At 70.1% G+C, this 56,155-nt stretch carries 52 protein-coding genes, 1 tRNA gene and 1 riboswitch (1 of these 54 cut by a window edge); of the genes, 21 read left to right on the top strand and 32 right to left on the bottom strand.

Annotated elements, in window-relative coordinates; all coding sequences use genetic code 11:
* Window positions 1-164: the final stretch of a DNA cytosine methyltransferase gene (locus tag AB0K92_RS26520; RefSeq protein ID WP_365926801.1), read on the top strand. 1,078 nt of this gene lie to the left of the window's left edge; 164 of the gene's 1,242 nt are visible here — the last part of the coding sequence; its start codon lies beyond the left edge, outside the window; it ends in the stop codon at window positions 162-164.
* An 817-nt stretch (window positions 165-981) separates the two neighbouring features.
* On the opposite strand, the gene AB0K92_RS26515 is transcribed toward AB0K92_RS26520, so the two are convergent.
* From AB0K92_RS26515 to AB0K92_RS26505, 3 genes are read right to left on the bottom strand one after another with little or no spacing between them, the layout of a single operon-like run.
* Window positions 982-1,863, bottom strand: a complete 882-nt coding sequence (locus AB0K92_RS26515; RefSeq protein WP_365926799.1) for a DUF6339 family protein — start codon at window positions 1,861-1,863, stop codon at window positions 982-984.
* Window positions 1,860-2,855 (bottom strand): hypothetical protein, encoded by a 996-nt coding sequence (locus AB0K92_RS26510; RefSeq protein WP_365926797.1) that lies wholly within the window; start codon window positions 2,853-2,855, stop codon window positions 1,860-1,862. Before AB0K92_RS26510 ends, AB0K92_RS26515 begins: the two co-directional genes overlap by 4 nt.
* A complete protein-coding gene (locus AB0K92_RS26505; protein ID WP_365926810.1) occupies window positions 2,852-4,978 on the bottom strand; it encodes a helix-turn-helix transcriptional regulator in 2,127 nt (708 codons plus the stop codon). Before AB0K92_RS26505 ends, AB0K92_RS26510 begins: the two co-directional genes overlap by 4 nt.
* A gap of 892 nt (window positions 4,979-5,870) precedes the next feature.
* Here AB0K92_RS26505 and AB0K92_RS26500 point away from each other — a divergent pair.
* The 6 genes from AB0K92_RS26500 to AB0K92_RS26475 all read left to right on the top strand — a co-directional run bounded on the left by AB0K92_RS26500 (window position 5,871) and on the right by AB0K92_RS26475 (window position 18,780).
* Window positions 5,871-10,334 carry a DEAD/DEAH box helicase family protein gene (locus AB0K92_RS26500; protein ID WP_365926808.1) on the top strand — a complete coding sequence of 1,488 codons (4,464 nt, stop codon included), beginning with the start codon at window positions 5,871-5,873 and terminating at the stop codon, window positions 10,332-10,334.
* Window positions 10,331-12,244 carry a UvrD-helicase domain-containing protein gene (locus AB0K92_RS26495; RefSeq protein ID WP_365926795.1) on the top strand — a complete coding sequence of 638 codons (1,914 nt, stop codon included), beginning with the start codon at window positions 10,331-10,333 and terminating at the stop codon, window positions 12,242-12,244. The genes AB0K92_RS26500 and AB0K92_RS26495 overlap by 4 nt, the downstream gene beginning before the upstream one ends.
* A complete protein-coding gene (locus AB0K92_RS26490; RefSeq protein ID WP_365926793.1) occupies window positions 12,241-15,486 on the top strand; it encodes a helicase-related protein in 3,246 nt (1,081 codons plus the stop codon). The genes AB0K92_RS26495 and AB0K92_RS26490 overlap by 4 nt, the downstream gene beginning before the upstream one ends.
* Window positions 15,483-17,342: a DUF1998 domain-containing protein gene (locus AB0K92_RS26485; protein WP_365926791.1), complete on the top strand. Its 1,860-nt coding sequence runs from the start codon at window positions 15,483-15,485 to the stop codon at window positions 17,340-17,342. The genes AB0K92_RS26490 and AB0K92_RS26485 overlap by 4 nt, the downstream gene beginning before the upstream one ends.
* A 262-nt stretch (window positions 17,343-17,604) precedes the next feature.
* Complete coding sequence (locus AB0K92_RS26480) at window positions 17,605-18,225, top strand: hypothetical protein (protein WP_365926789.1); 621 nt, start codon at window positions 17,605-17,607, stop codon at window positions 18,223-18,225.
* A gap of 33 nt (window positions 18,226-18,258) precedes the next feature.
* Complete coding sequence (locus tag AB0K92_RS26475; protein ID WP_365926806.1) at window positions 18,259-18,780, top strand: GNAT family N-acetyltransferase; 522 nt, start codon at window positions 18,259-18,261, stop codon at window positions 18,778-18,780.
* A gap of 265 nt (window positions 18,781-19,045) precedes the next feature.
* Here AB0K92_RS26475 and AB0K92_RS26470 read toward each other — a convergent pair whose 3' ends face one another.
* Window positions 19,046-19,606, bottom strand: a complete 561-nt coding sequence (locus tag AB0K92_RS26470; protein ID WP_365926787.1) for an alpha/beta fold hydrolase — start codon at window positions 19,604-19,606, stop codon at window positions 19,046-19,048.
* 102 nt (window positions 19,607-19,708) lie between these two features.
* Here AB0K92_RS26470 and AB0K92_RS26465 point away from each other — a divergent pair, with 102 nt between their 5' ends.
* Window positions 19,709-20,185, top strand: coding sequence for a hypothetical protein (locus tag AB0K92_RS26465; protein WP_365926785.1), 477 nt, complete (start codon window positions 19,709-19,711; stop codon window positions 20,183-20,185).
* On the opposite strand, the gene AB0K92_RS26460 is transcribed toward AB0K92_RS26465, so the two are convergent.
* The 3 genes from AB0K92_RS26460 to AB0K92_RS26450 form a co-directional block, all read right to left on the bottom strand.
* Window positions 20,186-20,641, bottom strand: coding sequence for a DUF2267 domain-containing protein (locus tag AB0K92_RS26460; protein ID WP_365926783.1), 456 nt, complete (start codon window positions 20,639-20,641; stop codon window positions 20,186-20,188).
* A 284-nt stretch (window positions 20,642-20,925) separates the two neighbouring features.
* The gene (locus tag AB0K92_RS26455) at window positions 20,926-21,351 is read right to left on the bottom strand and encodes an Hsp20/alpha crystallin family protein (RefSeq protein ID WP_365926781.1); all 426 of its coding nucleotides are present in this window, start codon (window positions 21,349-21,351) and stop codon (window positions 20,926-20,928) included.
* A gap of 182 nt (window positions 21,352-21,533) precedes the next feature.
* On the bottom strand, window positions 21,534-22,493 hold the full coding sequence (locus tag AB0K92_RS26450) for a helix-turn-helix domain-containing protein (protein WP_365926779.1): 960 nt from the start codon (window positions 22,491-22,493) through the stop codon (window positions 21,534-21,536).
* A gap of 154 nt (window positions 22,494-22,647) precedes the next feature.
* Between AB0K92_RS26450 and AB0K92_RS26445 the strand changes: the two genes are divergently transcribed.
* Window positions 22,648-23,190, top strand: coding sequence for a DUF2269 family protein (locus tag AB0K92_RS26445; RefSeq protein ID WP_365926777.1), 543 nt, complete (start codon window positions 22,648-22,650; stop codon window positions 23,188-23,190).
* 18 nt (window positions 23,191-23,208) lie between these two features.
* On the opposite strand, the gene AB0K92_RS26440 is transcribed toward AB0K92_RS26445, so the two are convergent.
* Both AB0K92_RS26440 and AB0K92_RS26435 read right to left on the bottom strand, forming a co-directional pair.
* Window positions 23,209-24,699, bottom strand: coding sequence for an MFS transporter (locus AB0K92_RS26440; protein WP_365926775.1), 1,491 nt, complete (start codon window positions 24,697-24,699; stop codon window positions 23,209-23,211).
* Between the two features lie 220 nt (window positions 24,700-24,919).
* A complete protein-coding gene (locus AB0K92_RS26435; protein WP_365926805.1) occupies window positions 24,920-26,182 on the bottom strand; it encodes a DUF445 domain-containing protein in 1,263 nt (420 codons plus the stop codon).
* 312 nt (window positions 26,183-26,494) lie between these two features.
* Here AB0K92_RS26435 and AB0K92_RS26430 point away from each other — a divergent pair, with 312 nt between their 5' ends.
* Window positions 26,495-27,826, top strand: a complete 1,332-nt coding sequence (locus AB0K92_RS26430; protein WP_365926773.1) for an SGNH/GDSL hydrolase family protein — start codon at window positions 26,495-26,497, stop codon at window positions 27,824-27,826.
* Between the two features lie 82 nt (window positions 27,827-27,908).
* Here the strand turns inward: AB0K92_RS26430 and AB0K92_RS26425 are convergent, their stop codons facing one another.
* The 4 genes from AB0K92_RS26425 to AB0K92_RS26410 all read right to left on the bottom strand — a co-directional run bounded on the left by AB0K92_RS26425 (window position 27,909) and on the right by AB0K92_RS26410 (window position 31,410).
* Window positions 27,909-28,586 (bottom strand): DUF1707 domain-containing protein, encoded by a 678-nt coding sequence (locus AB0K92_RS26425; RefSeq protein ID WP_365926771.1) that lies wholly within the window; start codon window positions 28,584-28,586, stop codon window positions 27,909-27,911.
* 33 nt (window positions 28,587-28,619) lie between these two features.
* Entirely contained in the window at window positions 28,620-29,609 is a 990-nt protein-coding gene (locus AB0K92_RS26420) for an ATP-binding cassette domain-containing protein (protein ID WP_365926769.1), read from the bottom strand.
* A gap of 3 nt (window positions 29,610-29,612) precedes the next feature.
* On the bottom strand, window positions 29,613-30,413 hold the full coding sequence (locus tag AB0K92_RS26415; RefSeq protein ID WP_365926767.1) for an ABC transporter permease: 801 nt from the start codon (window positions 30,411-30,413) through the stop codon (window positions 29,613-29,615).
* A gap of 196 nt (window positions 30,414-30,609) precedes the next feature.
* Window positions 30,610-31,410 (bottom strand): ABC-2 family transporter protein, encoded by an 801-nt coding sequence (locus AB0K92_RS26410; protein ID WP_365926765.1) that lies wholly within the window; start codon window positions 31,408-31,410, stop codon window positions 30,610-30,612.
* A gap of 202 nt (window positions 31,411-31,612) precedes the next feature.
* Between AB0K92_RS26410 and AB0K92_RS26405 the strand changes: the two genes are divergently transcribed.
* Complete coding sequence (locus AB0K92_RS26405; protein WP_365926763.1) at window positions 31,613-34,012, top strand: transglycosylase domain-containing protein; 2,400 nt, start codon at window positions 31,613-31,615, stop codon at window positions 34,010-34,012.
* Window positions 34,013-34,031: 19 nt separating this feature from the next.
* Here the strand turns inward: AB0K92_RS26405 and AB0K92_RS26400 are convergent, their stop codons facing one another.
* The 3 genes from AB0K92_RS26400 to AB0K92_RS26390 form a co-directional block, all read right to left on the bottom strand.
* Window positions 34,032-34,352 carry an SMR family transporter gene (locus AB0K92_RS26400; protein WP_365926761.1) on the bottom strand — a complete coding sequence of 107 codons (321 nt, stop codon included), beginning with the start codon at window positions 34,350-34,352 and terminating at the stop codon, window positions 34,032-34,034.
* Between the two features lie 35 nt (window positions 34,353-34,387).
* Window positions 34,388-34,459, bottom strand: a riboswitch (guanidine-III (ykkC-III) riboswitch).
* Between the two features lie 73 nt (window positions 34,460-34,532).
* Window positions 34,533-34,889: a co-chaperone GroES gene (locus AB0K92_RS26395; protein WP_165999125.1), complete on the bottom strand. Its 357-nt coding sequence runs from the start codon at window positions 34,887-34,889 to the stop codon at window positions 34,533-34,535.
* A gap of 24 nt (window positions 34,890-34,913) precedes the next feature.
* Entirely contained in the window at window positions 34,914-35,243 is a 330-nt protein-coding gene (locus AB0K92_RS26390) for a DUF3618 domain-containing protein (protein WP_365926759.1), read from the bottom strand.
* A 94-nt stretch (window positions 35,244-35,337) separates the two neighbouring features.
* On the opposite strand from AB0K92_RS26390, the gene bcp reads away from it, so the two are divergent.
* From bcp to AB0K92_RS26370, 4 genes are all read left to right on the top strand, one after another.
* Window positions 35,338-35,805 (top strand): thioredoxin-dependent thiol peroxidase, encoded by a 468-nt coding sequence (bcp, locus tag AB0K92_RS26385; RefSeq protein ID WP_365926757.1) that lies wholly within the window; start codon window positions 35,338-35,340, stop codon window positions 35,803-35,805.
* A gap of 95 nt (window positions 35,806-35,900) precedes the next feature.
* A complete protein-coding gene (locus AB0K92_RS26380; RefSeq protein ID WP_365926755.1) occupies window positions 35,901-36,524 on the top strand; it encodes an HNH endonuclease in 624 nt (207 codons plus the stop codon).
* On the top strand, window positions 36,521-37,369 hold the full coding sequence (locus tag AB0K92_RS26375) for an HNH endonuclease signature motif containing protein (protein WP_365926753.1): 849 nt from the start codon (window positions 36,521-36,523) through the stop codon (window positions 37,367-37,369). Before AB0K92_RS26380 ends, AB0K92_RS26375 begins: the two co-directional genes overlap by 4 nt.
* Window positions 37,370-37,381: 12 nt before the next feature.
* Window positions 37,382-37,456: transfer RNA gene (locus AB0K92_RS26370), tRNA-Leu, on the top strand.
* Window positions 37,457-37,478: 22 nt separating this feature from the next.
* On the opposite strand, the gene rdgB is transcribed toward AB0K92_RS26370, so the two are convergent.
* The 4 genes from rdgB to AB0K92_RS26350 form a co-directional block, all read right to left on the bottom strand.
* A complete protein-coding gene (gene rdgB / locus AB0K92_RS26365) occupies window positions 37,479-38,084 on the bottom strand; it encodes an RdgB/HAM1 family non-canonical purine NTP pyrophosphatase (protein WP_365926751.1) in 606 nt (201 codons plus the stop codon).
* A 52-nt stretch (window positions 38,085-38,136) separates the two neighbouring features.
* Entirely contained in the window at window positions 38,137-38,535 is a 399-nt protein-coding gene (locus tag AB0K92_RS26360) for a hypothetical protein (RefSeq protein WP_365926749.1), read from the bottom strand.
* A 143-nt stretch (window positions 38,536-38,678) separates the two neighbouring features.
* A complete protein-coding gene (gene rph / locus AB0K92_RS26355) occupies window positions 38,679-39,416 on the bottom strand; it encodes a ribonuclease PH (RefSeq protein WP_365926747.1) in 738 nt (245 codons plus the stop codon).
* A gap of 98 nt (window positions 39,417-39,514) precedes the next feature.
* Window positions 39,515-39,748, bottom strand: a complete 234-nt coding sequence (locus AB0K92_RS26350; RefSeq protein WP_165999139.1) for a glucose PTS transporter subunit EIIB — start codon at window positions 39,746-39,748, stop codon at window positions 39,515-39,517.
* Window positions 39,749-39,946: 198 nt separating this feature from the next.
* Here AB0K92_RS26350 and AB0K92_RS26345 point away from each other — a divergent pair, with 198 nt between their 5' ends.
* Entirely contained in the window at window positions 39,947-41,236 is a 1,290-nt protein-coding gene (locus tag AB0K92_RS26345; protein ID WP_365926745.1) for a PTS transporter subunit EIIC, read from the top strand.
* A 139-nt stretch (window positions 41,237-41,375) separates the two neighbouring features.
* Complete coding sequence (locus AB0K92_RS26340) at window positions 41,376-42,626, top strand: PTS transporter subunit EIIC (protein WP_165999143.1); 1,251 nt, start codon at window positions 41,376-41,378, stop codon at window positions 42,624-42,626.
* A gap of 93 nt (window positions 42,627-42,719) precedes the next feature.
* Here AB0K92_RS26340 and AB0K92_RS26335 read toward each other — a convergent pair whose 3' ends face one another.
* Window positions 42,720-43,472, bottom strand: coding sequence for an MBL fold metallo-hydrolase (locus tag AB0K92_RS26335; protein WP_365926743.1), 753 nt, complete (start codon window positions 43,470-43,472; stop codon window positions 42,720-42,722).
* A 149-nt stretch (window positions 43,473-43,621) separates the two neighbouring features.
* Between AB0K92_RS26335 and AB0K92_RS26330 the strand changes: the two genes are divergently transcribed.
* On the top strand, window positions 43,622-44,080 hold the full coding sequence (locus AB0K92_RS26330; protein WP_365926741.1) for a type II toxin-antitoxin system PemK/MazF family toxin: 459 nt from the start codon (window positions 43,622-43,624) through the stop codon (window positions 44,078-44,080).
* A 70-nt stretch (window positions 44,081-44,150) separates the two neighbouring features.
* Here the strand turns inward: AB0K92_RS26330 and AB0K92_RS26325 are convergent, their stop codons facing one another.
* The 7 genes from AB0K92_RS26325 to clpS all read right to left on the bottom strand — a co-directional run bounded on the left by AB0K92_RS26325 (window position 44,151) and on the right by clpS (window position 48,950).
* Window positions 44,151-45,101 carry a cysteine synthase gene (locus AB0K92_RS26325; RefSeq protein ID WP_365926739.1) on the bottom strand — a complete coding sequence of 317 codons (951 nt, stop codon included), beginning with the start codon at window positions 45,099-45,101 and terminating at the stop codon, window positions 44,151-44,153.
* Between the two features lie 6 nt (window positions 45,102-45,107).
* Entirely contained in the window at window positions 45,108-45,386 is a 279-nt protein-coding gene (locus AB0K92_RS26320; RefSeq protein ID WP_365760479.1) for a MoaD/ThiS family protein, read from the bottom strand.
* A gap of 88 nt (window positions 45,387-45,474) precedes the next feature.
* Window positions 45,475-45,570, bottom strand: a complete 96-nt coding sequence (locus AB0K92_RS26315; RefSeq protein WP_312023458.1) for a putative leader peptide — start codon at window positions 45,568-45,570, stop codon at window positions 45,475-45,477.
* 79 nt (window positions 45,571-45,649) lie between these two features.
* Complete coding sequence (locus AB0K92_RS26310; protein ID WP_365926736.1) at window positions 45,650-46,072, bottom strand: M67 family metallopeptidase; 423 nt, start codon at window positions 46,070-46,072, stop codon at window positions 45,650-45,652.
* A gap of 146 nt (window positions 46,073-46,218) precedes the next feature.
* Entirely contained in the window at window positions 46,219-47,625 is a 1,407-nt protein-coding gene (locus AB0K92_RS26305) for an amino acid permease (RefSeq protein WP_365926734.1), read from the bottom strand.
* Between the two features lie 343 nt (window positions 47,626-47,968).
* Window positions 47,969-48,571: a DUF2017 domain-containing protein gene (locus AB0K92_RS26300; protein WP_365926732.1), complete on the bottom strand. Its 603-nt coding sequence runs from the start codon at window positions 48,569-48,571 to the stop codon at window positions 47,969-47,971.
* Window positions 48,572-48,584: 13 nt separating this feature from the next.
* Window positions 48,585-48,950, bottom strand: a complete 366-nt coding sequence (gene clpS / locus AB0K92_RS26295) for an ATP-dependent Clp protease adapter ClpS (protein ID WP_365926730.1) — start codon at window positions 48,948-48,950, stop codon at window positions 48,585-48,587.
* Between the two features lie 8 nt (window positions 48,951-48,958).
* On the opposite strand from clpS, the gene AB0K92_RS26290 reads away from it, so the two are divergent.
* Together AB0K92_RS26290 and AB0K92_RS26285 are read left to right on the top strand one after the other, a co-directional pair.
* A complete protein-coding gene (locus tag AB0K92_RS26290; RefSeq protein WP_365926728.1) occupies window positions 48,959-50,305 on the top strand; it encodes a nicotinate phosphoribosyltransferase in 1,347 nt (448 codons plus the stop codon).
* Between the two features lie 113 nt (window positions 50,306-50,418).
* Window positions 50,419-51,009 (top strand): nicotinamidase, encoded by a 591-nt coding sequence (locus tag AB0K92_RS26285; protein ID WP_365926726.1) that lies wholly within the window; start codon window positions 50,419-50,421, stop codon window positions 51,007-51,009.
* Between the two features lie 14 nt (window positions 51,010-51,023).
* On the opposite strand, the gene AB0K92_RS26280 is transcribed toward AB0K92_RS26285, so the two are convergent.
* Together AB0K92_RS26280 and AB0K92_RS26275 are read right to left on the bottom strand one after the other, a co-directional pair.
* The gene (locus AB0K92_RS26280) at window positions 51,024-51,353 is read right to left on the bottom strand and encodes a hypothetical protein (protein ID WP_165999162.1); all 330 of its coding nucleotides are present in this window, start codon (window positions 51,351-51,353) and stop codon (window positions 51,024-51,026) included.
* A gap of 121 nt (window positions 51,354-51,474) precedes the next feature.
* Entirely contained in the window at window positions 51,475-53,823 is a 2,349-nt protein-coding gene (locus AB0K92_RS26275) for an immune inhibitor A domain-containing protein (RefSeq protein WP_365926724.1), read from the bottom strand.
* Window positions 53,824-54,201: 378 nt separating this feature from the next.
* On the opposite strand from AB0K92_RS26275, the gene AB0K92_RS26270 reads away from it, so the two are divergent.
* Window positions 54,202-54,462, top strand: coding sequence for a hypothetical protein (locus AB0K92_RS26270; RefSeq protein WP_365926722.1), 261 nt, complete (start codon window positions 54,202-54,204; stop codon window positions 54,460-54,462).
* 24 nt (window positions 54,463-54,486) lie between these two features.
* On the opposite strand, the gene AB0K92_RS26265 is transcribed toward AB0K92_RS26270, so the two are convergent.
* Together AB0K92_RS26265 and AB0K92_RS26260 are read right to left on the bottom strand one after the other, a co-directional pair.
* The gene (locus AB0K92_RS26265) at window positions 54,487-55,209 is read right to left on the bottom strand and encodes an RDD family protein (protein WP_365926720.1); all 723 of its coding nucleotides are present in this window, start codon (window positions 55,207-55,209) and stop codon (window positions 54,487-54,489) included.
* Window positions 55,210-55,303: 94 nt separating this feature from the next.
* A partial coding sequence (locus AB0K92_RS26260; protein ID WP_365926718.1) for an RDD family protein occupies window positions 55,304-56,155 on the bottom strand: 852 nt, incomplete at its 5' end.

Below are 56,155 nucleotides of genomic sequence, written 5' to 3'. Positions count from 1 at the left end.
ACCCCTGGCGAGGCACCGACGTCGCACAGCAGATCGGCAACGCGATCCCCCCGCTCCTGGCCGTCCACGTCCTGTGCACCGCGCTCGAGCTGGACGAGAGCCGGAAGCAGAAGGCCGTCGAGAGACTCAGGACATGGCGCCCTCCGCGGAATGCCGTAGGCTGAGCCGGCCGAGAGCGTGCTGGCGACAGAGACGGCGAGCATCACTCCGACTTGCTCGGCTGTCCGCAAAGCGCCTTCGAAGCTTGTATTTGACAATCGCACGATGTCAAATCAAGTTTCACGCCGATTTTGCCGCCACCCCTCTGAGCTGCGGCTTCATAATCGGAACATCGCGCTCCGCCACTTCTCGCGGCTTGCGTCGCAGTTCCGCGAATCTTAGGATCCAAGCTCAGATGACTCGCGGCGCTCTGGGTTGCCGCGGGGAACAGTGCTCGCGCTTCAAGAATGAAGGCCCGGCACGGACTGCCATCCGCACCGGGCCACATTCGGAGCGTTTTACGTCAGGTGGGTTCGGCCGTCCACCAACCGGTCGTACTCACTTGACGAGCACTACGGCCGAGCACCGGCACCCTAGCGGGCGGCTACCTGACTCACGCATCCTGCGACTGCCGCAATCGTCGACAGGACCGCCAGAAGGATCGGGATCCACCAGTCCGGATCCCGCCTCTTCCTCTTGCGCCCCTTGCGACTACCGCTCATCGCGACTCAACTCCCTACCCGGGGTGTTGCCAGCTCACCTCTTGGCGGACTGACGCCTCGGTACCCAGCCGAGACGAACGGGGCCGGGAGGCAGTCGAGTTGCGCCATACCCTACCCCTCCGGGTCCAAACTGCTGAACCCTTTCTCCTCCGTACCGGCAAGTAGATCGTCAACTACGCGGTGAGGAAGGCCACGCTGATGCGTCATCAGGTCAGAAACCATGCCACTTCGTCACTCCCACTCGCTTGGCGGGGGGTGTTGTTCGGACCGGCGCTCCCCATCAGTCGTCCTCGGTCCAGTCCTCGCTGCCCTCCTTACCCCGCACCGGCGCGTCCGCGAACAGCTCCTCGAAGTGTTCCGTCAGGCGCCGCACCGACTCGTCGGGTGCACGCCCCTCGGCCGGCCCCGTGGGCAGGGCACGATGGGGCACGGAGACGCCCTGCTCACCTTCGTCGATCCATCTGCGCACGGCCCCGGCATCGCGCTGTGTGTCCGGTGCGATCACGTCGTACATGAGCGTTGCGGCTGCCGCGTTGACGGCCTTGCCCAGGGCGTTCACCTCACGTCCTGTCCGCACGACACCGCGCTTCAGCAGCCTGACCAGCGCTTGCGCAGTCGGTCGGTGGTCGATGACGTCCAACCGCAGCACGGTGTTCAGCATGTCCTGATTGGCGCACGCCGTGACGACGGGTTCGTAGTCGGGCCCGTCCCGGTACAGCTCGGCCGACCACCACAGCCGCGCGAAGGCCTGCTTGTAGTTGGGGCCTTTGAAGGATCGGGCGTTGGCCGCCTTCCACTTCTCCGAGAAGTGCCTCCAGACCACGAAGTCGGGTGCGACACCGAGAGCCAGGTAGTTCCACAGTGCGGGATCGGCCGCTTCCGCACGAGTCAGCCGCAGGATCGCGTGCAGTCGGGGGGCGAGCCAGGCGTCCACGTGCGTCGGTTTGCCGTCGCGGTGCAAGTACATCGCGTCGTCGATCAGGTCCCGAACCGCGCGCAGTCGCCATCGAGGGCTCTCGGGCAGCGACTGCGCCGCCTGGTTGAGGGCGATGACGGGAACGTTGTCCTTGCCGGAAAGCAACCCGTCCGTGATGAACCGTGCCGCCTCCTCGTCGGCGAGCCGCGCCAGATACTCGGGCAGGTGATCAGGCCTCTCCGTCATGCCTCGTCCTCACGCTTGAGCTTCTCCAAGCCGCGCACGGTCTCCGAGAGCCGCCTGGGCACCTCGGCCCTACGCATGGCCGCGTACTGGATGCGTGGCTGCAGTTCCGTCCATCCCGTCGCCACGCCGACACGTCGGCGGTGCACCTCGCGCAACGCGTCCTCGAGGGTCCGATCGGCCATGACGTCGGGGAGCATCTCCCTGAGCACCTCGCCTCGCCAGCCGTGCGGGAACAAGGGCGTTCCGTCGTCCTCGATCTCCAGGTCTCCGATGGCCGCGTGGAACACGGCGGTCCACACGTCGGCGGCCATCTGCGACACCAGCATCTCGTTGACGAGGCCCTCGGCCCCCCGTCCCTCGGTCGCGAGGACGTCTGTCATTCCCTCGAAATCGGTGTTGATGTGGACGGTGGGCAGCGCCCCTGCCGCGGTCACGATCCAAGGGACGTCGACGAAACTCTGCAACCACCGCGGTCCCTTGGCGAACCCGACCTCCTTGATGTCGAAGCTCTGCTGTCGGGTCGGGGTGTCGCTGCGCACGTCGACGATCCAGTCGTCCGCCGCCTCCCCGACGATTCGCCCAGGTACGCCGTCGACAGTCGCGATCACCTGAACCGTCAAGCCGGCACGGTCGAAGACGTCGGAACGAAGCAGCTGCAGTTCGCCACGCCATTCGCGGCCTCCCTCCGCCTCGGGGACGAGCCTGGACGTGACACGGGTGTTGGTGCTCCGGTCCGTCAGCACCGCGACCACGGCGACATCGGACCACGGTCCGCCCGGCTCGGTGGCCTTCGCGGGAATCGTCGCCGAGACGGTGAGCGTGGCCGACTCCCAGTCCTCCGTGTCGGCCATGCCCAGCGCGACGACTCGTTCGATCACGGAACGCGCGCGGGAGTCGAGCTGTTCGCGCGGCTGCTCGGGTGCCTTGACGCGCGCGGCGTCCACCCGCAGCGAGACCGTGCCGCGCAGCCGCGGGTATGGGAACAGCTTCATGACAGCGGCTTCCCTTCACCGGTGCGCAGTTCGACGATCAGGCCGCTCAGAGTCGACCTAACAGCGTGTGTGGTGGGGTCGGTAACTCCTCGGAAGGTGGCCTGGCCTGTGCCAGCGAACTGCAGAGTGCCGTCCACCGCCTGACAGTTGTCCAGCCCCACCAGCTCGGCCCACGCGATGGTCGGGCGCGGACCTGAGCGCACGTCGAACTTGGCGACCGGCACGAGGCGCCAGTCCTGACCGCCGGCAGGAACCCTGATTTCCCCGATCACCTGCCAGGCACCGTTGTCCAACACCTGGGCGTCCACTTCCTCCAGCACGGGCATGGTCGCCGCCGTGAGCTGCCTCCGCCTCTTCGGCGCGCCGACGGTCAGCGTCCGGGACAGGCGCCCACCCCCTGCTCCGCCCCCCTGCTTGGGTCGGGCCACGAGCGCCTTGATCGCCTTGTTGGTCTCCCGGGTGAGGGAGTTGATCCGCCGGAACGCAGATGGCGAGTAGGTGAGCGTCAGCTCCTCGGTCTGACCCCACTTGTTGTGCTCCGGAGGCTCGGCGGCGCGCAGGAACTCCTCGGCCTCAGCAGCGAACGGGGCCTCCGGACCCGCGGCCTCACCGGCCAGTAGGACGGCCTGGAAGGGATTGACCGCAATCGGCAGGCCGGGAACGGCGGTGTCCTTCACCGTCATGCGATTGCCGCGCATCGTCACAACACGATTGAGCTTGCCGTCGGCGTCCTCGGCGTCGGTCACCAGGAGCACAGCGCGGTGCTCGCCCTGGGAGCCCCGCCCGCCACCCCTGGCAGGCAGGTTGAGGGGCACGGTGGTCGCCACGACCTGTCCGGCCTCCGTGCGCTGTTCCACGGTCGTACCGTCGAGAAACGCCTTGAGGGCGCGAGTGCGGGAAGGTTGCGTCACCATGGGGTCCACGCGCTCCTCCGGGATGAGCACATCTCGGTTGCGCAGCGTGCGCACGGATGCCTCCAGGAGCGGCAGCTGCTCGCCCCCTCCGGTCATCGCCGCCCAAAAGTTCCTCCCCAGCGCCTGCACGAGTCTGCGATGCATTCGCTGGATGCTGTCCTGGTCCTCGGTCTCGTCGCCCTCGGGCACGGAACTGTCGTCGGCCAGGCTCGCCACGTCATGCGCCCCGACGATCAGGAACGACGTGCCCGGCTCACCGCTCTCACGCGTGAGGTGCAGTGATTCGACGGTGTCCTCGTCCGCCCACCAAGAGCGCACCACTTTGCCTCCCGGCACGTCGGGGTCGGGCCGCCCCAACCAGGCCGGTCCTGCGCACGCCTTGCCGTTCACCTGGCGCCATGGAAGGTCCAGGCGCCCGATGAGACGCCGCTCCGTGCGGCCCTCGTGCGGTTCGGAGAGCGTGGAGTTGATGAGCACGAGGCCGAGCCGGCTGGTCGCCCATATGGTCGCCTTGCCCAGCCCGTACGAACCACCTGCGGAACTACCAGACTTGTGACTGTCGAGCTGTCGCCTCACGACCGCCGCGAAGCGGCCGTCGTCGTAGTCGTCGCCGGTGAGGCCGGCCGCGTTGTAGTCGTCGACCCTGAGCAGCACGAGACGATCACGCTCGTACATGTCGCGCAGTCCCGCGTCGATGACCCTGCCGACCTTCTGGTCCTGCGCGCGCACCACCTCGTAGTGCGGGTAGAGGTCGTTCCACCGGATGGCCTCGCGGAATCGGGTGAGCATCTCCCCGGTCAGCTCGTGCAGGGTGTAACGCACTCGCACGGGACGCCCGTTGGCCGTCAACCGTTCGTCCAGGCTGTTCTGACAGGTCTCCCGGGCCAGGACCGACACATCGGCATCGAACGCGAACGCGGCGGCGTTGCCCAGCTCCCGCCCGCCGTCCTCGTGTCCGGGGCGGTGGTACCAGGCGAGCGGAAGGCCGGCATGGGTGTCGGTGGTGCGCGTGTGCATCGTGACCAGATCGGTGTTCAGGGCCCGAGCGATGCGCTCGATCGTCTCGGGACGGGGCGTTGCCCGTTTGGTGATCCACGCCGAGACGGCAGCGCGTGTCACATCAACGGCTTGGGCCAATTCCGTCTGTGTCATGTCGGCAAGCTTCAACTGCCGCGCCAGCCATGGACCGAAGTCCTCGCCTGCTTCCACGGTCACCTGCTCTCCGGTCCTGCTCCACCTGCGTCGGGCAGGACCCACCCTAGCGGGCTCTTTGACAACTCGCCCCGCGTCAAAGCACCTTTGACACACCCCATGGACATCGTCGTGACAATGCGGGCAACGTTCATCACATTCAGGGGGTTCAGCCTCGAATGCCCGGATTCCCGGATCGACGAACACCCTGTCGGATCCCTCTTGCGTTCCCCCGACGCTGCCCAGTACGGTCCCTGCAGCGGCCCCACCCGCATCGGGAGAAACATTTCTCCGAGGCCTTGGCAGAAGTGTGCCGTTTTCCCTTCGCCTGTTCTTCCGCTCCGTACCGCTTCGCCAGCCCTCTCCGCCGCAATTCCCGTCGACCCGGAAAGCGTAGGCCGCAGTGCAGAATAGCCGTTCCCGAAAGGGAGCCACGTTCGGCTTCTCCAGGGATACGCTGCGAACCACCGGAACCGTCACACCAACAGCCGCGTCCACTCCATCGAGCCTTCGCTAAGACGTGCTGACAGACCGACATGCGAGTGATCCGGTCGAGCACGGAGTCACTCGTCGAGCCGTTCCATAACAGATCGACGTCCAGGATCGGAGTCCCGTGCCTCCCGAACTGCCCCCCGTGATCAAGACCGTGCTCGACCAGTCCTCGCGCGTGCTCAGGACGTATGCCGTCGATCCCGGTCTCATTCCGGAGCACGCGAACGGAGAAAGACGGATCACCCAGGGCGGATACGGCGACCGGCAGCTCTTCGAACTCGTGCAGAACGCGGCGGATGAAATTGCCGCCGAGCCCGGCGGCCGCGTCCACGTCGTTCTGACGGACACCCATCTCTACTGTGCCAACGAGGGCACCCCCGTCACCCCCGAAGGGGCCGAGACGATTCTCCGTATGAGCATGTCGCGCAAGCGCGGCGGCCAGATCGGACGGTTCGGCGTGGGCGTGAAGTCCGTGCTCGTCGTCACCGACACCCCTCAGTTCTTCAGCAGCAGCGGCTCTTTCGGCTTCGACCGCGAATGGGCCCAGGGTCAGATCCGTTCCCTTTCCGAGGTCAGGGCCCGTCTCGGCGAGGAATTCGAAACTCCGGTGCTGCGCATGGCCCGCCCGCTGGACGAGGCCGCCGAGCGCGCCGCCGATCCCGTGCTCGACGAACTCCTCGGCTGGGCCACCACAGTGGTGCGCCTGCCGCTGCTCAACGGAGCCGCCGATCGACTCGGCCAGGACATGCACGGAGGGCCCTCGACCGGCAGCAGGGAAGAGTTCCCCGTCGGGTTCCAGCTCTTCTCACCGCATGTCGCCACGGTCGTCCTTGAGGACCGCCGTCCGCGTCCCGTCGTACGACGGACCCTCACGGTGGAGCGTGACCGAGAGCTCCACACCGTCCGGGAGGAGCGGACCGGCCGCCCTTCCTCCATCAATCGTTGGAGGGTGTTCAGGCTCACGCACCAGCCGACCGCCGCGGCGCGCACCGACGCGGGGGAGCTGCACGACCGAATCTCGCTAGACATCTCATGGGCCGTGCGCGAGTACGAGAGGGACCCGAACACCGGACTCATGACGGCCCCCAAGGGGCGCGGGCTCTTCTGGTCGTTCTTCCCGACCAAGTACGAAATGACACTGGGCGGAATCCTCAACGGAGCTTGGAAGACCAACGAGGACCGACAGAACCTGCTGGACTCCTCCCCGTTCAACCAGGAGATGATCCGGGTCGCCGCCCGTCTGGTGGTCGAGTCGCTGCCCGAGCTGGCCCCCGCCGAGGATCCGGCCGCATACCTTCCGCTCCTTCCCGGACGAGACCGTGGTTCGGAGACGGTCAGTTGGGCCGACCGCTACCTCACCGAACAGATCTGGGAGGCCACCACCCACCGCCCGTCGCTGCCGGACCAGGACGGGCAGCTGCGTGTGCCCCGCGACCTCAGCATCCACCCCTCGCTCGGCAAGGACAACAAGTCGCTGGTCCGATGGCTGACGATGTGGCATTCGTACCCGGGCCGGCCGAAGAACTGGCTGCATCCGTCCGTGGAGGCCACCGACACACGCTCCGGCAAGGTGGGACACATCCTCAAGGCGGCCAAGCGTGAGCGTGCGACCTTGCGGGAGTGGTTGGAGGCCCTGGTGGCCGACGGCACCGTCGAGGCGTCAGCCACCGCCGTTCGCATCGTCGCGGACATGATCCAGTCGTCCTCGCCCCTCGCGGACGAGGCACGCACCGCGCGGATCGTACTGACCGAGGAACACGGCATGGTGGCTCCCGTCGTCGGCAAGGTGTTCCGCCGCACCGATCAGGACGGGCTGCGCGAGTCCCTCGTCTACATCGACAGCGGCCTGTCCGACGACCCCTCGCTCGCGAGCGCCCTCACCGTGCTCGGCATCCGCGAGGCCGACGTCCGAGGCCGTTTCGTCAGCGTCCTGGAGCAGGGATTCACCTCGTACGGCCCGCAGGAGTGGGCCCGGTTCTGGGAGCTGCTCCACCTGGCCGGCAGCGGGAATCTGTCGCACGAGGTGATCCGGTCGGTGCCAGATCCGCTTTCAGCTCTGCACGTTCGCACCTCGGACGGGCGCTTTCACCCGATGCGCGACTGTCTGCTGCCCGGCCCGGTCGTAACGGCGGAGTCGGATCCCGCGGTCACCGTCGACGCTCGGTTCCACTCGGACGACATGGCCTTCTTTCGCGAGGTGGGGCTGCGCGACAGGCCCACGGGAGGGCATCGGCCCGAGGACGAGCCGTGGTTCGAGCAGTACCGCGAGGCCGCGCACAAGCAGTACTGCGCGACCCTGCCCGACCGGGCGTCCCGTCCCACACTCGCCCGGATCAAGCTCGAGGGCGCGGCGATCGGTGGGCCGTTGCACCTGCTGCCCGAACTCTCGGAGGAAGCGCGGGCCAACTTCCTCAAGGCGCTGCCGGACGACGCCCTCGTCGACAACTGGACGTTGCAGGTCGGGGCGTTGGTCAGCACCCGCCGGATCGTCGCCTCGCCGATGCGCTGGATGCTCAAGCGGCATGGTCTCGTCCCAACCTCACAGGGGATCCGCCCGCTCTCCGAGGCGGTCGGACCCCAGCTCGCTGCATACAGCGACGTGCTGCCCGTCGCGGAGATCAGCGTCGAGAAGGCCCGGAAGCTTCGGCTCGCCGCGAGCGTCGAAGAGGTGCCGGACGCCTTCTGGGACCAGCTCCAGGACAAGCTCCAGCGCAGCGAGGACGACGTCTTCGTCGGCAACACGTACGTGCTGCTGACGCGTCTGGAGGTGGCCTTCCCCGAGGACACGCTCACCCGGTGCCGCATCGGTGACGAGTGGGGCACGCGCCCGGACGGCGAGATCGCCGTCGCCTCATCGCAGGAGGAGTACCGGGCCCTGCGCGCCGAGCGGCTGCCCGCCCTGCTGACCGCGTCGGCCGATGACGCCGCGCTGCTCATCAAGCAGTGGGGCATGCTGGCGTACGCCGATGTCATCAGTCGCGAGATCCGATACGAGCCGGCGGGCGAGGCGGTCCCGCTCAAGGAGGCGTACCCCACCCTTCGCCAGCTGCGCGGTGCGCAGGTGGACCGATACACCCTTCAGCGGTGCAAGGTTCTCGAAGAGGTGACGCGGACCCCCAACGGGATGCGGCCGAGAACGTTGAACAGCAGCCTGCAGGGTTCGATGGTCCTGGTGCTCGAGCCGGCCACGCCTCTCGAGGCTCTGCTGTCCGTCGACAAAGAACTCCACTGGCGCATGGGCGAGTCCGGTTGCCGACAGGTCCTGGAGGCGCAGCAGCGTCAGGAGCAGGACCAGAAGGTCAAGAACGCGCTCAAGGCCGTGCGCGAGGCAGACGACGTGGTGGCCAAGCTGTTGTTGCTGCTGGGCGCCGAGGCCCTGCGCGACCGTCTGCCGGTCGGCCTGATGGACGGTGAGCGCGCGGAGAACGGCGGATCCGAACCGGACGGCCATCGCATCGCGCAGATGGCGTTCAACGCGCACGGGGACGGCATTCTCCAGGTGCATGCCCGTGACTTGCAGAACCTCTACCCGAGCCACGCTCCGACGTCGTTCACCGGGGCATCCACGGCGGTGGCGTTCGTGGCTGACCTCCGCTTCCCGAGCGCCTTCGCCGGATTCAGGGCACCGTCGTTGGAACCGCGCATCGACGTGGACGGTCCTCGGCGCTTCCCCCGTCTCCACGACTACCAGGAGCGGCTGGCCGCCAACGTGTTCACGATGCTCGACCGCATCGTCCCCCAGCGCGGCATGCTGTCCCTGCCCACCGGCGCGGGCAAGACGCGCGTCACGGCCGAAGCTGTCATCCGTTGGGTGAAGCAGGTGGGGCAGCTCGACGGGCCGATCCTGTGGATCGCCCAGACTGAGGAGTTGTGCGAGCAGGCGGTGCAGAGCTGGAAGTTCGTCTGGGAGAAGGTGGGTGCCGAGACATCGCTCGCCATCAACCGACTGTGGTCCTCGAACGAGGCGGCACCCGTCACGGACCGACCGCAGCTGGTCGTCGCCACGGACGCCAAGCTCGAGCAGCCGAACTGCCTCGCCGCCGACGCCTACGCCTGGCTGCGCAAGGCCTCTCTGGTCATCGTCGACGAGGCACACACAGCCATCACGCCCCGCTACACCAAAATCCTGGAGCTTCTGGGCCTGACTCCTTCCCGTACCGACCGACATCTCCTCGGACTCACCGCGACACCGTTCCGCAACACCAACCAGGACGAGACGCGGCGTTTGATCAACCGCTTCGGCGGCCGGCGTCTGGACGAAGGCGTCTTCCCGGACGGCGACGCGTACGGCGCGTTGCAGCGGCTCGGCATGCTGGCACAGGTCGAGCACCGCCTCCTGCAGGGCGGCACGATCACCCTGACCCGTGAGGAGAAGCAGCGGGCCGAACAGCTGAGCCTGCTGTCCAGGGCTGCCGAGCAGCGGTTGGCCGACGACCACGACCGCAACGCCCGTATCCTCGCCGAGATCTCGGACATGCCGGACAACTGGCCGGTGCTGGTCTTCGCGACCTCCGTCGACCACGCCAAGTACTTGGCGGCGAGGCTCCGCGACCGCGGGATCACCGCGTCCGCGGTCGACTCCACCACCTCGACCAACGACCGGCGGCGACGCATCGACGACTTCCGCGCGGGCCGCATCCGCGTCCTCACCAACTACGGCGTCCTCACCCAGGGCTTCGACGCCCCCGCCACCCGGGCCGTGGTCGTCGCCCGCCCCGTGTACAGCCCCAACGTCTACCAGCAGATGATCGGGCGCGGCCTGCGCGGCCCCCTCAACGGCGGCGAGGAGACCTGCCTGATCCTCAACGTCAAGGACAACATCAAGAATTTCGACACCGCCCTGGCCTTCACCCAGTTCGAGCACCTGTGGAGCAGCAAGTGACCGACCACTATGGCGACAGTCCTCCGCTCACCGAGGAGCAGCGGGCCGTCGTCGGCCTCCCCTGGGACACCCGCCTGCTCGTCACGGCGGGAGCCGGCTCCGGCAAGACCCATACAGTGGTCCGGCGGCTCGACGCCCTGGTGGGGCACGAGGATCCCCAGGAAGCGCTGGAGGCGGGCGAGATCCTCGTCCTGAGCTTCTCCCGCGCCGCCGTGCGTGAGCTGCGGGACAGGATCGCCCGACACGGCGACCGGGCACGCAAAGTGCGCGTACAGACCTTCGACGCGTGGGTCTACCAGTTGCTCGCATCGGCCTACCCGGACGAGGAATGGACGGCCCGCAGTTTCGACGATCGCGTCCGCGCGGCCACGGATGCGATCATGCAGGGCGCGGTGGAAGCGAGCGAACTCGGCGCTCCCTCGCATGTGGTGATCGACGAGGCGCAGGATCTGGTGGGAGACCGTCGGGACCTTGTGGAGACCCTCCTCGATCGCTTCCAGCGTTCCTGCGGATTCACCGTGGTCGGCGACTCCGCCCAGGGCATCTACGGCTTCCAGATCGAGGACCCTTCCGAGCGAGCCGGGGAGACGGACAGGTTCTTCGCCTGGCTGAGAACGTCTTACGACGATCTCGTCGAGCTGCACCTGACCGAGAACTTCCGGGCGAAGAGCCCCGAGGCACGCACCGCGATCGCTCTCGGTCCCCGACTGCAGAACCTGGCCGCCTCCTCCAACGGCCAGGAGGCTGCGGCGGCGGCGCTCCACGCCGAGCTGCGCGACCGGCTGCTCGACCTGCCGGGCCTCGGTGACCTGGCCGACGAGTTCACGCTGAAGACGTTGAAGGCCTACCCCGACACCTGCGCGATCCTGACCCGTGACAACCGTCAGGCGCTTGCTGTCTCCGAACTCCTCCATGAACACGGGGTGGAGCACGCGCTGAAGCGTTCGCTGCGTGACCGACCCGTGCCGTACTGGGTCGCCGAACTGCTGCGCCGCGCCGAGTCGTCGACACTCACGGAGAGCCGATTCCTGGAACTGCTCGAGGGCATCCCACTGCCCGCGGGCGTGGATCCGCAGCGGTGCTGGCGCTCGTTGCGTGCCTCGACCCGGCGCACCGGGCGTGGCTTCGTGGACGTGGCCGCCGTAGGGCGTCTGGTGGCCGAGGGACGGTTCCCCGACGAGCTGGCCGACCCGGAGACAGCCCGGTTGATCGTCTCGACGGTGCACCGGGCCAAGGGCCTGGAGTACAACCGGGTGCTGCTGCCGGCGCCTCCCTCCATCGCCGAGCTGCGCAAGGAGCACCAGGACCTCGATGTACCGGCCGAGGCACGGGCTCTCTACGTCGCAATGACCCGGGCCCGCGAGGATCTGTACCACGTGACCGGCCCCGACACCTCTCGCATACGGCGCCACCGTCCCACCGGGCGCTGGTACCTGGGTGGTTGGAAGAAGCACCAGCGCTACGGCATCCAGGTCCTGCCGGGAGACGTCCACCGCGAGCAGCCTCCCGGTTCGCACGACTCGGACCTGTCCGCCGTGGAGACGCAGGCCTATCTGATCGGGCAGGTCCGTCCGGGTGACGCGGTGACACTTCGGATGCGCCATGCGCTCCCCGTGGGCCCCGACCAGAGCCCGCCGTACGACCTGGTCCACCGCGACCGGGTCGTCGGCGAGGCCTCTGAGCGCTTCCGCCGGGACCTGTACGCGGTGGAGACGGTCTCGCGTTCATGGGACGTCACCTGGCCCGCGGAGATCGTCGGTCTGCGGGTCGACACGCTGGAGACGGTCGCGGGCAGCACGGCGGCTGGCGCCAACGCGGGGCTCGGCGGCAACGGGGTGTGGATTGCCCCTCGGATCACCGGAATCGGAAGGCATCGGCGCGGCGGACGCGCAGGGGAGGAAATGGGATGACGCACGCGACCAGCCCGCACGCCGAGCACTACCGGGTTCGCGAGGGACTGGTGGCCCGGCTGCGCCGCGAGCTTCTCGGACCGGACGTCGAGGCGGGGGACGACCCGGTCGAGGTCCTCACCCAGGACGCGCCGATCACCCGCTACCCGATCGGTGTGCTGTTCCCCCGGGCCGCCGACGCCGAGGCCCGCCAGCGGCAGGTGGAGGACGCCTCCGAGCAGGAGGGCCTGGATGAGGCCCCTCTGGTGGGCAACGACAGCTCCGAGGACACCGGCGCTTCCTTCGAACCGCCCGTGTCGGGCGACCGGCGCCCGTCGACCATGGGCCTCACCTTCGCCGTCGCGCCCGAGATCAGCTCCGAGATCGTGGTCTCCGCGCGAGCCGCCGTGTACGTCCCCGTGGACGCCGAGGGCCGGACGGTGGCGGCCCGGCGTGCTGAGGCCAGGACCACGGTCGATCAGCGCGAGCACTGGCGACGTCGGGAGCTGGAGCTTCCGGACACGCCGGTCGACGTCACGCGGCCCGCGGTTCGGGAGGAGGATCTCGTCCCCGGCGAGGTGAAACTGCACATCCTCGTCCGACCGGCGGACGCGTCGTCCGGCACGGTCACCGTCACGGTGACGCTGATCAACGCACAGGTCGTGGGCGAGCGGGAGCTCCAGGACGCGTTCGCCCTGTTCCAGCCCGGTCTCCGGATCCGGGCGGCCAACGGCGCGTCCGCCTTTGTCGAGCGCTCCCCCGCCGTGTCCGCCGCCGATCCGGAGCTGGCCGCGAGCCGCCTGCTGTACCGCCATGCCCCCACCTTCGCGGTGGGTCACGGCTGCTCCGCCCACTGGGACTGGACGCCCCCGCCGGTCGGTCTGACCGACATAGAGCGTGCCGCGATCAGCGAGATCCGCTCCGAGTTCCTGCCCACGCACGAGGTGCTGCTGACCGACTCCAATCCGGAGATCGACAGCTCGGCGCTCGGCATGCTAGGCCTCGCCGAGAAGCCCGATGCCGAGATTCTCGCCGCATTGCACGGACTGGCCCTCGGTTACGAACAGTGGATCCAGGCCAAGTCCTCGGAGGCCGCCGCTCTGGCCGGAACCCCCCACGAGGACGCCGCACACGACCAGCTCGACGCCTGCCGCGAGGCCCTCGGTCGCATGCGTGAGGGCATCCGGATCCTGGCGAAGAAGCCGGATGTCATGGAGGCCTTCCGCCTGGCCAACCGGGCGATGGCGGAGCAGCGTGCGCGCAGCGCCTGGGTGAAGGGCGGCCGTCACGGCGCGCCTGACCTGTCGGTCCAGCGCTGGCGACCGTTCCAGATCGCGTTCATGCTCCTGTGCCTTGGCGGGATCAACGACCCGAAGCATCCCGACCGCAGGATCTCCGACCTGCTGTGGTTCCCCACCGGTGGTGGAAAGACCGAGGCCTACCTCGGGCTGATCGCCTTCACCACGTTCCTGCGCCGACTGCGCCGGGGCGCCGCCGGCGGCGGCGTGACCGTGCTCATGCGGTACACCCTGCGCCTGCTCACCCTCCAACAGTTCGAGCGCGCCACGATTCTCATCTGTGCGATGGAGTCCATGCGCCGGGCGGCCCCCGAACGTCTGGGCCACGAGGGCATCTCCATCGGCATGTGGGTCGGCAAGTCGGCCACGCCCAACGACCTGAAGACCGCCGCGGGAAAGCTGCTGAAACTCCGCGGAGGGCAGAGCCTGCAGACGGAGAACCCCGTGCAGCTCCACGCCTGCCCCTGGTGCGGGACGGCACTGGACGCCCACAACTACACGGTGGACGAGGACGACGTCCGCATGGACGTCCGCTGCCCCGGCCCTGACTGCGACTTCGCCTCTGGCCTGCCCGTGCACCTCGTGGACCAGACCGTCTACAGGGCCCGTCCCACCGTCGTCATCGCCACGGTCGACAAGTTCGCCTCCATGCCGTGGCGCAAGGAGACGGCCGCGCTCTTCAACCGGGACCGCGTCGGCGACGAGACGCCGCCGCCCGAGCTGATCGTGCAGGACGAGCTCCACCTGATCTCCGGGCCGTTGGGCACGCTGACCGGGCTGTACGAAACGGCCGTCGACGCCCTTGCCGGCCGCCCGAAGGTGATCGCCTCCACCGCGACCATCCGTCGCGCGTGGGAGCAGGGACGCAACCTCTTCGACCGGGACGTACGCCAGTTCCCGCCGGCCGGTCTGGACGCGCGGGACTCCTGGTTCGCCGTGGAGACCGACCGCAGGATCAAGGCCAGTCGCCGCTATGTCGGCCTGCTCGCCCCCGGCACCAGCCAGTCCACCCTCCTCATCCGCACGTACGCGGCCCTCCTGCACCAGGCCATGTGCGCGGAGACGAGCGACGAGGTCCGGGACGCGTACTGGACGCTGGTCGGCTACTTCAACAGCCTCCGCCTGCTGTCGGCCGCCGAACTCCAGGTGAACGACGACGTCGAGGACTACCTGCGGCTGCTCGCCGAACGGGACGGCACCGGCGTGCGCGTCTCCAACCGCTACTCGGAGCTGACGAGCCGGGTGGACGCGAGTCTCATCCCCGCCCGACTCAAGGAGATCGAGAAGCGGTACCCGGATCCCGATGTCCGCGACGTCCTCCTGGCCACCAACATGATCGCCGTCGGCGTCGACGTGGACCGCCTCGGCCTGATGGCGGTGATGGGCCAGCCCCAGACCACAGCCGAGTACATCCAGGCCACCAGCCGCGTGGGCCGTGCCCATCCGGGCCTGGTGGCCGTGATGCTCAACGCCGCCCGGGCCCGGGACCGGTCGCACTACGAGAGCTTCCTGCACTTTCACTCCGCGCTCTACCGCGAGGTGGAGTCGACGTCCGTCACGCCGTTCTCCGCCCGGTCCCGCGACCGCGGGCTGCACGCCGTGATCGTGGCCCTGGCCCGCATCCTCATCCCCGAGGCCAGGGAGAATGACGCCGCCGGCCGAATCGACACGTATCTGGATCGCTTGTACACGGACATCAAGCCGCTGCTGACGGACCGCGTCCTCCAGGTGGCGGACGAGGAGTTGCAGGACAGCTCCGACGCGTTCGACGAGTTCGTCGAATGGTGGGAGGAGATGGCGAGGGGGCATGGCGGACTGCTGTACGAACCTGTGCGCGGCAACCACACCCCGGCCCTGCTCAAGCCGTACGACGACGAGTCCGACGGCAACGACGCCTGGTCCACCCTGTGGAGTCTGCGTGACGTCGACGCCGAATCCGCTCTCTTCCTGGAGGCTTCCCGATGACCCCGCCCCGCGAGCGTCGCCGCCGTCGCAACGACGGCGACTCGGCCGCACCCCGCCTCTCCCTCCCCCGACGCGGGTCGGTCCGCCGCTCCCAGATGATCACCACCTACGGGGTCGGAGCCCTCATCGCCGTCGACAACGAGTCGTTTATCGTCTCGGGCATCGACGACGCGTACCAGAGCTGGTCCCTCGACGAGGCACCGATCATCCACGAGCACCGTCTCGCCCGAGTCCTGGGCGTGAGCCACTTCCGGCTGCCTCCGGCCTCCGAGGACACGAGCACGGACGGAGTGCGCGTGCGGCGGTTCCCGCTGTGGCACTCCTGCCCGAAATGCCAGTCGCTCCAGCATGTGCGCGGCTTCAACCCGCCCCCGGGCAAGAACGTGTGCACGGACTGCGACGACGAGCCGCTCGTGCCGTCCCGGTTCGTCGTCGCCTGCGAGGACGGCCACCTCGACGACTTCCCCTACTGGAAGTGGCTGCACCGCAAGAACCGCGAGGAAGGCGCCACCGGGCACTGCGGCGGCGAGATGAGCATGCGGTTCTCCGGCCAGAGCGCCTCGCTCCGCTCCGTCCTCATCTCTTGCACATGCGGTGCGCCGGAGGTGTCCATGGAGGGCGCCTTCCGCCGCTCGGCCCTGTCCGACCTCGGGGTGCGCTGCGAGGGCAGGCGGCCGTGGCTCAAGGACGCGCCTGCCGAGTTCTGCACTCAGGCGCCCCGTACGCTCCAGCGCGGTTCGTCGTCGGTCTGGCAGCCAGTGTTGAAGTCCGCCCTGTCCATCCCGCCATGGAGCGACGGTACGGCGGACAAGTTGGCGGATCACTGGGAGGCTCTGCGTTCTCTCTCCTCCCGCGAGAAGATCGAGATCTACCTCATGGGTGCGTTCCGTGGCGACGACTCGATCTCGGTCGACACCGTCATGGCTCTGCTGGAGGCCGAACAAACGGAGGACCCGGTCGAGGCGGGCGACCTCGACGCGGGCACGGCGAACCGCTACCAGGCGCTGCGCCGGCAGGAGTACGAGCGGCTGTGCGCCGGCAACGCTCTGCGGGACAAGGGGCGCGACGAACAGTTCGTGTGCGAACCACCGGCCACGGACCCAACCGTGCTCACTCCGTTCGCCGTGGACAGGCCCATGTTGGTCAGGCGGCTGCGCGAGGTACGGGCGCTCAAGGCGTTCACCCGCATCGCGGACCCGGAGTCCGGTACCGAGGGCCACGAGGCGGCCCTGTCCCTCAAGCCGACCGACTGGCTCCCGGCCATGGAGGTGCACGGCGAGGGCGTCTTCGTACGCCTCGACAAGAGCCGGCTCGACGACTGGGCGCGGTCGGTCCGGGTGGCGGCCCGGGTGGAGCGCATGCGTACCAACCACGATCGCATACTGAAGGAGCGGGCCACCGACCCCGCGGAGGCTCCACCATCGCCGGCGACGCCCCGCATGGTGCTGCTGCACACTCTGGCGCACGTGCTGATCAACGAGTGGAGCCTGGACGCCGGTTACCCGGCCTCCGCCCTCCGCGAGCGCCTGTACTCGGACGCTGGCATGGCCGGGCTCCTCGTCTACACGGCGACGAGCGACTCCGCCGGCAGCCTCGGTGGACTGGTGGCCCAGGGCAAGCCCGACCGTCTCGCCGAGGCACTCCGCTCGGCGTTGCAGCGCGCCACCTGGTGCTCGGCCGACCCACTGTGCGTCGAGGCACGGTCCGCGGGTGCCAACCTGGCCGCGTGCCACGCCTGCGCGATGCTCCCCGAGACAAGCTGTGAGCACAACAACATCCTGCTCGACCGGGCGTTGCTCGTCGGCACACCAGACGAACCTCAGCTGGGATTCTTCGCGCACATGCTGGGCGTCTGATCCGCGGTCTCCCGCAAGGGGACCAGGCACTTGGTGAGAGAGCGGGGGACAGCGGTCGCTGCTCCCCGCCTGCCACGTCTCACATCGGCTCTGGAGCCCTCACTTCGCCTCGTACACCGGCCGAGTAGGCCGCAAGCGTCAGACCCCGCTCGCCGAACTACACGACCACCGCGACTGGTACGGCTATAACGCTGGTCGCTTCGGCCAGGGGCGTACGTCCTGTCTCGAGGCTCTCACGGCCGCGCAGCTCGTCGGTGACTCGATGCTTCAGATCTCCGTATTGGAGACGCTCGTGCTCCTCGCCCTTAAGGCGCAGCGGAGCTGGGAGGCTGCCGGAGCCGTCGAGAATGCTCACCGCCTCGCGACGCGCGCCGGGGCGGGCCATACGGTCCACTTGGTGATCGCGCTGCGAGAAGCCAACGTGGCTACGCGCCTCGGGGACTTGTCCGGAGCTCGCCGGGCCCTGAGTCGGGCTGTGCATCATCTAGGACGGGCGGACTCGGACTGCGAAGTCCTCAAATGGGCAGCTTTCGTCGGGCCGTTCGAGATCGACTATGCCACCGCCGATATGTATGTGCAGGCCCGACAACCAAAGCGAGCCGTGCCCTTCCTGCGAGCCGCCGTACGTGGCTTCGGAGGTGATCTGGCCCGAAACAGCGCCTCGTACCGAGCGAAGCTCGCAGCCGTTCTTCTCGATGCGGGAGAAGTGGAAGAAGCATGCGCTGAGATGAGCGCGGTGCTGGAGGTTTGCATCGGAATCCGCTCCCCCAAGTTGCTGGGCCGGATCCTAGAGTTTCAGCGAATGGTGATGAAGATCGACAGCGCTGAAGCGCGCGAATGCGGGGACCGCATTGGAGAGTCAGTGAGTGAGGGCTTGGCATGACGCAGCAAGAGATCGTCACCCTGGAACGAACGCCTGGACGGGGAGGCCGCTCTCCAAGCAGATGACGCCTTCACCCTCGTCTATGCGGAAGCGTTCGCTGAGCCTCCGTATCGGGAGACTGACGGGGACGTCACAGCGACGTTCCGGCGCTTTCGCTCGCAAGTGCGGAAGCCGGAATTTGCCGCCGCCCTTGCCCGTACGGAGCATGGTGAGACGGTCGGTATGGCGTACGGCTATCCGCTGCCGCCGAACACCGGTTGGTGGGATGAATTGACGGAACCCGTGGCGGACGAGATACGGCGGGAGGACGGTCGGCGCACATTCGGTCTGATGGAGTTGGCCGTCCGTGAACCTTGGCGCCGGCAAGGGATCGCTCGATGCCTGCACGAGACATTGCTCCGAGGTGTGACGGCCGAGCGGGTGCTCCTGAATGTCCATCCGGAGAGTGCCGCTGCATCGGCCGCGTATCGGTCCTGGGGATACCGGAAGATCGGTGAGGCCCGGCCTTGGCAAGGCGCGGATCTTCATGACGTCATGCTGCTTGAGCTGCGCTGAGTGGAAGCAGGTCCTTGCCGAGTTCGGCTATGGCGTCTGCAAGAACTCCGCGACCGCCCCATACAGAAGCCCCGGCTGATCCAAGTGAACGTCGTGCCCCGCGTCCGGGATCGTCGCCAACTGGGTGTCGGAGCGGCGGGTTTTATCCTTCTGGACTCTCGCTCAGGGATTGTGCCGTTCTCGCCGCGTACGGCCAGAGTTGGGCAGGTGATCCGGGACCACTGGTGCCAGTAGGAGTGGGTGGCCAGTTCGGTGACCGCCTCGGTCATTCTGGTGGGGTCGAAGCGGGGGTGCCAGCCGTCCTCCCGCTGCTCCAGGCCTCTCGCCCAGGCCTCGTGGCCCAGGAAGGTCTCCGCTTCCGTGAGGGAGGGGAAGGGGCGGGCCAGGAGTTCAGCCAGGTGGTGATCTGGGTGGGGAGGGTGGGGTTGGGGCCGCCCGGGCCCGCCTCGATGAGGATGAGGGAACTGACCGAGTCGGGGTGGGCGGCGGCCGTCAGGAGGGCGGTGTGGCCGCCCAGGGACTGGCCGATGAGGGTGGCGGGGGCCAGGGAGAGGTGGTTCAGGAGGGTCACCGCGTCGGAGACGCACGCCGAGCGGGTCATCGTCGGCGGGCGGCGGGTGCTGGCGCCGTGGCCTCTCGCGTCGTAGGCGATCACCTCGTGGCCGGCCTGGAGGAGGTGTTCCGTCAGGGCGTCCCATTCGGCCATGGGGCCTGCCAGGCCGTGGAGGAGGAGTACCGGGGGCTGGGCGGGGGCGCGTCTCGTGGGGCTGTGCACGCGGTAGGCGAGGCGGGTGCCGTCGGGTGTGGTCAGGTGGTCGTGGCGCATGGGTCCCCCTGGTGTGTCCCCCGTGTGTGCTATGGCCATTTTGTTGCCGGAGGTGTGGGGTCCGCCACTGTCGGAGGCGCCGGGGGCTGGTGGACTCCGGGGATGTTGCTGCTCGGGCTGCTGTTGCTCGTCGTCTGTGTGATCGCCGTGGTCGGGTTTCTCGGGTATGGCGGGCAGACACTCGCCGGCGGGGGGCCGGGGCGGGAGAGCGGCCTTTCGGGGGTGTTGCGCGGGGGTGCCGCGTTGGCCGCCGCTGTGGCCTTCGCGGTGTACGGCTGGGGGTTGCTGGGGCTGGCCGGTGCCCTCATGGACGTGGAGGACGGGGGGACCGGCTCCGCGCCGGTGCGGCCCTGTCGGGCGTCCGGGTGGGAGGAGGGTGCGGGGGTCGTCGGGTACGACGTGACCTGGGTCCCGCTGGCGTTCGTGTGTGAGACCGGTGACGGGGGGAGTTACGGGAGCGGTGACGTGCCGGCGTATGTCAATCCACTCGTCTTCCTGTTCGGGGTCGCCGCTGCCGGGGGCGCCCTCTCCTCCGCGTACGTCGGGGAGGCGCGCGCCCGGCGGCGGCGACCGCGCTGACTACGCCGCCCTGATCAGTTCCGGTACGCCGAACAGGAGGGCGTAGCCCGGCGGGAGTTCGGTGAGGATCCGGGTCAGCAGGGGCTCGCCGATCCTGTGCCGCAGGACGCTGAGGACCGAGCTGACGTCCCAGCGGGCCGTCGCGGGGGTCGCGCCCTCGATGCGGGTGGCCACCGAGTCCACGAACTCCGCGGCGGTCAGGGGACGGGTCGCCGGGATCTGCGAGGCGATCACCTGGGCCGCCTCGGTGGGCAGGGCTCGGGCCAGGTCCACCCGCTCGTCACCGGTGACGTGCCCGCCCAGCGCGGAGAGGACGATGCGGGTGATGCGTTCCGCTTCCGCCTTCGTGGCGTACTGCCCCGCTTCCCGCACCGCGTCGATCAGCTCCGGCCAGCCGTCCGTGCCCGCCTCGGGCAGCGGGGCGGTGGTCCGGTCCTCCGTCGTCGTCACGGTCATCGTTTCCTGTCTCCTCCAGTCCACAGAGTCCCCAGTCCACAGGGGTGACCGCCCCGCGGGCCACGGCCCTGCCCTCCGGGCCCGCGGGGGTGTTGTTCTCCTCGGTCCGTGTCTCCGTGCGGCCGGCCGCGCACCGCACCGCCGCTCGGATACCCAGCTCTCAGCCGTTCAGCACTCCTGTGCCGCACGACTGTTCAGCCGTTCAGCCACTCAGCTGCTCAGCCGTTCAGCCGTCGGCTGTCGGCTGTCGGCTGTCGGCTGTCGAGCCGTCAGCTGTCGGGCTGTCAGCTGTTGAGCTGCTTGCGGTCGCCGCTGCCACCGCTGATCTGGATACGGCGCGGCTTGGCCACCTCGGCCACCGGGATGCGCAGCGTCAGCACACCGGCGTCGTACGAGGCGTCGATGCGGTCCGTGTCGAGGGTGTCGCCGAGGAAGAGCTGGCGGGTGAAGGTGCCCGTGGGGCGCTCGGCGACGAGCACTTCCGCGTCCTCGGGGGCGGGGGAGGTGCGCTCGGCGCGGACGTTCAGGACGTTGCGCTCGACGTCCAGCTCGATCGACTCCGGGTCGACGCCGGGGAGGTCGAAGTGGACGACGAAGTCGTCCCCGGCCCGGTACGCGTCCATCGGCATGGCGGCCGGACGCGCTGCCGTGCTGAAGACCTGCTGCGCGAGGCGGTCCAGCTCGCGGAACGGGTCCGTGCGCATGAGCATCACAGGTCACTCCTCTCTTCAGGCGCTGTCCTTGTGCGATGCCCTACGCGTTTTTATATAACTCCGGAGAGGAAACTTGACAAGGTCTGACTCAGGTTCCGTTTCCGCCCTGACCTCGGAGTTGCCGCCGCACTCCGGGTCCCGCCGCACTCCGGGCGCCCCCGCACCTCAACCCCGGCTCCCTACGCCGGCTCCCCCTCCCCCGACCTGAACGCCCTCCGGTACCCCTGCGGGCTCGTCCCCACCACTCTGCGGAAGCGTTCCCGGAAGGCCGTCGGGGAGCCGAAGCCCGCCTGGGCCGCGATCCGCTCCACCGGGTGGGCCGTCGTCTCCAGCAGGTACTGCGCCCTGCGCACCCGCGCCCGGTGCAGCCACTGCAGCGGTGTCGTCCCCGTCTGCTCGCGGAAACGGCGGTTCAGCGTCCGCGTGCTCATGCCGGCCCGCGCCGCGATGTCCTCCAGGGACAGCTCCTTCTCGCAGTTGTCCTCCAGCCACCTCAGCAGCGGCTCGAACCTCGCGCCGGAGGGCGCCGGCGGCGGATCGTGGACGATGAACTGGGCCTGGCCGCCCTCCCGTTCCAGCGGCATCACGGACATCCGGGCGGCGTGCGCGGCGACCGCCGAGCCGTGGTCCTTGCGGATCATGTGCAGGCACATGTCGAGGGCCGCCGCCGCGCCCGCCGAGGTGAGGAACTGGCCGTTGTCGACGTAGAGCACGTTCGGGTCGACAGTCACCTGCGGGTAGCGCGCGGCCAGGTCGGGCGCCGCGATCCAGTGCGTGGTCGCGCGCAGACCGTCCAGCAGGCCCGTCGCCGCGAACAGGAACGCGCCGACACAGACGGACGCGATCCGCGTCCCCTGGTCCGCCGCGGCGCGCAGCGCCTCCGCGACGCCCGGCGGCAGCGGGTCCGGCGGGTCCTCTACGCCCGGCAGGATGATCGTGTCCGCTTCGGCCAGCGCGTCCAGCCCGTACGGCGCCCGCACGGTGAACGCGCCCGCGGCCACCTCCTCCCGGTCCGAGCAGACCCGCACCCGGTACGCCTCCCGCCCGTCCGGCAGCCGCGCCCAGCCGAAGGCGTCGATCGGGGCGGAGAGGTCGAAGGGGATCACCCGGTCCAGGGCCAGTACGGCGACGGTGTGCATGGCGAGAGCGTAGGGCTACGACGGGTTGTCGCCAACCGTCGTCACCAGGGAGGAGGCCGGCGGTGGGCTGTCGGCTCCCGCTGGCGAGAATCCGTTGAACCCTGGCACTATCGCCACTTCTGCGCGATCACCCGTGCCGCCTACCGTCACCGGCGTGACCAAGTTCCTCCTCACCGTCCACGTCCTGGCCGCGATCGTCGCGATCGGGCCCGTCACCGTCGCCGCCAGCATGTTCCCGCCCGCGGCGCGGCGCGCCCTGGCCTCGCCCGGTGATCCGCGGGCCGCCGAGACCGTACGGCTGCTGCACCGCATCTGCCGGGTCTACGCCGTGCTGGGCGTCGTCGTCCCCGTCTTCGGGTTCGCCACCGCGAGCAGCATGGGTGTCCTCGGCGACACCTGGCTGATCGTGTCGATCGCGCTGACCGCGCTCGCCGCGCTGGTCCTCGTCGCCCTGGTGCTGCCCCGGCAGAGCGCCCTGCTCGAGGCCGCTGACGGCGGCGGCGAGAGTGACGGCGAGGGTAGCGAGGGTGACGGCGAGGGTAACGAGGGTGACGGCGAGGGCGGTGGCGAGGGTGGTGGCGGCGGGCCGAGGGCGGCGACCGTACGGCTCGCCATGGTCACCGGGGTGTTCAACCTGCTGTGGGCGGCCGTCACCGTCCTGATGATCGTCCGCCCGGGGTCCACGACCGGCGCCTGACCTCCCGGGAAGGCGGCGCTACGGCGTCGCCGTCCCCGTCCGCACCGACGGAGCCGTCTCCTCCCCCGCCTTCTCCGCCGCCGCCGACAGCGGCCGTGCGATGTCCTCCAGGGAGCGGCGTTCCGCCTTGACCGCCAGGAACGCCGCCACCAGCCCGGCCGCGCACATCAGCGACGCGCCGATCCGGAAGGCGAGGACCGTGTCGCCGACGACGCCGGACTCGGTCAGGTCGGCGAAGAGCAGCGGGCCGCTGATGCCGCCGGCGGCGGTGCCGAGGGCGTAGAAGAAGGCGATGGCCATGGCGCGGGTCTCCATGGGGAAGATCTCGGAGACCGTGAGGTACGCGCTGGACGCGCCCGCGGAGGCGAAGAACAGCACCACGCACCAGCAGGCGGTCATCGTGGTCGCGGTCAGGGAGCCGCGGTCGAAGAGCCAGGCGGTGCCGAACAGCAGCAGGCCGGAGACGAGGTAGGTGCCGGAGATCATGATCCGGCGGCCGACCGTGTCGAAGAGCTTGCCGAGCACCAGCGGGCCGAGGAAGTTGCCGGCCGCGATGACGGCGAAGTAGTAGCCGGTGTGGCCGGTCGGCACGTCGAAGAAGGTGATGAGGATGGCGCCGAAGCCGAAGGTGATCGCGTTGTAGAGGAACGCCTGGCCGATGAAGAGGGACAGGCCGAGGACGGCGCGGCGCGGGTAGGTGCCGAAGACCGTCCTGGCGATCATGCCGAAGCCGATGGCCTTGCGCTGGTGGATGGTGATCTCGCCGGCCGGCGGCGGCAGCGGCTCACCCTTCTCCTGCTCGATCTCGCGTTCGACCGAGGAGACCAGCGCCTCGGCGTCCTCGCCCTGGCCGTGGATGAACTGCCAGCGCGGGCTCTCCGGGACGTGCCGCCGGACCAGCAGGATGACCAGGCCCAGGACCACGCCGAGGGCGAAGCTGAGCCGCCAGCCGAGGTCCTTGGGGAAGATCGCGGTGTCCAGCATCACGATCGACAGCAGCGAGCCGCCGACCGCGCCCAGCCAGTAGCTGCCGTTGATGATGAGGTCGACGCGGCCTCGGTACTGCGACGGGATCAGCTCGTCGATCGCGGAGTTGATCGCCGCGTACTCGCCGCCGATGCCGAAGCCGGTGAGGAACCGGAAGAGGAAGAACCACCAGGTCTCGAAGGACACCGCGGTCAGCGCGGTCGCCGCGAGATAGACGGCGAGCGTCACCATGAACAGCTTCTTGCGGCCGTAGCGGTCGGTCAGCCAGCCGAAGAACAGCGCGCCCGAGCAGGCGCCGGCCACGTAGAGCGCGGCGGCCATGCCGGTGACCTGGGCGGACGTGATGTCCAGGCCGCTGCCTTCCTCGGCGATACGGCCGGCCACGTTGCCGACGATGGTGACTTCCAGGCCGTCCAGGATCCAGACGGTGCCGAGCCCGATGACGATCATCCAGTGCCAGCGTGACCAGGGAAGTCTGTCCAGGCGGGCGGGGACTGCGGTGGTGACGGTACCGGCGGACACGGGCTCCTCCTCGTCGAGACAGCCGACTCACGGCACTGTCACGACCAGGCGAAACGGCCGCGACAGTGTCGGCCGAGTGCCCCGCGCGGGCGGCTTTCACGCCTCCCTCACATCCACGCGCCTCCGTCGCCGGCCGCCCCGGCCGCCCTCTCCCGCGCCCCCAGCGCCTTGACACGCCAGCACGCCCCGTCTCGCGCCCTCACACGCCCCGTCCGCGCCCTCACGCCCCCAGCACCCGCGACACCGTATAGATCAGCAGCCCCGCCAGGGAGCCCACCACCGTGCCGTTGATCCGGATGAACTGCAGGTCGCGGCCGATGTGCGCCTCGATCTTGCGGGTCGTGTGCTCGGCGTCCCAACTGGCCACCGTGTCGGTGATCAGGGAGGTGATCTCCGCGCGGTAGGTGGTCACGACGTGCACCGCCGCGCCCTCCACCCAGCCGTCGACCTTGCCCTGCGTCTTCGGGTCCACGGCCAGCCGGGCGCCGAGCGCCAGCAGCGAGGCCCGCACCCGCAGCCGCAGCTCGCTGCGCTCGTCCTCCGCCGCCGAGACGATCATGGACCGTACGGCCGTCCAGGCGGACGCGATCAGGTCCTGCACCTCGCCCCGGCCCAGCACCTCGCCCTTCAGCCGCTCCACCCGCGCCCGCGTGTCGGTGTCGGACTGGAGGTCGGAGGCGAAGTCGGTGAGGAAGCGGTCGAGGGCGCCGCGCGCCGGATGGGAGGGCATGTCGCGCATCTCGGCGCAGAAGCGCAGCAGCTCCTTGTAGACCCGCTCGCCGACCTTGCGGTCCACGAACCGCGGGGTCCAGCCGGGGGCGCCGCCCTGGACGGCGTCCATCACGTCGTCGCCGTGCAGCACCAGCCAGTCGTGCGCCCGGGTCACGATCAGGTCGACGACCCGCTTGTGGCCGCCGTCGGCGACGACCTTCTCCAGCATCTTGCCGATGCCCGGCCCGATCTCCTGGACCTCGGCGCGCCGGGTGATCGCCTCCCCGACCACCGCCTGGACGTCGGAGTCGCGCAGCACGGTCAGCGCGCCGCGCAGGGCGGTCGCCAGCTCGGCGGTGACCCGGTCGGCGTTGGCGGGTTCGGCGAGCCAGGCGCCGAGCCGGCTGCCGATGCCGACGGCGCGCAGCCGCTGCCGTACGACGTCCTCGGAGAGGAAGTTCTCGCCGACGAACTCGCCGAGGGAGACGCCCAGCTGGTCCTTCTTGTTCGGGATGATCGCGGTGTGCGGGATGGGCAGGCCGAGGGGATGGCGGAAGAGGGCGGTGACGGCGAACCAGTCGGCGAGCGCGCCGACCATGCCGGCCTCGGCGGCGGCCGCGACATAGCCCGCCCAGGCGCCGGCGCCGTGGTGGGCGGCGACCTCCGCGAGGACGTAGACCAGCGCGACGAACAGCAGCAGGCCGGTCGCGGTGAGCTTCATCCGGCGTACGCCGCGCTGCTTCTCCTCGTCGGCGGCGCTGAAGGTGGTCATGGCGCGGGCGGCGGAGGCGGGGACGCGACCGCCGGGCGCCGCCGCCTGCCGCGACGTGTCGGTTTCTTCCGATTTCGTCAGATCCATCCACTCCACCCGTTCCCGATACCCCGCTATGACATTGTCCCTTCCTGACCGACTCCTGGAACGGAACAGGAGTTCCCGGCGTCTGTCCGGTCGGGGAAGCACACGCGTGAACGCCGATGGCCCAAAGGGGGGTCCCGTTCAACTTCCCTTCGCCGCATGACGCATCATGAGGTGATCACATCGGAGCCTCGGCGGCTCCGCGCGCCCGAGGAGACCCACACCCGCATGACCAAGCGTCACGGTTATGCCCTGCTGGCCGCGATCAGTGCCCTGATCGTGGCCGTTTCGACCGCCCTGTACGTCGGCGTCGCCGCCGACGACGGCTCGGCCCGGCAGACCGTCACCGCGGGGCGCGCCCCGCGCAACTCCGCCGCACCCGCCTCCACCGGCACCTGGGTCGGCTCCTGGGCGGCGTCCCCGGCGGCGGCCGAGCCGGGCACGGAGACGACGGGGCTGGCCAACCGGTCGGTGCGCAACGTCGTCCACGCGAGCGTCGGCGGTACGAGTGCCCGCATCACGCTGTCCAATCTCTACGGCCAGCGCCCGCTGACCATCACCCACGCCTCCCTCGCCCTCGCCGCCGGTGACTCCACCGCGGCGGCCGTGCCGGAGACGATGCGCCGGCTGACGTTCAGCGGCGACACGACGGTCGTCGTCCCGGCCGGCGGGCAGGTGACGAGCGACGCCGTCCGCATCCGCGTCCCGCACGGCAGCGACGTCCTGGTCACCACCTACTCCCCCACCTCCTCCGGCCCGGTCACCTACCACCCGCACGCCCGGCAGATCTCCTACGCCGCCGAGGGCGACGTCACCGAGGACGTCACCGGCGCCGCGTACACGGAGGAGGTCGAGTACTGGCGCTATCTGACCGCGCTGGACGTGCTGAGCAACGAGTCCGACGGCACCGTCGTCGTCCTCGGCGACTCCCTGACCGACGGCATCACCTCCACCGAGAACGCCAACCGCCGCTGGACGGACGTCCTCTCGCGGCGGATCCGCGAGGCCCTCGCGGCCGGGCAGGACGTGCCCCGCTACAGCGTCGTCAACCAGGGCATCAGCGGCAACCGCGTCCTCGACGACGGCCTGGGCCGCCCCGCGGACAACCCCAGCGGCCTCAACCGCTTCGCCCGCGACGTCCTCGGCCAGACGAACGTCAAGGTCGTCGTGATCGACCTCGGCGTCAACGACATCCTGCGCAACCGGGAGCTCGCCGACCCCGACAAGATCCTCGACGGTCTGCGCACCCTGGTCCGCCAGGCGCACGCCCGCGGCATCAAGGTCGTCGGCGCCACCCTCATGCCGTTCCACGGCCACCGCGGCTACACCGACGCGCGCGAGGCCGTCCGCCAGGAGATCAACGCCGCGATCCGCTCCGGGGCGGTCTACGACGCGGTGGCCGACTTCGACGAGGCCCTGCGCGACCCGTACGATCCGCGCCGGCTGCGCCCCGAGTACGACTCGGGCGACCACCTCCACCCGAGCGACCTGGGCTACCAGCGGATGGCGGACTCCTTCGACCTGGAGAGCCTGAAGGGCGCGGCACCGGCCCGGCTGTAGGTCCGTAGGGCCGCAGAGCCGTAGGCCCGTAGAGCTACAGGGCTACAGGGCTACAGGGCTCTGGGGAGGCCCCGGGCCCGGATCAGTCCTCCAGCTCCCGGCCGCCGTGCGGATTCCCACCGTGCAGGCCCCGCCGCCGGCGCCCGGACCGGCTCGCCCTGCGCTCCACGCCCACCCCGCCCCAGAAGGCGAACCCGGAGACGACCACGCGGGGTGCGCCGGGATCCCCCGGCACGCCGTCCTCGCTGTGGTCGAAGCCGCCCATGATCCCGATGCCGCGCACCACGACCTCCACGCCGGGCGGCACGACGATGTTCACCCCGCCCATGATCGCCCAGCAGTCGATCTGCACCTCGGGCGCCGCGAAGTCCGCCTCGCGCAGATCCAGCTCCCCGCCGCCCCAGAAGGAGAAGCAGGTGAAGCGGCGCGGAACCGTCCAGCGTCCCTTGCGCTGAAAGGCGGACATCACCGCGACGGCGCCGCGCGAGGTGCCCTCACCGCCGACGATCCGGGGCGCCCACTCCCCGGCGGGCGCCGGCTCCTTCCCGAGCGGCACGGGCGGCGCGGCGACCTGGCCGACCGGCAGATCGCGGGTGAGGGGCGCCAGCTCCCCGTAGGTCCGCGCCCGGTACGTGGCGTCCAGTCGCTCCTCGAACTCCGCCATGTCCAGCCGCCCCTCCGCGAGGGCGTCCCGCAGGACCTCGGCGACTCGTTCCCGATCGGCGTCGGAGGCGCGCAGCTCCGGAGCATCGTCCGTCATGTCCAGAAGCCTACGGACTCCCGGTCCGGCGCACTACGCGTTCGCCCGCTCCTCGTACATGCGCGCGATGACGGCCTCGATGTCGGGTTCCCGCACCGACAGGTCGACCAGCGGGTACTCCGCCGCGATCCGCGCCACCAGCGGCGCCGCCGACTGCGTGGCCGGGAAGGCCAGCCACTGCCGCGGTCCGTCCACCCGCACCACGCGCGCGGGCGGCGCGTCGATCGGCGGAAGCTCCCGCTCCAGGTCCACGACCAGGGTGCGCTCGCTCTCGCCCGCCTCGTGCAGCCCGGTGAGCGGACCGTCGTACATCAGCCGGCCGTGGTCGATGACCATCACGCGCGAGCACAGCTGCTCGATGTCCTGGAGGTCGTGGGTGGTGAGCAGGACCGTCGTGCCGCGCTCGGTGTTCAGCTCCCGCAGGAACCGGCGCACCTTCGCCTTGGACACCACGTCGAGGCCGATCGTCGGCTCGTCCAGGTACAGCACCTCGGGGTCGTGCAGCAGCGCCGCCGCGATGTCGCCGCGCATCCGCTGGCCCAGGGAGAGCTGCCGTACCGGCACGTCCAGCAGGTCGGCCAGTTCCAGGAGTTCGACGCACCGGTCCAGGTTGTGCCGGTAGCGGGCGTCGGGGATGCGGTACATGCGGTGCATCAGCCGGTAGGAGTCGATCAGCGGCAGGTCCCACCACAGCGTCGTGCGCTGCCCGAACACCACCCCGATCCGGTGCGCGAGCCGGGAGCGCTCGCGGGAGGGGTCGATGCCCGCGACCCGCAGCCGGCCGCCGCTCGGCGTGAGGATGCCGGTCAGCATCTTGATCGTGGTCGACTTGCCGGCGCCGTTCGGCCCGATGTACCCGACCATCTCGCCGCGCGGCACGGTGAAGGAGATCGAGTCGACCGCCCGCACCTGCCGCCGCTCCCGCCTGAGGAACCCGGTCCTCTTCCGCACCTCGAACACCTTCTCGACGCGGTCCACCTCGATGAAGGCGCCGTCCCCGCCGTTCCCGCCGTCCCCGGTCATGTCTCAGCTCCCCGTGCTCCGATACGTCCGCAGTCCCGCCCGCCAGGCCAGTCCCGCCAGCGCCCCGCACCCCACCGCCACCAGCGGCGGGGTGAACGCCGCCCACTGCGGCAGCCCCAGCGGATACGGCCGGCCCAGCACGTACGCGGCGGGCAGCCAGTTGACGAAGGCCAGCGGCAGGACGAACGTCACGCCGCGCACCAGCTCCTGCCCGAAGATCGTCGGCGGGTACTGCAGCAGCGTGGTGCCGCCGTAGGTGAAGGCGTTCTGCGCCTCCGACGCGTCCTGCGCCACGAACTGGAACGCCGCGCCCGCCACGAACACCGCGCCGAAGATCCCCGCCCCGCTGACCAGCATCACCGGCATCAGCAGCAGCTTCGCCGCGGTCCAGTCGATGTCGACCGTCCACAGGGCGTACGTCAGCACCAGGGCGCCCTGCGTGACCCGGCCGAGGCGGCGCAGCCCGAACCGGTCGGCGGCGACCTGGGCGAGCACCGGCGCGGGCCGCACCAGCAGCGTGTCCAGGGTGCCGTCGCGCACCCGGCGGCCCAGCTTGTCCATGGAGCCGATCGCCAGGTCGGCCAGGCCGAAGGAGACGCTGGACAGGCCGTACAGGAAGGCGACCTCGGGCAACGGGTAGCCGCCGAGCGCGTCCACCCGGGAGAACATCAGCAGGATCGCCACGAAGTCCAGCGCGGTCGCCGCGAAGTTCCCGAACGTGGTCATGACGAAGGAGGCCCGGTAGGCCATCGTGGAGCGGATCCACATCGCGGTGATCAGCCGGTAGGCACGCAGGCCGGCCACGAGCCCGGACCCGTCGTGCGCGAGCCTGCTCCCGCCGAGGGCCCCGCCCTCGTCGCTTCCGGGCGCACCCCCGCCTCCGTCGCTTCCGGGCTCGCCCCCGCCGAAGACCCCGCCCCCGTCGCTTCCGGGCGCGCCTCCGCCGAAGACCCCGCCCCCAGCCCCGCCGGAAACCGCTCCCCCGTCCCTGACCGGGCGCTCACCCACCCTGCACCACCACCCGCCGCGTCGCCGCCGACTGCACCAGCCGGCCCAGCGCCAGCAGCGCCACCGCCCACGCCGCCTGGAAGGCGAACGTGGGCAGCGGGTCCGCCGTGCCCAGCAGCACGTCCGCGGGCGCCTGCAGGAGGGAGGACCAGGGCAGCGCCCGTACGACCTCCCCCAGCTCCCCCGGGAAGACGTTCAGCGGCAGCAGCATCCCCGAGCAGAAGAACCCGGCGAGCCACGACATCTGCACCACACCCGTGCCGTCGATCAGCCAGAACGCGCTCAGCGCCACCAGGTAGCGGATGCCGAACCCGACCACGACCCCCAGCACCACCGCCACCAGGAACGCCGCCCACCTGAGCGGCTCCGACGGCAGCGCGACCTCGAAGAACACCGCCCCGAACGCGAACGGCACCACCCCGCGCCCCAGCAGCTGGAACCCGGCCCGCCCCAGGTCCGAGGCCAGCCACCACAGCTGCAGATCGGCCGGGCGGTACAGGTCGATGGCGACATCACCCGTACGGATGCGCTCCATCAGCTCGTCCTCGAACCCGCCGCCCCCGATCGCGGCCGCCGCGAGCAGCGCCTGCCCCAGCCACACGTAGGTGACGGCCTGCGCCTGGTCGTAGCCGCCGAGCCGCGGTCTCTCGTCCCACAGCGCGAGGTAGGTGTAGACGAGAATGAGCCCGAAGACGGTGTTCGCGAAGACCCCGGCGGCCGTGGCCGCCCGATACGTCGCGTACCGTCGGAAAGCCCCAGCAGCGACGGCGCCGTACAACCGTCCCGCACCCACACCAACCGCCCTCCCCGGCCCGCCCGGCACCGAAGCGCAGGAGCCTAGCGGCCGGGCGGCCGGGCCTGCCAGGCGATTTCCGGCAGACCGGATGCGGTGATCCGGGAACGGAACGCGCGGCGCGGGAGTCTTCATCCGCGGGGGCGCAACAGACGTACGAGGCGTGCGGAGACGTACGCGCGAACAGGAGTCCGTGCACGACATGAGCGACGAGCCGCAGCCGCAGGCGCAGCAGCCGAACGAGGGCGGGCCGGGAGGCGAGCCGGGGGACGGCGAGGGCAAGCGGCCCCGGCGCACCGGCTGGCGCCGGATCATCCCCACCTGGCGGATGGTGCTCGGCACCTTCGTGATCGGCCTTCTCCTGCTGGGCGGGCTGTTCTTCCTCGGCTACTCGCTGGTGAAGATCCCGCCGGCCAACGCCCTCGCGGTCAAGCAGAGCAACGTGTTCCTCTACGCCGACGGCAGCCAGCTCGCCCGCGACGGCGAGGTCAACCGGGAGAACGTCACCCTCGCGCAGATCTCCAAGGACGCCCAGCACGCCGTGCTGGCCGCCGAGGACCGCGACTTCTACTCGGAGTCGGCGGTCGACCCCAAGGCGATGCTGCGCGCCGCGTGGAACACCGCCACCGGCAAGGGCAAGCAGTCCGGCTCGACGATCACCCAGCAGTACGTGAAGAACTACTACCTCGCGCAGGAGCAGACGCTCACCCGCAAGGCGAAGGAGTTCTTCATCGCGATCAAGCTGGACCAGGAGAAGAGCAAGGACGACATCCTCGAGGGCTACCTCAACACCAGCTACTTCGGCCGCAACGCGTACGGCGTCCAGGCCGCCGCGCAGGCCTACTACGGCGTCGACGCCGCCGACCTGGACGCCGCCCAGGGCGCCTACCTGGCGGCGCTGCTGAACGCGCCCAGCCAGTACGACGTCGTCGCGCACCCGGAGAACCGCAAGTTCGCCGAGTCCCGCTGGAACTACGTGCTGGACGGCATGGTCAAGGAGGGCTGGCTGAGCCGGTCGGAGCGGGCCGGGATGACGTTCCCGATGCCGAAGGAGACCACCGTCTCCACCGGCCTGTCCGGGCAGCGCGGCTACGTGGTGCGCATCGTGAAGGACTACCTGGTCGACAACGGCATCGTCGACGAGGCCTCCCTCGACGCGGGCGGCTACCGCATCACCACCACCCTGGACAAGTCCAAGCAGGACGCCTTCGTGAAGGCGGTCAACGACCGGCTGATGGACAAGCTGGACAAGAAGAACAACAAGGTCGACACCTACGTCCGCGCGGGCGGCGCCGCCGTCGACCCGAAGACCGGCAAGGTCGTCGCGATGTACAACGGCATCGACTACGTGAAGCAGTACACGCCGAACGCCACCCGCCGCGACTTCCAGGTCGGCTCCACCTTCAAGCCGTTCGTGTTCACCTCGGCCGTCGAGAACGACTCCACCACCCAGGACGGCCGCCCCATCACCCCGAACACCGTCTACGACGGCACCAGCCGGCGCCCCGTGCAGGGCTGGGACGGCGGCTACTACGCCCCCGAGAACGAGGACCACGTCGACTACGGCGACATCAGCGTCCGCGAGGCCACCGACAAGTCCGTGAACTCGGTGTACGCGCAGATGGCCGTCGACGTCGGCTCCGACAAGGTCAAGCAGACCGCGATCGACCTCGGCCTGCCCGAGAGCACCCCCAACATGTCCCCCGGCCCGTCCATCGCGCTGGGCACGGCCACGGCCAGCGTCCTCGACATGGCCGAGGCCTACGCCACCCTCGCCAACCACGGCGAGCACGGCACGTACACCATGATCGAGGAGATCACCAAGGACGGCGTCGAGATCCGGCTCCCCGAGCGCAAGACGCGCCAGGCGGTCAGCCGCGCCGCCGCCGACACCACCACCTCGGTCCTGCAGAGCGTCGTCGAGAACGGCACCGCACAGGCCGCGCTCGCCGCCGGCCGCCCCGCCGCCGGCAAGACCGGCACCGCCGAGGAGGACCGCGCCGCCTGGTTCGCGGGCTACACCCCCGACCTGGCCACCGTCGTCGCCGTGATGGGCCAGGACCCGGTCACCGCCGAGCACAAGTCGCTGTACGGCGCGATGGGCCTCGACCGGATCAACGGCGGCGGGGCGCCCGCGGAGATCTGGGCGCAGTTCACCAAGGACGCCCTGAAGGGCACGCCGCCCACCGAGTTCAACCTGGAGCTCCAGGACGGCTCCGAGGAGTGGGTCTACCCGAGCGCCCCGCCGGCCAGTGAGGAGCCGGGCACGCAGGAGCCGAGCGACGCGGCCTCCCCGGACGCCACCGGCGAGGAGGACGAGGGCACCGAGGGCCAGACGCAGGGCGGCGCGACGGACGGCGCCACCGCGGACGGCGGTGCGACGGGCGACACGACGACCGGCGGCACCCCGACCGACGGCGGCACCACCGGGGACGGCGGCACCACCGGCGACGGCGGCACGACGGGTGACGGCGGCACGACCGGTGACGCGACGACCGGCGGCGCCGCGGACGGCGGCACCACCGGCGGCACGACGGGCGGCACCACCGGCACGACGTCGGGGGTGGCGGCGGGCACGACGGGCGGCACTCGCAGACAGTGACGCCGCTGCCGGGCGGGGCTCAGTGACCGGAGGTCGCCTTGAGCCCCACCACGGCCACCAGCAGCAGACAGACGAAGAAGATCCGGGCGGCGGTCGCCGGCTCCCCCAGCACCACCATGCCGAGCACCGCCGACCCGGCCGCGCCGATGCCGACCCAGACGCCGTAGGCGGTGCCGATGGGCAGGGAGCGGGCGGCGCAGGACAGCAGCAGCATGCTGGCGACGATGCCGGCGCCGGTGAACAGGCTGGGGACGAGACGGGTGAAGCCGTCGGTGAACTTCATGCCGATCGCCCAGCCGACCTCCAGCAGACCGGCGAGGACGAGCAGGACCCAGGCCATGGGGCACCTCCGGGAGACGTGTGTCGCGGCAACGGGGTGCGTCGTCTTTGCCTTGACCCGGTACGGCGCGTCTCGTCGGGTGCCCTTCCACGCCGGCAAGGGACCGCCGAAGGGCACGGAACAGGGGCCGGTGGCTGTCGTCACCGGCCCCTGGTACCGCTTGCCGCCGATCCGCCGGATCTACAGGTACAGCCCCGTGGAATCCTCGGACCCCTCGAACCGGTCCGCGGCCACGGCGTGCAGATCGCGCTCGCGCATCAGCACATACGGCACACCGCGCACCTCGACCTCGGCGCGGTCCTCGGGGTCGTAGAGCACCCGGTCTCCCGGCTCCACGGTCCGTACGTTCTGCCCCACCGCGACGACCTCCGCCCAGGCCAGCCGCCTGCCGACGGCCGCCGTGGCGGGGATCAGGATGCCGCCGCCGGAACGCCGCTCACCCTCGCTGTTGTCCTGCCGCACGAGCACGCGGTCGTGCAGCATACGGATGGGCAGCTTGTCGTGTGGGATGCTCTGGTCGTCTCTCTTGGCGCTCACGCCTTCGAACCTACCTGTCCCGCCTCAGCCCCTGCGCCGCCGGGTCCCGAGGACGAGGACCCCGACGAACGCGACGGCGACCAGCGCGACCGGCACGACCCGCTCCAGCCGCGGCGCCCCCTCGTCATCGACGAACGAGGCCTTGACGTCCGTCACGACCCGATTGACCTGCACATACGCCCGCCCGAGCGTGTGATCGATATTGCTGACGACCTTCGCCTTGGCATCGCCGACGATGGTCTTCGGGTGCACCCGCACCCCGATCTCGTCGAGCGTCTCGGCCAGCGCCTCGCGGCGGCGCTTGATGTCCGCCTCGATCTGCGCGGGGGTTCTGGTGTCCGCCGTGTCCGCCACCGTACGGCCTCCGAAGTCTGCGTTTGCCTGTTCCGGACAGTCTGTCAGCTCAGCGTCCCGCCGCACTGTCAGCACCCCCGGTTACGCTAGCCGGATGAGCGAGCGACTTCAGCCCGGGGACACCGCCCCCGCCTTCACCCTCCCCGACGCCGACGGCCGCGAGGTCTCCCTGTCGGACCACAAGGGCCGCAAGGTCATCGTCTACTTCTACCCGGCCGCCCTCACCCCCGGCTGCACCAAGCAGGCCTGCGACTTCACCGACAACCTGGACCTCCTGGCCGGCGCGGGCTACGACGTCATCGGCATCTCCCCCGACAAGCCCGAGAAGCTCGCCAAGTTCCGCGACAAGGAATCCCTCCAGGTCACCCTCCTCGCCGACCCCGACAAGCAGGTCCTGGAGGCCTACGGCGCCTACGGCGAGAAGAAGCTCTACGGCAAGACCGTCGTCGGCGTCATCCGCTCCACGGTCGTCGTCGACGAGCACGGCAAGGTCGAACGAGCCCTCTACAACGTCAAGGCCACCGGCCACGTCGCAAAGATCATCAAGGACCTGGGCATCTGACCCACCCGCGCCCCCGAAGGGCCAGGCGTGACCTCCTGCGACTCGGGTCGTTGATCCGTGCGAGAAGGGAACGCTTGGCCGATCCGGGGGTGGGCATGGGCGCCAGGTACACCCGCGAGCTGCTCGAAGAGGCGGCTCGCGAGACACGGCACATCGATGATGCGGTCCGCTGGTGCGGAGGACGCCCGACGCCGGGCACGCGAAGGTACCTGCGCCGGAAGATGGCCGAGGCGGGCGTGGACATCACCCACCTCGCGACGAACCAGGCCCGCCACACGGAAGAGCGCCTGCGCGCCGCCGTCGCCGCGTCGAGCAGCATGCGCGGCGTCGTACGGCACCTGGGCCTCGCCCAGGTCGGCGGCAACCAGACGCACATCGCACGCAGGGTAGCGGCCCTCGGTATCGACACCTCCCACTTCGCGCCGGTCCGGACGGTTCCGGACGACGGGCCGCCTGGCACCCGCCTCCGTCTGGGCACCCCCGACGCAGGGCGGATCTCCGGTGAGCGGCTCCGCCGGGAGCTGCTGCGGACCGGGCGGGAGGAGTGCTGCTCCCAGTGCGGCACGGGCCCCGAGTGGAACGGCAGACCGCTCACCCTCGAGGTGGATCACGTCAACGGGAACTGGTGGGACAACCGGCCGGAGAACCTGCGTCTGCTCTGTCCCAACTGCCACTCGGTCACCGACACCTACCGCGGGCGCAAGCGGAGGCGGACATGAACCGGGCGCGCTTCCCCCGCGAGACCCTGGCCACCAGGGCGGCCGTCGCCACCAGCCTGGTCGACCTGCTGCGCCGCCTGGACGCGCCCTTGACCAGCCAGACCGTGCGCTACGTACGCAAGCGGCTCGCCCACTACGACATCGACGTCTCCCACTTCGTCCACGAGCCCCTGCCCACCCGGCCGAGGAGCGCCTATACGCGCGATGCCCTCGCCGAGGCGGCGGCCCGCTCGACCAGCATGCGTGAGCTGTTCGACCACTTGGGTGTGCCACCGAGCGACAGCCTGTACAGCCATCTCCGGAAGAAGCTCGCTCACTGGGACATCGACATCAGCCACTTCACGGCAGGACGAGGACAGCCCGCACGGCTCATCCCGGCGGAAGCGCTCAGGTCCGCCACGGCCGCGTCGAGCAGTCTTGCCGGTCTCCTGGGCGCACTCGGTCTGCCGGACAACGGCAGCAACCGCCGGCGGGTGAAGCAGAGCCTGGAGGAACATCGCGTCTCCACCACCCACTTCACCGGTCAGGGCCATCGCAGAGGAGTCGTCTCACCCCGTCGCCGATCCCCCGACGAGATCCTTCGGGCGCTGCCGCCAGGCGCACCGAGGACGAAGACCGCTCTCCTGCGCCGCGCCCTCGACGACCTCGGCGAACCCCGCGTCTGCGCGGAATGCGGCCTCGGTGACACCTGGCAGGGCAAGAGACTCGTGCTGGAGATCGACCACATCAACGGCGACGGCCTGGACAACCGGCGGGAGAACTTGAGGTACCTGTGTCCGTCCTGTCACAGCCAGACGCGGACTTACTCCCGACCACGTCGCATGAGGGACCCGCGCGACCAGTAGAGTAACGGCGTTGGGCCCGTACCCCAGCTGGCTAGAGGGCGCCGGTTTAGGTCCGGTGTGTCGTGGGTTCGAGTCCCACCGGGCCCACCCAACGCCCCCTTCGCCGGGCTCACTCCCCGAGCAGTTCCCGCACCACCGGTACCAGTGCCCGGAACGCCTTGCCGCGGTGGCTGATGGCGTTCTTCTCGTCCGGGGTCAGTTCCGCGCAGGTGCGGGTCTCGCCCTCGGGCTGGAGGATCGGGTCGTAGCCGAAGCCGCCGGTGCCGGCGGGCTCGTGGCGCAGGACGCCGTGCAGGCGGCCCTCGACCACTCGTTCCGTGCCGTCGGGCAGGGCGAGGGCGGCGGCGCAGGCGAAGTGGGCGCCGCGGTGTTCGTCGGCGATGTCGGAGAGCTGGGCGAGGAGCAGGTCGAGGTTGGCCTTGTCGTCGCCGTGGCGGCCGGCCCAGCGGGCGGAGAAGATGCCGGGGGCGCCGTTCATGACGTCGACGCAGAGGCCGGAGTCGTCGGCGACCGCGGGCAGGCCCGTCGCCCGGGCGAGGGCGTGGGCCTTCAGCAGGGCGTTCTCGGCGAACGTCACGCCCGTTTCCCTGACGTCGGGGACGTCGGGGAAAGCGTCGGCGCCGACGAGTTCGTGGGGCAGTCCGGCGTCGGCGAGGATCGCCCTCAGCTCGGTGATCTTTCCGGCGTTGCGGGTGGCGAGGATCAAGCGGGTCATGGCGACCAGTATCGCGGGGCCGCCCTGAGCCGCCTGCCGAGGCCCGGCCGCCTTACGGGGTGCAGACCTTGGTGAGTTCGCCGGCCGCGTCGGTGACCGGGGTGATGTCGGGGGTCGCGTCGCCGTTCTCGACGGACGCGCGGACGTTGTCCACGGCCTGCTGGAGGTCGTCGACGGCCTTGCCGACGTCGGCGTTGTCCGTCTTGTCGCCGATCTCGCCGAGGTTCTTCTCGATCGAGTCGAGGGATTCCTCGAGCTGGGTCGGGTCGTTGGCCGCGCCGTCGACCGCCTGTTGGAGGTCGGTGACGCTGTCGGCGATGGCGTCGGCGGTCTGGACGCAGTCCAGCGCCTTGTCGACGGCGTCGCAGCCGGTGGTGAGTCCGGCGGTCAGCGCGACCGCCGCCAGGGTGGCGGCGATGGCGGCGGTGCGGCGTCGGCGGCTTCCGGCCATGGAACGGTCCCTCCCTCGCTCGGGCCGGACGGCCCGGTGGTTCCGGCCGGGCGCACAGGGTCGAAGCTGTGCGCCCGTACCTTCGAAGACGCGGTGGCACCTCGCGCGGTTGCCCGCGCCGAGCACCGGTTTTTGTGCGTCTTTTACTTTTCGGCGAGCGTGTCGAGCGCCGCGCGCTGCGCCGCCGCGAGTTCGGTGCAGCCGGCGACCGCGAGGTCGAGCAGCGCGTTCAGCTCGTCGCGGGCGAACGGCTCGGCCTCGGCGGTGCCCTGGACCTCGACGAAGCGTCCGTCGCCGGTGCAGACGACGTTCATGTCGGTCTCGGCGCGCACGTCCTCCTCGTAGCAGAGGTCGAGCAGGGGTACGCCGGCGACGATGCCGACCGAGACGGCCGCGACGCTGCCGGTGAGCGGCTTGCGCGTGGGCTTGATCAGCTTCTTGCCCTGGGCCCAGTGGATGGCGTCGGCGAGGGCGACGTACGCGCCGGTGATGGCCGCGGTGCGGGTGCCGCCGTCGGCCTGGAGGACGTCGCAGTCGAGGACGACGGTGTTCTCGCCGAGCGCCTTGTAGTCGATGACGGCGCGCAGGGAGCGGCCGATGAGGCGGGAGATCTCGTGCGTACGGCCGCCGATCCTGCCCTTGACGGACTCCCGGTCGCCGCGGGTGTTGGTGGCGCGGGGCAGCATGGAGTACTCGGCGGTGACCCAGCCTTCGCCGCTGCCCTTGCGCCAGCGCGGGACTCCCTCGGTGAAGGAGGCGGTGCACAGGACCTTGGTGTCGCCGAAGGAGACGAGGACGGAGCCCTCGGCGTGCTTGCTCCAGCCGCGTTCGATGGTGACCGGGCGGAGTTGTTCGGGGGTGCGGCCGTCGATTCGAGACATGGGTCGAGCCTAGCCGCAGGGGGAGGGGCTCCTTCCCCCTGTGCGCGGAAGGGGCCCCTCCCTGGGTGGGATGGGGCCCCTTCGGCGGTGAGCGTGGCTCACATCATGTCTTCGATCTCCGCGGCGATCGGGTCGGCGTCCGTGCCGATGACGACCTGGATGGCGGTGCCCATCTTGACCACACCGTGGGCGCCGGCGCCCTTGAGGGCGGCCTCGTCGACCAGCGAGCCGTCGCCGACCTCGACCCGCAGCCGGGTGATGCAGCCTTCGATCTCCTCGATGTTGTCGATGCCGCCGAGCCCGGCAACGATCTTCTCAGCCTTGCTGGCCATGTTCTTTCTCCCTGATCCGGCAGGATGTGCGCCGTTTTCCACCACGGTTTACCGCTTTGTCGCAGTAACCCACAGTCGGCCCAACTTCGCGAGCGTTCGGGCGGTGTCGACCGCAGGATGACGTCACGGCAACACCATCGTCCCAGACTGGTCTACACCACCTGACAGACGGTCGCCAAACCGCTCGGAAGGACATCCATGAGTGCCGACGCCGTCCGTCCCGCCCCCGCGCGCTGGAACTCGGTGTTCCAGGGCCTGCAGAAGATGGGCCGCAGCCTTCAGCTGCCGATCGCCGTGCTGCCGGCCGCGGGCATCCTCAACCGGCTCGGGCAGCCGGACGTGTTCGGCGAGGACGGGCTGGGCTGGACCGATGTGGCCAAGGTGATGAACGGGGCGGGCGGTGCGCTGCTGGACAGCGCGTTGGGGCTGCCGCTGCTGTTCTGCGTCGGGGTGGCCATCGGCATGGCGAAGAAGGCGGACGGGTCGACGGCGCTCGCGGCGGTGGCGGGGTTCCTCGTCTACTACAACGTGCTGCGGCAGTTCCCGGAGGACTGTCCGGCGGGCACGAGGCCGGTGCCGAACATCGGGTGCCAGGGGGCGGTCGACGGGACGGTGAGCGCGTTCACGTACCAGAATCCCGGGGTGTTCGGCGGGATCGTGATGGGGCTGCTGGCGGCGTTCTTCTGGCAGCGCTACCACCGCACCCGGCTGGTCGACTGGCTCGGCTTCTTCAACGGCCGCCGGCTGGTGCCGATCATCATGGCGTTCGTGGCGATCGCGTTCGCGGCGCTGTGTCTGTGGGTGTGGCCGCCGATCGGTGACGCGCTGGAGAGCTTCAGCGACTGGATGAGCGGCCTGGGCGCGTGGGGCGCGGGTGTCTTCGGGGTGGCCAACCGGGCGCTGCTGGTGATCGGGCTGCACCAGTTCCTGAACGTGCCCATCTGGTTCCAGTTCGGCACGTACACCAGGCCGGACGGGACCGAGGTGCACGGTGACATCAACATGTTCCTGGCGGGCGACCCGGACGCCGGCCAGTTCACCTCGGGCTTCTTCCCGATCATGATGTTCGCGCTGCCGGCGGCGGCTCTGGCGATCACGCACTGCGCGCGGCCGGAGCGCCGCAAGGAGGTCGGTGGTCTGATGCTGTCGGTGGCGCTGACGTCGTTGGTGACCGGCATCACCGAGCCCATCGAGTACTCGTTCCTGTTCATCGCGCCGGTGCTGTACGCGATCCACGCGGTGCTGACCGGGGTGTCGATGGCGGTGACGTGGGGGCTGGGGGTCAAGGACGGCTTCAGCTTCTCCGCGGGGCTGATCGACTACGTCATCAACTGGAATCTGGCGACGAAACCGTGGCTGATCATTCCGATCGGGCTGGTGTTCGCCGCCGTGTATTACGCGATCTTCCGTTTCGCGATCACGAAATTCGACCTCAAGACGCCGGGCCGGGAGCCGGCGGAGGAAGTGGAGGACGCGGCGAAGGTCTGAGCCGGGAAACACCTAGGTCACAGCCACATCAAGTAGCCGATCCGTGACAGGAATCGCGGGTTCCTTATCCCTCCTTCATCGTGCTACAACAGGTCTACACCACTGAGTGGTGTAGACCACCACCCGATGGAGGAAGTCTATGAGCACCGCCACCTCTACGGCGGCCCCCACGAAGAAGTGGGGATCCGGCCTTTTCCAGGGCCTTCAGAAGGTCGGCCGCAGTCTGCAGCTCCCGATCGCCGTCCTCCCGGCCGCGGGCATCCTGCTGCGACTCGGCCAGCCGGACGTCTTCGGCAAGGACGGCCTGGGCTGGGGCAAGGTGGCGGACGTGTTCGCCACGGCCGGCGACGCCGTCTTCGCGAACCTGCCCCTGCTGTTCTGCGTCGGCATCGCCATCGGATTCGCCAAGAAGGCCGACGGCTCGACCGCCCTCGCCGCGCTGGTGGGCTTCCTCGTCTACAAGAACGTCCTGACCGCGTTCCCGATCACCGAGGCGAAGGTCACCAAGGGCGCGGACGTCGCCGCCACCTACAACGACCCCAAGGTCTTCGGCGGCATCATCATGGGCCTGATAGCCGCGGTCGTCTGGCAGCGCTACCACCGCACCAAGCTGCCCGACTGGCTGGGCTTCTTCAACGGCCGCCGGCTCGTGCCCATCCTGATGGCCTTCATCGGCACCGCCGTCGGCGTCGTCTTCGGCCTGGTGTGGGAGCCCATCGGCGGGGTCATCACCGACTTCGGCGAGTGGATGACCGGGCTCGGCGCGGCCGGCGCGGGCATCTTCGGCGCGATCAACCGTGCGCTCCTTCCCGTGGGCATGCACCAGTTCGTCAACACGGTGGCCTGGCAGGAGATCGGCTCCTTCAAGGACTCCGCGGGTGCAGTCTGGCACGGTGACCTGCCGCGCTTCTTCCACGGTGACCCGACGGCGGGTCAGTTCATGACCGGCTTCTTCCCGATCATGATGTTCGCGCTGCCGGCCGCCGCCCTGGCGATCACGCACTGCGCCCGCCCCGAGCGCCGCAAGGCCGTCGGCGGCATGATGCTCTCGCTGGCGCTGACCTCGTTCGTCACCGGCATCACCGAGCCGATCGAGTTCGCGTTCATGTTCATCGCGCCGGTGCTGTACGTCATCCACGCGGTCCTGACCGCCGTGTCCATGGCCGTCACCTGGGCGCTGGGCGTGCACCACGGCTTCAGCTTCTCGGCCGGCGCGATCGACTACTTCCTCAACTGGAACCTGGCCACCAAGCCATGGATGATCATCCCGATCGGTCTGGTCTTCGCCGCGGTCTACTACGTGACCTTCCGGTTCGCGATCATCAAGTTCAACCTCGCCACGCCGGGCCGTGAGCCCGAGGAGGAGGTCGAGGACCTCACGAAGGCGTGAGTCCCGCCCGTAGGGCATGACGAAGGCCCCCGGAACCGACCAGGTTCCGGGGGCCTTCGTCATGCCGTACGGCTCGAGAGCGCGTACGCCCGGTCAGATCTCGTACGACCTCCTGGGCACCGCCAGTTCCACCGGACCGGCGTACACCGCTCGCGCGTCGGTCAGGTTGGCCTGGGGGTCGGTCCACGGGGGGATGTGGGTGAGGACCAGGCGGCGGGCGCCCGCCCGGGTCGCCGTCTCGCCCGCCTCGCGGCCGTTGAGGTGCAGGTCGGGGATGGACTCCTTGCCGTGCGTGAACGCCGCCTCGCACAGGAAGAGGTCGGCGTCGCGGGCGAGTTCGTCCAGCACCGGGGTCACCCCGGTGTCGCCGGAGTACGTCAGGACGCGGCCGGCGTGCTCGATGCGGATGCCGTAGGCCTCCACGGGGTGCGCCACGCGCTCGGTGTGCACGGTGAAGGGGCCGATCTCGAAGGTCGACGGCTTGACCGTGTGGAAGTCGAAGACCTCGCTCATCGAGGACGCCGACGGGGTGTCGGCGTACGCGGTGGTCAGCCGGTGTTCGGTGCCCTCGGGGCCGTAGACGGGGATCGGGTCGCAGCGGCCGCCGTCGTGGCGGTAGTAGCGCGCGACGAAGTACGCGCACATGTCGATGCAGTGGTCGGCGTGCAGATGGCTCAGGAAGATCGCGTCGAGGTCGTAGAGACCGCAGTGGCGCTGCAGCTCGCCCAGGGCGCCGTTGCCCATGTCGAGGAGCAGCCGGAAGCCGTCGGCCTCGACGAGGTAGCTCGAGCAGGCCGATTCCGCGGACGGGAACGACCCCGAGCAGCCGACGACGGTGAGCTTCATGAAGCAGAAACCTCCGCTGGCGGGTGGTGAGAAACGGGGGTCGTGCGGTCCGTCGAGCGTACGGCGCAAATCCTGCGGTCGCTCCTTCGGCAGTCGCCGTTGTGGGCGAACTCACCTGTGTTGTCACCGGTTCGGCTGGACGGCGGGGGGTGGGCGGCGCTGTGCAGGGCGCGCGGGTGCGGGCGTGCGCCGGTAACGTCGTCCGTACGGACACGTCCTGGTGGCCGGCGCCGGCGGCGGTGGTGCTGCTCGCGCTCGTCGCCGTGCTCGTGTGCGGCTGGGGGCGGCGGCGCCCGAGCGGGAACCGGTCGCGGGGGCGGGACGAGGGTGCCCGGCCGCGGCCGGCGGAGATCTGGTGGGCGGACGGGCCCTGTCTGGTGCTGTCGGTGCGGGGGCGGCGGGCGCGCGTCGCGAAGATCACCAGCGGGTACCGGGACGAGCGGGCCGGTGTGGTGCCGTTGCCGCCGGGTGCCGTGGGCGACACCGAGGGACGGGCGGGCTTCCTGGAGACGGACGAGCTGTGCGAGGTCCCGGTCGGGGACTTCCGGCGCAGGGTGGGGGTGGTGGACCCGGTCCTGTGGGACCAGGTCCGTCACCTGACCAGGTAGCGGTCGTCGTGCGGGCGCGGGCCGGTGCGGGCTCGTCGCGCGGTTCCCCGCGCCCCTTGCGGGGCTCTGGTCACGCCCAGAGCTGGCCCTGCAGCCTCTCGATCGCTTCCTCCGTCGTCGCCGCCGTGTAGACGCCGGTCGACAGGTACTTCCAGCCGCCGTCGGCCACGACGAAGACGATGTCCGCACTCTCGCCGGCCTTCAGCGCCTTGCGGCCGACGCCGATCGCCGCGTGCAGGGCGGCGCCGGTGGAGACGCCCGCGAAGATGCCCTCCTGCTGGAGGAGTTCCCGGGTGCGGGTGACCGCGTCGGCGGAGCCGACCGAGAAGCGGCTGGTCAGCACGGAGGCGTCGTACAGCTCGGGGACGAAGCCCTCGTCGAGGTTGCGCAGGCCGTAGACCAGGTCGTCGTAGCGCGGCTCGGCGGCGACGATCTTCACGTCCGGCTTGTGCTCGCGCAGGTAGCGGCCGACGCCCATGAGGGTGCCGGTGGTGCCGAGGCCCGCCACGAAGTGGGTGATGGAGGGCAGGTCGGCGAGGATCTCCGGGCCGGTGGTCGCGTAGTGGGCGCCCGCGTTGTCCGGGTTGCCGTACTGGTAGAGCATCACCCAGTCGGGGTGCTCGGCGGCCAGTTCCTTGGCGACGCGCACGGCGGTGTTGGAGCCGCCCGCGGCGGGCGAGGAGATGATCTCGGCGCCCCACATGCCGAGCAGGTCCCGCCGCTCCTGGGAGGTGTTCTCCGGCATCACGCAGACCATGCGGTAGCCCTTGAGCTTGGCCGCCATGGCGAGGGAGATGCCGGTGTTGCCGGAGGTGGGCTCCAGGATGGTGCAGCCCGGGGTCAGCCGGCCGTCCTTCTCCGCCTGCTCGATCATGTGCAGGGCGGGGCGGTCCTTGACCGAGCCGGTGGGGTTGCGGTCCTCCAGCTTGGCCCAGATGCGGACGTCGGCGGACGGCGACAGCCGCGGCAGGCGCACCAGGGGGGTGTTGCCGACCGCGGCCAGCGGGGAGTCGTACCGCATCGCCGGTCAGGCCATGCCGCCGGCCACGGCCGGCAGGATGGTGACGTTGTCGCCGTCGGCGAGCTTGGTGTTGATGCCGTCGAGGAAGCGGACGTCCTCGTCGTTCAGGTAGACGTTGACGAAGCGGCGGAGCTGGTCGCCGTCCACGATCCGGGCCTGGATGCCCGCATGCCGGGTCTCGAGGTCGGCGAACAGCTCGGCGAGGGTGTCACCGCTGCCCTCCACCGCCTTCTGACCGTCGGTGTACTGGCGGAGGATGGTCGGGATGCGGACCTCGATGGCCATGGCTCAGGGCTCCTGTCGGAAGGTGTCGTCGGGTGTGTGGGCGCGCGCGGACGCGCCGCGGCTCACGGCCGTACGGTGGCAGGAAATGTCAACAGATGGCGCTGTTCAGCCTGCACAGATCGACGTGCAGCCGCGCCACGAGCAGGATGCTCGGCGCCTTCTCGCTCACGTCGTACAGAACCATGGGCTCATCGTATCGATTCCCGGTCGGGCTTCCGGAGTGTGATCCCACATGCCGGACGCATTCCGGCCGCATGCTGGGATCAGTACGCCGCTACGACCCTGACCTCCTCCTCCGTGACCTCGCCGTCCACGATCCGGTAGGAGCGGAACTGGAACTCGCCCAGGCCGTCGGTGTCGGCGGTGGAGACGAGGACGTAGTGGGCGCCGGGCTCGTTGGCGTAGGAGATGTCCGTGCGGGACGGGTAGGCCTCGGTCGCGGTGTGGGAGTGGTAGATGACCACCGGTTCCTCGTCGCGGTCGTCCATCTCGCGGTAGAGCTTGAGCAGGTCGCCCGAGTCGAACTCGTAGAACGTGGGCGACATGGCCGCGTTCAGCATGGGGATGAAGCGCTCGGGGCGGTCCGAGCCGGCCGGGCCCGCCACCACGCCGCACGCCTCGTCGGGGTGGTCCTTGCGCGCGTGGGCGACGATCTGGTCGTACAGGGCCTGGGTGATGGTCAGCATGTCCGTCAGGATAAGCAGAAGGGCCGTTCCGTACCGAGGGTTGGTACGGAACGGCCCACATGCCGGACGCCCTGAGCGGCAGCCGCAGGGAGTGCCACGAGTACCCCCTGCGGCTGGGCGTCCTCGGAGAGGGTCCGCCGCGCTGGTCAGCCGCGCTTGTGGAAGGCCGCCGCCTCCGGGTTGCGGCTCTTCAGCACGAGGTAGCTGACGCCGAGGATCAGGGCCCACACCGGGGCGCAGTACAGCGAGATCCGGGCGTCCTTGTCGATCCCCATGAGCACGATCACCATGCCGATGAAGGCCAGGGCGAACCAGCTGGTGAACGGGGCGCCGGGGGCCCGGAACTCCGAGCGGGGCAGCTCGCCGCGGTCGGCCTTGGCACGGTAGCGGATCTGGGAGACCAGGATCATGATCCAGGCCCACATACCGGAGATGGTGGCGAAGGAGACGACGTAGTCGAACGCCTTGCCCGGCCACTGGTAGTTGATCCAGACGCCGACCATCATCAGCGCGGCCGAGAACGTGGTGCCGACCAGCGGCAGACCCTTGGGCGTCAGCTTGGTGAACAGCTTCGGGCCCTGGTTGTTCAGCGCCAGGTCGCGCAGCATGCGGCCGGTGGAGTACATGCCGGAGTTGCAGGACGACAGGGCGGCGGTGAGGACGACGAAGTTCACGATGCCCGCGCCGGCGGCCAGGCCCATCTTCTCGAAGGCGGCCACGAAGGGGCTCACGCCGGGCTGGAAGTGGGTCCACGGCACGACCGACAGGATCATGATCAGGGCGCCGACGTAGAAGACGGCGATGCGCCACGGCACGGTGTTGATCGCCTTGGGCAGCACGGTCTTCGGGTCCTTGGACTCGCCCGCGGTCACACCGACCAGCTCGACGGCGAGGAAGGCGAACATGACCATCTGGAGGGTCATCAGGGACTCGCCGACGCCGTGCGGGAAGAAGCCGCCGTTGCTCCACAGGTGGGTCAGCGACGCGGTGTCGCCGGCGTCCGAGAAGCCGATCGTCAGGATGCCGGCGCAGATCAGGATCATGCCGATGATGGCGGTGACCTTGACCATCGAGAACCAGAACTCCAGCTCACCGAAGAGCTTCACGGAGATGAGGTTCGCGCCGTACAGGATGATCGTGAAGATCAGGGCGGACACCCATTGCGGGATGTCCCACCAGTACGTCATGTAGGCCGCCGCGGCGGTGACCTCGGTGATGCCGGTGACGACCCAGAAGAGCCAGTACGTCCATCCCGTCACGAAGCCCGCGAAGGGGCCGATGAACTCGCGTGCGTACTCCGAGAAGGAGCCGGACACGGGGCGGTACATCAGCAGCTCGCCGAGCGCGCGCATGATGAAGAAGATGACGAGGCCCGCGATGGCGTACGCCAGGATGAGGCTGGGCCCGGCCTTCGAGATGCCCTTGCCCGCGCCGAGGAAGAGTCCGGTGCCGATGGCTCCGCCGATGGCGATCATCTGGATCTGCCGGCTGCCGAGGCCCCGCTCGTACCCCTCTTCGGAGGTGTTCTCCTTGTCGACCTGCACAGAGGTCATGTGTGGTGCGCCTTTCTCCATACCGACCCGGGCCTCTCGTCGGCCCCGGATCGGGTCACGATCCCCCCGGATTGATGGAGCTGAGCGGGTTCCCCGCCAGGGGCCGCTCTTGCCTGGCCGACGGTTGTCGGCTCGGTGGCGCACCCGGCGCACATGGGTGGTGTTCGCCGGGCGGTCGAGAAGATTTATCACGCCCGCACCATTGATCACCGGCGGGACGTGTGGCGCACACCATAGGGAGAAGCGGACAAAGGGAACACCGAGGCGCATAGGCCTCGACGGCGGTAACAGGATCGTTATCCGGATTTGATCGTCCGCTGAGCGAACACCCCCGCGAGGGCAATCAGGGCATCAGGGTCGAGACGAGGGTCTCCTGGAGCCCGCCCAGCCACAGATACGCCATCACCATCGGCTTGCGCGGGTCCTCGTCCGGCAGCCGGTACAGCCGGTCGGTGTCGTCCTCGTCAGTGATGTCCAGCCGGGAGCCGATGGCCAGGCGCAGGTCGTTGAGGGCGCCGAGCCACCGGCGGGACTCCTCCGGGGACAGCTTCAGCACCGCGCCGGTGTCCCCGGCGGGCGTCAGCGCGTCGAGGGAGCGGATCACCGCGAGGGCGTTGTCGCGCTTGCCGGCCCGCAGGTCGTTCTCGGTGTAGCGGCGGAACTCGGCGGAGTACGCCTTCTGCTCCTCGGCCGCGCGCGGGTCGGGGGTGCCCTCCGGGTCGCGGTAGGCGTCCGGGAAGAGGCGGCGCAGCACGGGGTCGGCGGGCGGCTCGCTCGGGCCCTCGGCGAACAGCTCGGCGAGCGGGTCGCCGGAGGCGTCCTCGGCGGGGCCGGGGCCGATGAGCTCCAGCAGCTGGACGGCCAGCGAGCGGATGATGGAGATCTCGACGTCGTCGAGGGCGACGGCCGCGCCGCCGCCGGGGAGCGGTTCGAAGGTTCCGGGCATGGGTCTGAGGTCGCTACTTCCGGTCCTGCTGGAGGGTGGCCCACAGACCGTAGCCGTGCATCGCCTGCACGTCGCGCTCCATCTCCTCGCGGCTCCCGCTGGAGACGACCGCCCGGCCCTTGTGGTGGACGTCGAGCATGAGCTTGGTGGCCTTGTCCTTGGAGTAGCCGAAGTACGTCTGGAAGACATACGTCACGTAGCTCATGAGGTTGACCGGGTCGTTGTGCACGATCGTGACCCAGGGGACGTCGGGCTCGGGAACGGCGGAGACCTCCTCCGCCGACTCGGTGCGTTCGATCTCGATGGGAGCGGCTGACGTCACATGACCATGCTGCCACGGCCAGCAGAAATCGTCACACTGACGAAATAGGAGTAGCATCCGTGGGCATGAACACAGCAGACCTTGGGCTGCCGGTGAACGTTCCGTCGACGGCGCTCTTCACGGACCAGTACGAGCTGACGATGCTCCAGGCCGCCCTGCGGGCGGGCACCGCCGGGCGGCGCAGCGTGTTCGAGGTCTTCACCCGGCGGCTCCCGGACGGGCGCCGCTACGGTGTGGTCGCGGGCACCGGGCGGGTGCTGGACGCGGTCGAGAACTTCCGCTTCGACGAGGGCGTCCTGGGCTTCCTGCGCGAGCGCGGCATCGTCGGCGAGGAGACCCTCGACTGGCTCGCGGACTACCGCTTCAGCGGGGACATCTGGGGCTACCCCGAGGGCGAGGTGTACTTCCCGGGCTCGCCGATCCTGCGGGTCGAGGGCACCTTCGGGGAGTGCGTGCTGCTGGAGACGGTGATCCTCTCCATCCTCAACCACGACTCGGCGATCGCCGCGGCGGCCTCCCGGATGTCCTCCGCGGCCGGGGAGCGCCCGCTGATCGAGATGGGCGCCCGCCGCACCCACGAGCTGTCGGCGGTCGCCGCCGCGCGCGCGGCCTACGTCGGCGGCTTCGCCTCCACCTCCGACCTCGCGGCCGGGTTCCGCTACGGCATCCCCACCGTCGGCACCTCCGCGCACGCCTTCACCCTGCTGCACGACCGCGAGCGCGACGCGTTCCGGGCCCAGGTGGAGTCGATGGGCCGCGGCACGACCCTGCTGGTGGACACCTACGACGTCACCGAGGCCGTGCGTACGGCCGTGGAGGTCGCCGGTCCCGAGCTGGGCGCGGTGCGGATCGACTCGGGCGACCTGCTGCTGGTCGCGCACCGGGTGCGGCAGCAGCTGGACGAGCTGGGCGCCGTGAACACCAAGATCATCGTGACGTCGGACCTCGACGAGTACGCCATCGCGTCGCTGGCGGCGGCGCCGGTGGACGCGTACGGCGTGGGCACCCAGCTGGTCACCGGGTCCGGCTACCCGACGGCCTCGATGGTCTACAAGCTGGTCGCGCGCGCCGAGTCCGCCGACCCGCAGGCGCCGCTGGTGCCGGTGGCGAAGAAGTCCACCGGCGGCAAGACCTCCGTGGGCGGCCGCAAGTGGGCGGCGCGGCGCGTCGACGCGCAGGGCGTCGCGGAGGCCGAGGTGGTGGGCACCGGGCCGGTGCCGGACGCGCTGGCCGACCGGCAGCTGCTCGTGCAGTTGGTCAAGGGCGGTCAGGTGGTCGCACGGGAGCCGCTGGACGTCCCGCGCCGGCGCCATGCCGCCGCACGAGCCGGTCTGCCGCTGTCCGCTACCCAGCTCTCCCGTGGGGAACCCGTCATTCCGACGGAATACGTGCACGGCGAGGCGGGCAGCTGACCCCTGGCCGCCCGTACGCCCCCGGTGCCCCCTCCCGCACCGCGACCGAAGTCTCTAGGCTCGGAGGTTCATCTGCGGACCTCCGAGACCCCCATAGCCGAAGGACACCGACCATGCGCCGCGCCTTGATCGTCGTAGACGTGCAGAACGACTTCTGCGAGGGGGGCAGCCTCCCGGTGGCCGGGGGTGCCGATGTGGCCGCCGCGATCACCGAGCTGATCGGGCAGGCTCCCGCCGGGTACCGGCACGTGGTGGCCACCCGCGACCACCACATCGCGCCCGGCGGCCACTTCGCGGACGACCCCGACTTCGTCGACTCCTGGCCCGCGCACTGCGTCGCGGGCACCGAGGGCGTCGGCTTCCACCCGAACTTCGCGCCCGCCGTCGCCTCCGGCGCGATCGACGCCGTGTTCGACAAGGGGGCGTACTCGGCGGCGTACAGCGGGTTCGAGGGCGCCGACGAGAACGGGGTGCCGCTCGCCGAGTGGCTGCGGGCCCGGCAGATCGACGAGGTCGACGTGGTCGGCATCGCCACCGACCACTGCGTGAAGGCCACCGCCCTGGACGCCGCCCGCGAGGGCTTCCGCACCCAGGTCCTCCTCGACCTCACCGCCGGCGTGAACCAGGACAGCGTCGACCGGGCCCTGGAGGAGCTGCGGGAGGCGGGCGTGGAACTGACCGGCAAGCCGGTGGTCTCCGGTTAGGGCCCGAAGGGGTCCTACGCCGGGGCCGTGGGCCGGCCCAGGAGGGAGCGGATCGGGCGCCAGAGTTCCATGGCCGCGACACCGTTGTCGGGGGCCGTGCGCCATATCAGGCCGTCGGGGTGGTGGAGGACGGCGGTGATCTCGTCCGGGCTCGGCGGGGCGGCGTTGCCCCGCAGGTAGACCGCGCGCAGCCCCAGGTTGCGCAGCCTGGTCAGGGCGCGCGCCCGGTTCTGGGCGTGGACGAGGACCCGGACGCTGCCGGGGCTGTCGGCGGCGGGGCTGGGCAGGTTCAGTGCCACCACCACCGAGCCGTTCGGCAGCTTGCAGAAACCTCCTGCGGCCATGCGGTCACATCCCCGTGTCAGCCGGTGTCAATAAGAAAACCACAGGACGCATCTGAACACGATCGGCGGCAACCCGCCAAGGGGTTGCCGCCGATACGCCTCTGACCTGCGGAAATACTGACTACTTCACCGCGGGGCCGACCTCGACCTTGATCGTGGAGCCGTCGAGGGCCTCCTTGAGGATCCTGATCTTGGTGTTGGTGTCAGTGATCTTGACGCCCGCGGTCGGGGTGGACTCGTCGTAGTAGGTGCTGGTGTGGTCGTTGAAGACCGGCACGCCCTTCGACGACGGGATCCGGGTCGCGACGTCCGCCTTGTGCAGGGTGATGCCGTCGGTGCGGTACAGGCTGAACGGCGCGTCGTAGGACTGGACGCGGTTGCGCATCAGCGTGCCGTCGGACCACTTCAGCGGCGCCGGGTGGGAGTCCACCGGGAGCAGCAGGCCGACGCCCTCGTGCTCGCTGGTGTTGTTGTCCTTCTGCGAGGTGTCCCACTTCCAGATCAACAGGCCGTTCTGGTACGGGTAGTGCTCCACCCAGTCCGGACGGCTCGCGAAACCGAAGTTGTACGGCCCCGACTTCAGGGTCTTGTCGTACGACACGTACTGCCGGTTCTCGGCGATGTAGAACTGGTCGTACTCCTCGGTGAAGGTCGCCCCGATGCGGGAGAAGCCCTTCTTCGCCCACCCGGCGTCGTCGCCCTCGGCGTTGTCCGTGAACAGCGCGGTGCCGTCGGCCGTGACCGTGATGCCGTCGGCCGCGAAGCCCTTCAGCGCCACGCCGCCGTCGCTCTGGTAGCGGAAGCGCAGGTCGATCTTCTTGCCCGCGTAGGCGTCCAGGGAGTACGCCAGCTTCTGGTAGCCGTCGACCGTGCCGGTCAGGGCCGGCTTGCCGCTGCCGTCGCGCGGGACGGGCCGGCCGCCCACCGTGCCGTCCAGGGCGGTCCAGGTGGCGCCGCCGTCGGTGGACACCTCGGTGTAGAGGTAGTCGTAGTCCTTCTCGATCTCGTACCAGCCGTCGAGGGTCAGCGCCGCCGACTTCTTCCCGGTCAGGTCGACCGAGCGGGTCAGGGTGTTGCGCAGGTCGTCACCGCTGCCGCTCCACCACTGCTTCGTGCCCTCGGCCGGGGTGACGATCTCGGTCGTGACCTGCTTGCGCGGCAGGGTCACGATGAGCGCCTGCGGGTTCTTGGTGTGGTACTCGGCGACGCCCAGCTTGTGCTTCGACTTGGTGGCGGCCTTGGCCGTGTCGTAGTCGAGCCAGCCCAGTTGGAGTTTGTCCCAGGCGGTCATGTCGCCGGGCAGGTCGCCGATGGTGCCCTGGCCCCGGCCGAGCCAGGAGCCGGAGGACATCAGGGTCCAGAACCCGGTGGAGTTCTCGCCGCCGTGGGTGTCGTAGTGGTCCGGCAGGCCGAGGTCGTGGCCGTACTCGTGGGCGAAGACGCCGAGTCCGCCGTTCTCCGGCTGGATGGTGTAGTCGCCGACCCAGATACCGGTGGAGCCGATCTGGGTGCCGCCGAGCTTGTTGAAGTCGGGGCCGGTGGCGCCCTGGTCGGTGCCGAAGGCGTACCAGCGGTGCGCCCAGATCGCGTCCTCGCCCTGCGCGCCGCCGCCCGCGGACTCGTCCTCGCCGGCGTGCACGATCTGGAAGTGGTCGATGTAGCCGTCGCGCTCGTTGAAGTCGCCGTCGGCGTCGAAGTCGTAGCGGTCCCACTGGTCGTACTCGGCGAGCTTGGCCTTGATCTCGGCGTCCGTCTTGCCGGCGGCCTTCTGCCCCTCGGCCCAGGCGGTCACGCCGTCCTGCACCGCGTACCAGGCGCAGTTGTCCGGGTCGCACTTGTTGGAGCCGTAACGGGCCTCGTTGTAGGGGACCTTGACCCAGTCGGAGACCTCGCCCTCGATGGAGTAGCGGCCCGAGGACTGCTTCTCGTAGTAGGTCTTCATCGAGTCGGTGCCGTCACCGAAGTACAGGTTCTGGTAGTGCTCGCGGTCGTAGTCCGGCTGCCAGGCCGTGCTGTTGTCCTTGGTGCGGTCCGGCGCGGCGATCTGGTTGTGCAGCGGGCCGGGGGTGCCGCCGTAGCGGGGGTCGGTCTTGTCGCCGAACTCGACCAGGATGGTGAAGATCTTGTCGGTCTTCTCCCGGCCCAGCTCGACGTACTTGCTCTGGCCCTTGCGGCCGGTCAGCTCGACGACCTGGGAGCCGTCGCGCTTCTGTATCTCGGCCTCGCCCGTTATGACCTGCTTCAGGGCCTCTTCGCGCTGGGCTTCCTGCGTCTTGGTGAACGGGCCTTCCAGGTCGTGCTCCTGGTGGGCCCTCGTGGCCGCCGGGTCCTGCCGGTCGACGGCGGCGGGCTTCGCGGCCGGGCCGGCCGGGTCGGCCTGGGCCACGCCGTAGGTCGAGATGCCGGTGGTGACCGCCGCGAGCGCCACCGCGGTCGCGGCGGCTCGGAACGTCCAGGGTCTGCTGGTCACTTGAGATCCTCCCCCGCGTCCGGGCGCGCGGAAGGAAGGGTCCTGGTCGTCGGGTGTCCGCGCACGCGTGTTCGACGCGTGTAGTCAAGTGACGACATTGGACTAGAGGTTGCCCGGAAAAGACAGGTCTTGACTTGCACAGGTCAAGTGCACTATGCGGTGTTCCGCTTCCGCTCAGCGAACGTTCCGGGCCTCGGGCATGACTCGATGCGCCCCCCGCGCTCCGGCACTGTTGGTCATCTCACGCTTACGCTTCGTTCCGCTCGGGCATGCAGGCGAATAGATTGACGAACACTGCCGAACACATATGCCTGTCCGCACCTCCCCCACGGCGAGAGGCACAGGGGGAGCCCCCCGATCCCGAGGACACCGATTGCCATGCGTCGTCCGACCGCCGCACAGCTCGCCTACGGCTCCTGCACCGTGATCCTCTCCACGCTCGCCATGCTGCTGTTGTCCGGGGCGAGTTCGGCAGCGGGCATCGCGCTCATCGCCGTCGCGGCGCTGGCCCTCGGGCTGCTGGTCGCGCTGGCGGTCCCGGTGCGCGGGGCCACCGCTTCGCGGACCGCGCCGGGCTCCCCCGCGCCGCGGCCGGCCGCCCAGGAGAAGGTGGCGGCCGCGTCCGTCACCGACAACTGACGCCGTATCACCCCGGCCGGGCGGTCAGTCGGTGCTGACCACCACCGTCTTGGCCGCCTTGTCGTGCAGGCCCTGCTTGTAGGGCTTGTCGAGGAAGCTCACGCCGCCGGTGATCGCCGTCCACACGCAGGCGCAGCAGAAGGCGAACGGGAGCCAGAGGACCGCCGCGCGCAGCAGCGCGGACTGCACGGAGGGCGTGGCCCCGTTGTCCAGCTGGGCCACGCGCATGTTCAGCCATTTCTTGCCGAGCGTCTGCCCCGTCCTCGCGGTCATGAGGGTGTCGTACGCGATGTAGAGCACCGCCGCGATCGTGGACTGTCCGAAGGACCTGGCCGTGTCGATGTCCTCGCCGGCCATGTCGTACTCGCCCACGCCGAACAGCCAGCTCAGCAGGACGACGACCGCGCCCACCAGGATCATGTCGATCACCCGTGCGAGGGTGCGCTTGCCGCTGTCGGCGAGCGGGGGCATCCCGGCGAGCGGGTCCGCGGGGCCGCCGCCGTAGGGGCCGCCGCCGTAGCCGCCCCCGTAGGGGCCGCCGTCGTACGGGCCGCCTCCGTACGGCGGTGGCTGCGGGCCGCCGCCGGGCGCGGAGCCGCCGCCCGGCGGGGTGTCGTACGGCGAGCCGCCGCCGGGCGGGGTGCCGTGGGGCGAGCCCGCCCCCTCGCCGGGCGGGGGCTGCTTTCTGAACGGGTCGTCCTGCGGTGGCCGGTCGTCGGGGCCGGGGGGCGGCGGTTCGGTGGTCATGGCCCGAGTGGACCGCGAAGGCACCGGCGGCGCATCCGGCGGGCCGCCGTCCGGAGTACGTCCGGACGGGCGCGCCCCGTGAGGTGACCGGCTCTCAGCCCGCCACGAACGTCCGCGCCGCCTTGTCGTGCCAGCACTGGCGCCACGGCTTGTCGAACAGGCACCACAGCACGCCGACGAGTCCCACGCCGAGCATGCCGGGCACGCTGTACACCAGCCAGCGGCACAGGGCCGCGCCGAACGCCGGGGGCTCGTGCGCCTCGATGTCCCGCACCTCCAGGCCCATCAGCCGCTTGCCGAGCGTACGGCCCCACTTGGCGACCGGCAGGGCCTCGTAGAGGATGCCGGCGACCATCAGGACGCCCAGGATGATGCCCAGGTACATCGACGTGGTGCCGTCCAGCAGCCACACCGTGACCGTCTGGCCGGAGAGCTTCGCCTGGTCGACCTTCTCCTGGATGTGGTCCAGCGCCCTGGCGCCGAGCGGCACCGCGGCGACGGCCGTGACGCCCGCGACGACCACGGTGTCGATGAGCCGGGCGACCAGGCGCTTGCCGAGCCCCGCGGGGCGGGCCGACGCCTGCCGCCGCGCGGCCGCCTGGAACAGGTCCTCGATCGGGGGCTTCCACGGCGCGACCGGCTGATCGTCGGCGGCGCCCCCGGCGAGCTGGTGCACCTGCTGCGCCCAGGAGGCCTGTCCGCCACCGGGTCCCGCCGTCACCGGCGTGGCGGCGGCAGCCTGCTGCGGCACCTGCGCCGCGGCCTGCGGGAAGGCGGCGGCCTGGGCGCCTGCGGCGGGCTGCGGGGTGCCTGCGGCGGGCGGCTGCTGGAGGGCTGCCGCCGGTTGCTGCTGGGGGCCGGCGGGGGGGGACGGGGGGGGGGCCCGGCGGGGGGCGGGACTCGCGGTGAGTGCCGGATCCGGGGGGGGACGGGGGTGGGGGAGGGG

The organism is Streptomyces sp. NPDC052687 (genome assembly GCF_040678395.1).
Taxonomy (GTDB): Bacteria; Actinomycetota; Actinomycetes; order Streptomycetales; family Streptomycetaceae; genus Streptomyces.
The sequence above is the reverse complement of the archived record's forward strand: the minus strand, read 5'-3'. Positions and strand labels throughout refer to the sequence as shown.

Excerpts from the sequence above, each read along its gene's own strand:
- AB0K92_RS26310 (WP_365926736.1), bottom strand. The coding sequence starts at position 46,072 with ATGCTGACCATCACCCAGGCCCTGTACGACCAGATCGTCGCCCACGCG.
- AB0K92_RS26305 (WP_365926734.1), bottom strand. The coding sequence starts at position 47,625 with ATGACCTCTGTGCAGGTCGACAAGGAGAACACCTCCGAAGAGGGGTAC.
- AB0K92_RS26490 (WP_365926793.1), top strand. The coding sequence starts at position 12,241 with ATGACGCACGCGACCAGCCCGCACGCCGAGCACTACCGGGTTCGCGAG.
- clpS (WP_365926730.1), bottom strand. The coding sequence starts at position 48,950 with ATGCTACTCCTATTTCGTCAGTGTGACGATTTCTGCTGGCCGTGGCAG.
- AB0K92_RS26435 (WP_365926805.1), bottom strand. The coding sequence starts at position 26,182 with ATGACCACCTTCAGCGCCGCCGACGAGGAGAAGCAGCGCGGCGTACGC.
- bcp (WP_365926757.1), top strand. The coding sequence starts at position 35,338 with ATGAGCGAGCGACTTCAGCCCGGGGACACCGCCCCCGCCTTCACCCTC.
- AB0K92_RS26315 (WP_312023458.1), bottom strand. The coding sequence starts at position 45,570 with ATGGTTCTGTACGACGTGAGCGAGAAGGCGCCGAGCATCCTGCTCGTG.
- AB0K92_RS26265 (WP_365926720.1), bottom strand. The coding sequence starts at position 55,209 with ATGACCACCGAACCGCCGCCCCCCGGCCCCGACGACCGGCCACCGCAG.
- AB0K92_RS26350 (WP_165999139.1), bottom strand. The coding sequence starts at position 39,748 with ATGGCCAGCAAGGCTGAGAAGATCGTTGCCGGGCTCGGCGGCATCGAC.
- AB0K92_RS26345 (WP_365926745.1), top strand. The coding sequence starts at position 39,947 with ATGAGTGCCGACGCCGTCCGTCCCGCCCCCGCGCGCTGGAACTCGGTG.
- AB0K92_RS26425 (WP_365926771.1), bottom strand. The coding sequence starts at position 28,586 with ATGACGGACGATGCTCCGGAGCTGCGCGCCTCCGACGCCGATCGGGAA.
- AB0K92_RS26290 (WP_365926728.1), top strand. The coding sequence starts at position 48,959 with ATGAACACAGCAGACCTTGGGCTGCCGGTGAACGTTCCGTCGACGGCG.
- AB0K92_RS26470 (WP_365926787.1), bottom strand. The coding sequence starts at position 19,606 with ATGCGCCACGACCACCTGACCACACCCGACGGCACCCGCCTCGCCTAC.
- AB0K92_RS26400 (WP_365926761.1), bottom strand. The coding sequence starts at position 34,352 with ATGGCCTGGGTCCTGCTCGTCCTCGCCGGTCTGCTGGAGGTCGGCTGG.
- AB0K92_RS26455 (WP_365926781.1), bottom strand. The coding sequence starts at position 21,351 with ATGCTCATGCGCACGGACCCGTTCCGCGAGCTGGACCGCCTCGCGCAG.
- AB0K92_RS26360 (WP_365926749.1), bottom strand. The coding sequence starts at position 38,535 with ATGGCCGGAAGCCGCCGACGCCGCACCGCCGCCATCGCCGCCACCCTG.
- AB0K92_RS26380 (WP_365926755.1), top strand. The coding sequence starts at position 35,901 with ATGGGCGCCAGGTACACCCGCGAGCTGCTCGAAGAGGCGGCTCGCGAG.
- AB0K92_RS26465 (WP_365926785.1), top strand. The coding sequence starts at position 19,709 with ATGTTGCTGCTCGGGCTGCTGTTGCTCGTCGTCTGTGTGATCGCCGTG.
- AB0K92_RS26450 (WP_365926779.1), bottom strand. The coding sequence starts at position 22,493 with ATGCACACCGTCGCCGTACTGGCCCTGGACCGGGTGATCCCCTTCGAC.
- AB0K92_RS26375 (WP_365926753.1), top strand. The coding sequence starts at position 36,521 with ATGAACCGGGCGCGCTTCCCCCGCGAGACCCTGGCCACCAGGGCGGCC.
- AB0K92_RS26405 (WP_365926763.1), top strand. The coding sequence starts at position 31,613 with ATGAGCGACGAGCCGCAGCCGCAGGCGCAGCAGCCGAACGAGGGCGGG.
- AB0K92_RS26515 (WP_365926799.1), bottom strand. The coding sequence starts at position 1,863 with ATGACGGAGAGGCCTGATCACCTGCCCGAGTATCTGGCGCGGCTCGCC.
- AB0K92_RS26430 (WP_365926773.1), top strand. The coding sequence starts at position 26,495 with ATGACCAAGCGTCACGGTTATGCCCTGCTGGCCGCGATCAGTGCCCTG.
- rdgB (WP_365926751.1), bottom strand. The coding sequence starts at position 38,084 with ATGACCCGCTTGATCCTCGCCACCCGCAACGCCGGAAAGATCACCGAG.
- AB0K92_RS26335 (WP_365926743.1), bottom strand. The coding sequence starts at position 43,472 with ATGAAGCTCACCGTCGTCGGCTGCTCGGGGTCGTTCCCGTCCGCGGAA.
- AB0K92_RS26300 (WP_365926732.1), bottom strand. The coding sequence starts at position 48,571 with ATGCCCGGAACCTTCGAACCGCTCCCCGGCGGCGGCGCGGCCGTCGCC.
- AB0K92_RS26325 (WP_365926739.1), bottom strand. The coding sequence starts at position 45,101 with ATGCGGTACGACTCCCCGCTGGCCGCGGTCGGCAACACCCCCCTGGTG.
- AB0K92_RS26285 (WP_365926726.1), top strand. The coding sequence starts at position 50,419 with ATGCGCCGCGCCTTGATCGTCGTAGACGTGCAGAACGACTTCTGCGAG.
- AB0K92_RS26460 (WP_365926783.1), bottom strand. The coding sequence starts at position 20,641 with ATGACCGTGACGACGACGGAGGACCGGACCACCGCCCCGCTGCCCGAG.
- AB0K92_RS26280 (WP_165999162.1), bottom strand. The coding sequence starts at position 51,353 with ATGGCCGCAGGAGGTTTCTGCAAGCTGCCGAACGGCTCGGTGGTGGTG.
- AB0K92_RS26340 (WP_165999143.1), top strand. The coding sequence starts at position 41,376 with ATGAGCACCGCCACCTCTACGGCGGCCCCCACGAAGAAGTGGGGATCC.
- AB0K92_RS26485 (WP_365926791.1), top strand. The coding sequence starts at position 15,483 with ATGACCCCGCCCCGCGAGCGTCGCCGCCGTCGCAACGACGGCGACTCG.
- AB0K92_RS26270 (WP_365926722.1), top strand. The coding sequence starts at position 54,202 with ATGCGTCGTCCGACCGCCGCACAGCTCGCCTACGGCTCCTGCACCGTG.
- rph (WP_365926747.1), bottom strand. The coding sequence starts at position 39,416 with ATGTCTCGAATCGACGGCCGCACCCCCGAACAACTCCGCCCGGTCACC.
- AB0K92_RS26420 (WP_365926769.1), bottom strand. The coding sequence starts at position 29,609 with ATGACCGGGGACGGCGGGAACGGCGGGGACGGCGCCTTCATCGAGGTG.
- AB0K92_RS26320 (WP_365760479.1), bottom strand. The coding sequence starts at position 45,386 with ATGGCCATCGAGGTCCGCATCCCGACCATCCTCCGCCAGTACACCGAC.
- AB0K92_RS26500 (WP_365926808.1), top strand. The coding sequence starts at position 5,871 with ATGTCGCGCAAGCGCGGCGGCCAGATCGGACGGTTCGGCGTGGGCGTG.
- AB0K92_RS26480 (WP_365926789.1), top strand. The coding sequence starts at position 17,605 with ATGCTTCAGATCTCCGTATTGGAGACGCTCGTGCTCCTCGCCCTTAAG.
- AB0K92_RS26510 (WP_365926797.1), bottom strand. The coding sequence starts at position 2,855 with ATGAAGCTGTTCCCATACCCGCGGCTGCGCGGCACGGTCTCGCTGCGG.